The sequence below is a fragment of the Streptomyces sp. B8-7 genome (assembly GCF_058833805.1).
This window is the reverse complement of the sequence record NZ_JBYRRL010000004.1, coordinates 115,344-171,354: the sequence shown is the minus strand read 5'-3', so window position 1 is coordinate 171,354 and position 56,011 is coordinate 115,344. Positions and strand designations below refer to the sequence as shown.

Here is a 56,011-nt window from a genome sequence, read left to right as displayed (position 1 = left end):
GGAATAGTCGACGAACTGCGGGGCGGTATTTGTGCCCAAAGGGTGAGGCGCCGTTTGCCGCGGGCTCTCCTCCGCGTGGGCTGCGGCATCCCGGAGGCTGAATAGCCATTCGAATTCGGTGACCCATCGGGTTTGCACGGGGCCGGTCTCGAAGAAGATCTTCAACGCCTCGCGGATCTTCCCGTGTCGCCGAGTGCGTCTGCCAGCCCACTCGTCACGTAGGGACTGGGGTACGGCCGTGGATCCGTAGAGGGCATCGAGGGCGTGGGCTGAAGCCGCTACCGCGACCAATGATGCGTCGAATTCCTGACGCATCCAGTGAGACACCTCCGCGGTGCCGCTCGCCCGAAGCGCCGCATCACGGGCACGACGCGCCGTACGTGCCTGATCAAGAGCGACGCTTGCCCAGATCAGCCAAAGATGGGTCACCGTCTGGATGGAAGCCGACTCAGCCATTGCCGACGCCTCCGCCACCCCGGCATGCGCCTGTACGTCTTCGCCCTTGGGCGAGGGCTTCTGGACTTCTGTGTCCTCGTGCTCATCTCCACCTGAACCACGTCGAATCACGAAACAACCATAGTGGGTGGTTACGGTGGATTCGCGGAACTCCGGTCAGAGTCAAAGTCGCTGATCCTCATCAGCCCTGGGCGCGGAGCAGTCCTGACCTGCTGGCTGTGCCTCGGGTCTTGCGGCACCACATGCATCGAGGGGCTGCCCTGGTTGGGGCAGCCCCTCAGTGTTGGATGCGCGTTGTGGTGTCAGACGCCGGCAAGATGGTTGGCGAGGTGCAGCGCGTCGATGGCCACGGACAGCGCGGCGTGCAGGCTGATGGTCTCCAGCAGCGTGGGGTGGACGACCGGGGTCCAGTCTCCGTGGAGGTTCGGCCAGGTGGCGAGGGTGACGTCCGCCGAGGCCAGGCCAAGGTGGGCGGTGACGTTCATCCCGCCTGAAGGGGCGGATTCCCAGAGCAGCAGAACGGAGCCCGGACGAAGGGGAGCTCGGTCTTGTGCGGACACCCAGGTCGTGGGAACCGGCTCGGTGGCGCAGCGGGGCACGGAGCGGACGAGGGCACCACGTACGCCTCGAGGCATCGGGCGTTGGGCGACATCGCCAAGGGACAAGGGCGGGCGCAGAGGCTCCTTCGCGCCCGCCGCGAACTGCGAGCGTGACCGGCGGTTCACACGTCGGCCCAGTCGAGCTGAGTGCGGACCTCAGGTGGCAGCACGCCCTCCTGGCCGTTCTCGGCAAGGTAGACAGCGCCGTCCGGGCCGCTGATCTCGATGACGCGACCGATACGGTGGGCCTGGGGCCAGTCCGGGTTGACAGCGAGGTACGCGGGGAGATCCGGGTCGACTGCCTGGAGCTGGTGGATCAGTTGGCGAACGGTGATCTCGCGAGGCAAGAGAGACTCCTTGGTTGGTGAAGCGGGGCGGTCGGCGTAGGTCAGACGCAGGCGCAGCAGCGGCTGGGGAAGGCGATGAGTGCCGCGAGGAATCCGGCCACGGCCTGGGCCGGGACACTCGACCCGAAAGTCTGGCTCCATGCCACCCGGCCGTCGGCTCCTTTGACCTGGATGTGCCACAACTCCCCGCGCGTGGCCTCCTCGGTCTCGGGAAGGAACCCGACGTACACACGCTGGTCGGGGCTGGAGCAGTGGACGTTGGCGGAGAGGTCGGGGATGACGTCCCACCCCTGGCCTTTGAGGAGGTCGATGACTGGGCCCGCACAGTGACAGTCGAGCAGCCACTCGCGGTCGCCGAGTGCCGGGTGACGAGGTGCGGCGGGGACATGGGACGGGGCGATGACAGAAAGCGTCACGATTAACAAACCCTTCGTTGACCTGCGGTTTTTCGAAGCGGTCGTACGTTGACATGCTCCAGGAGCAGGTCTCCAGTCCTTCCCGGGGATGGGAGTCTGCCGTGGGCGAACTGGCTGCGGCGGCGCCCGCAGGTGATCACTCGGGGGAATGGATCGGTCGCCCCGGGAGCTGTTTCCGGGGCGACCGATGGAAGGCGGGCAGAGCGGCGTGCTGAATCAGGAGATGGGTACGTACGACGAGACCGTGGATGACGCGGTAGCGGCGTCCGTGGGTCGATCCCGCATGGCGGACGGCAGACGGATCAATCTGACCGTCGAGGCGCTGGCGGAGGCGGTCGGCGCTGGCGGGGGCGAACTCACCTGGAGCGTCGCAGGGCCGGCGTGAGCTAACGGCGGCTCGTGGAACTGCCGGGCTGGTGGTGCAGGGAGCTGCTGCCCGGCCGGTGTCCGGCACCCGTAGGGACGCCCGCGACCGCTGCGGTTGAGCGGTCGCGAGCGACCTCCACTCGCGTCGTGGCCGACGGTGCCAGTGAGCGTGAGAGGCCGTCGGCGCGGGCTGGCGTTCACGAGCGCGCCGCCGCGGCCCGCCGTTGGTGGGCGGGCCGGGCCGGCGGGACGGCACTGAGGCTGCCCGGGGTTGCGGATGCCGCCGGTGTGCGGCGGACGAGGTGACCTCCGTGTGAGCGGGCGCGCGCGGCTGTGGCACGCCTGACGTCCAGCGGAGTTGGAACCGGGGGAGGCACGGGGCGTGTCCGGGCGGTGCTGCGGTTGCGCTGCGGGATTTCGACCTCGTAGCGAAGCACAGGGCTGAGGTCGGCCAGGCGGGCGGTGGTCGCCGCGATCAGATCGACGGGGACGGCAGAGGTGAACGTGGCATACCAGCGTGAGCTGTACCCGTCCTGGCCGCCCCAGAGCAGCCAGCGGTCCTGGTCGCCACGGAGTTCGGCGTGTCGATCCAGGATCCCGCCCCTGTAGGTGAGGCCGGCGAGTCCGTCGGGCGCGGTGAAGAGGGTGGTGAGCCGCCAGCTCCCCCGTTTCCAGCCAGCACCTTCCAGGGGCCGAAAGCCTTCCTCCGCCGGGCGACGAGGGCCGGTCCAGACGGTGTCCGGATCCTCGGCGTAGCTGGTGGCGATGGCGGAGGTGAAGGCGGTCACCAACTCCGTCGGCGTGTTGGAGTCGAAGGTGGCCAGCCAGTCGGGCGGCCCGAACGGGTCGTGGTGGGCTGCGACCTTCCACAAGGTGTTGTCCGGGCCCTCGGGCAGGAAACCGAGCCGGACATGCTGATCGGGGGAGGAGACGTAGACGTTCGCCAGCTCGTCGCTCTGCAGCGTGAAGCCGTGGTCGAGGAGTGGTTGCATCGCCGGGTCGCCGATGGTGGTGGAGCCGGCGAGGTACAGCGGGGCCACGTAGACGTCGCCATCGAGCGTGCGTGCGGGCATGCGGGAATCTCCGGGTATGGGCTGCGGCCGTCAGCGCTGACGGCGGGAACGACCGTGGGTGGCGAGTGGTGCCGACGGGATTGCGGCCTCCGCCTCGGGGGCGGGCGCATGGGCGGCGTACGGCCGGCGGGCCAGGGCCGCCTGGGCCCGAGGGCGAGCTGTCGGCTTGGCGAGGCGTACGTGCACCAGGTCGCGGTGGCGCTCGGGTACCTCGTCGGCGAAACGCGGCACGGCGTTGGGGCTGGTGAGAGCTGCGGCGGCAGCGGTACGCAGGTGCTGTGGGGTGCTGCCACTGAAGAAGGCCCGCCAACTCGGCGCGTGGACGGGGTCGATGCCGCCGGACAGGCGCCACATGGACTTCTCCGGCGTTAGCAGCTCGGTGTGCTCGTCGAGCCATCCGCTGCGCGTGCGCAGGGCCGTGCGGTTGTCCGGCGAGACGATCCAGTACGGCCGACTTCCGTGCACTGGCTCCCAGTCGCTGCGAAGCAGTACGTCCTCGGGGCCGAGGCCGGTGTGGTGCCTGCCGCCGCCGAGGTAGTCCCGGAAGTGGTTGGGCAGGCCGTCGACGAGCGTTTCGGTGAAGGCAGCGACGATCTCCTGGGGCGTGCTGCGGTCGAAGGTGGTGATCCAGTCCGGAACGCCGAGTGGGTCCTCGGCGTAGGTGATCGTCCAGCCGCCGTATTGGCTCTCGACGGGGTTGGCGATACGGACTCGCTGGCACGGGCTGGCGTAGTACGCGTCCGTGCCGAAGGCGACGGCCTTCGTCCACCCGGCGGCGTTGTCGAGGATGCTGAAGACGGCCTCCCTCGTTCCGGGGCCCGCGAGGTGGACTGGCGCGACGAGAACCTCGGTATTCGGGGCGAGATCGCCGAGGTCGAGTGGTGGCATGGGGAAGTGCCTCCGGGCTGTGTCGGATGAGGAGCTGGGCGTCATGGCCGGCGGCGCGCTCGCGGCGGAGCGGTGGGGGCGGCGGGGGTCGGCGAACCGGCGTGTTCCGGAGCTGCGCTCCCGCGCGGGGACCGGGACCGTGCCGCCTGGGCACGGCGGCCGTGAAGCGGCGCTGTCCCGGCGGATGCCTCGCGTTCGCGGTCCAGTCGGTGAGCCGCAGTGCGGTACGCGGCCTGGTCCTGGCGCTCCCCGACGGCCAGGAGGTAGATCTCCCGGCGGTGCTGCGAGGACGCCGGCGCGTCGCGGTACCGGATGACCATGCGCCAGCGGGTCTCCGGATCGACGTAGATCTTGTGGCAGCCCGCGAGCTCGCGGGTCAGCGCCGCACCACGTTCGTTCCCGTGGACCAGGTGCTGCAGCTCCAGCAGGGCCAGGTCGCGGATTCGATCCGGGACCGAGCGCAGGTCGGCCAGGGCCTCGGGGTGGGCCGCGAAGGCGTACCGCGCCCGGCTCACCGCGCACCCCGGCCGGAGCGCGGTACGGAAAGAAACGCCGGTCGTGGAGCCGTGACAGGCGCCGGGGGGACCGCGAGGCCGTCGGTTCCGGCGAGCAGCGAGCGAGTGCGGGCGGCCAGGGCCCTGTGGACGCTCTCCAGGGCCGGGGCCGGGCCCATCGGGAGGGGAGCGTCGCGGTCCATGGCCCAGGCGTCCGCTGCCTCGACGCTGGTGAAGGCCCCTTCGCGCACCGTGTAGGAGCGGAAGTCCTTGGCCGTCTCCTCGAGGAAGAGGCGGTAGGGGGCGTGCGCGGAGGCCGGGTGGCTGTCGTGGACGAGAGTGCGCACCTCGCTGCCGAAGTCGAAGGAGCCCGGGTTGTCGGTGTGGTGGTCGATCACCTCGTACCGGCCGCCGGGGTTGCTCCGGAGTAGGTCCTCCAGCCGCGAGGTGAGCGCGTCTGCCGGGCGTGGCCCATGGTTGCTGGTCGGCACGGCGGCCTCCGGCGGACAGCCCCGGCGGGTGAGCCAGTTCTGCGCGAGCGGCACGACGGGAACACGCTCGTAGTCGAAGGCGAACGTTCGCTGCTCGACGTCACGGGTGAGGTGGAGCGCGACGTACTCCGCCGTGCCGGGCGCGTCCCAGATGGCCGCCCGGTCGTAGAACAGCAGGTAGCTGTCATGTCCGTCGGCGCTGTGGTGCTCGGCGAGGGGGACGAACATGTCGTCCGAGAGCGTGACCGAGGAGAAGTCCTCCTCGATTCGCTCGGTGGCTGCTTCGAAGCCGTCGATCCGGTAGTCCGGCGCCTGGGTTTCGTATGTGTCGGTCACGTCAGGCTCCCGCAGGCTCGGGCGAGGCCAGGAGCCGGTGGTTGGGGCGGGTCGGGCTGGTGGTGCACGCGCCGAACGGGCCGTCGGGCGTGCGGAGTTGGAGCAGAGTCGGGTCGAGGTGGTCGCGGTGCCACGTCGAGGGGCCGGTGAGGCCGGCCTCGACGTCGGTGAGCTGCTGCCAGGCGAGCCACAGGGCGTGCAGCCGGGCGACGGCCTCGGGATGCTCCTGCCACTGCTGGCACCACGGGCGGCCGGTGGTGATCTCCCGCCCATAGACCGGCAGGAGCAGGTCGTGCACCCAGCTCGTCAGCGCCGCGAGCTCCTCGACGTACGCCTTGCCATCGAGCGCCAGGATGAAGATGGACGCCGGGCCCTCCTGCGAGCTGCCCGGCTCGGCCGCCGCCGACGCGGCGACCGAGCCCTCTCCGCCACCGTGCTCGGCTCCGCCGCCCTCGTCGTCCGAAGGCGGGACGTCGTCGGTGAGCCGTGCGAGCGTCTCGCCCTGTTTACGGCTCTCCGCGACCAGCCTGGCGACCGTGGAGACCAGGTCGTCCAGGTCGTGGTCCGGCACGCGTATCGGCGCGCTCTCCTGAGCGGGTTCAGCCATCGCTACCCCTCCGCAAGATCGGGTGGTTGGGGTGGCGAGGATCCGGAGAAATCCGGGTTTGGCCCGGCCGGAAATCCGGTGTAGAAGCCGCCCTTCACCGGGAGCCGTGACGGCCACAGAGCGGGACCGGCGGAGCGAGGATCTCCAGCGCGCGAGATGCCTGTTGCGGCACGACTCCGTTGCCCAGAGCGGCCAGTTGGGCGGGGCGTCCCAGTCCCGGAGTGGCCGTCACCCAGCCTGGTTCAAGCCCTTGCATCCACTCCACGAACGGCGGGCTGAGGCGCCCCGCCTCGTCGGTGGGCCGGGGTGCCGGGCGCGTTGCCAACTCCCATCGGGCGATGGCGGCGGCGTATGGTCCCCACGTTCCCTGTCCGTCGACGGGTGAGGGGCGAACAAGGGAAGCACCACTGCCGAGAGCGGGGGCCGGAAGCCCGCGCCCGGTCGGCGTCCGGGAGTGCCGGTGTCGCTCGCCCGTGGGGTCGGCAGCAATCGGGCCGCCGCCGAGGGCAGCGTCAGGTCCCCGTTCCCGTGACGCTGGTTGGGTGACCCCTTGGTGCCGTCCGACGCCTTCGGCGTCGGCAACAACCACTCCACCTCGTCCGCCAGATTCGGACCGTGCCCGCCCTGTTTCCTCTTTGTCGGGTGCTGACTGCCGCCGTTCGTCGCCAGGTTGCTCGTCGGCGTCTTCAACAGATGCGGTCCGCCGGGCGGGCCAGGCGACGAGGAAGATCCGCTCGCGACGGTGCGGAGCTCCGACATCAGAGGCGCGAAGCACGCACCAGCGCGCATCGAACCCGAGGTCGGCCAAGGAGCCGAGTACGGCACCGAGTGCGCGCACAGCAGGCTGGCCTGCGGTGTCTCCCAGACACCACGGGCAGGGTTCCACGTCGCCAGGGGAACCGGCGGGGGAGGTGAGGAGTCCTCGGACATTCTCGATGACCACCAGGCACGGGTTGAGGGCTTCGATGGCACGGACGATGTGCAACCACAGGCCGGACCGGGTGCCATCAGCCAGTCCGGCGCGACGGCCGGCGACCGAGACGTCTTTGACAGGGGAACCCGGCCGTCAGGACGCACACCTCCGGGACTTCGGCCCAGTTCACGGCCGTGATGTCGCCGAGGTTCGGCACGGTCGGCCAGTGCCGGGACAGGATCCGGGCCGGGCCCGGATCGACCTCGGCGTGCCAGGCGACCGTGCCGCCGAGGACGGCCTGCACGCCGAGATCCAGGCCGCCGTACCCGGAGCACAGGCTCCCGATCGACGGCTGGTGCGGCGCCACCGGAAAGTCAGCGCACACGGCGGGACACCGGCATGTAGGCGAGACGGATCGGCTCGGTCGCGGGCAGCTTGGCCGGTAGGCGGTAGATCGAGTGCGCTGGGCGTGCTGAGCGGCTCAGCGCGGCGAGGATACGAGGCGGCGTGCCATCGATCCGGTCGGCAGCGTGCCGCAGAGTGACGAAGGCTTCTTGCAGCGAGTCCACGGTGAGGTCCAGCCGGTCCTGCGCGACGTTGAAAGCGGCCCGGCGGGCGTCATGAAGGTCCGCCGTCGCTGGGGCCTCCGCGTACCTGCGTAGGAATCCGAGCTGCTCGAAGGCTTCGGTGTAGTTGGTCACGGCCCGTCCCGCCGGGGCGGACGCGCTGGTGTACGCGGCGATGACCGGGCCGAAGTCGAGTCCCGGGTCGTTGTCGCTGGCGCGGAAGAGGACCTCGTCGGACAGCTCCTTCACCAGCCCCGTCAGCGCGGCGAGGTGGTGGGACGCGGTGACGAGGTCAGGCAGGGAGCTCGTTGTGTACGACCCGACAATCTCGTGGCGGGCCTCCTCGAACTCTCGTGCCACTGCGTACAGTTCGTCCTTCTCCAGGCCGGCGCGGCCGGTGTGGTCGGTCATGACGGACTCCGAAGGTTGTGGCGGGAGGGAAGCGCGGCGCAGGAGGCCGCGACCGGCGCCGCGGGGGCCGCCGCATCCGCGAGGCGGCTGCGAGCACGGGCGGCGTCGATACGGGCGGCAGGAGGCGGCGCACCGGGACGGCTTGCCGGCCGCCGCTGCTCGGGTTCGGCTTCGCGCGCGAGGCGCAGTCGGCGGCGCACGTCGTCCAGCGGGCCGAGCGCGTGCAGGGCGTAGCCGATGAGCTGCCCGGGCGCGAGCGCGTCGCGGTTGGCCAGGGCGCCGATCTGCCGGGCCGCGAGGGCGGCCGTGCGGACGAGGGAGGCGTGGACGACCTGCTCGCCGAAGTGCTCGGCGGACCCACCCACGAGCGGATCGCAGATCCGCATCACACGCTCGGTGTCGAGCGTCCCGTCTGCGAGGGTGCCGCGACGCTGGGTCTCCCACAGCACGGTCAGCTGGTCGATGGGTTCGCCGCGATGGTGCAGGGACCCCAGCGCGCGGTAGAGCTGCTGATGGCCCGGGTCGGCGAAGTCGCCGGGGCGGAGCCACCGCACCAGGCCGAGCAGCTGCTCGGGGCGGGCGGCGAGGCAGCCGAGGAGGAACGCCTCGTCGGCGAGGACCTGCTCGCCCACCGGCTGCGGGCGCTCGGCCTGGGGTGCGTACGGGGCGGGCGGCTGCACGGGACGTGCCTCGGTGCCCCAGCCGTGCGCCAGGTCGGCGAGTACGTCGGTCAGGACCTGGGCATGGTGCAGCGTCTCCTCCACCGTGCCGCCCCGGCCGTCGGCGAGCGCGGCCTGGTGGAGGCGGGCGGCGTGCTGGGCCACGCTGCGATGGATGGCCCCCTCCAGGACCATCCGCCCGTACACCGGGGCGTGGTCCGGGCGCGGGCACGTCGACGCGAGGGAGTGCAGATACGAGGCGGTGAGCCCGCGGGTCCGCGTGCTCGCCTCCCGCAGCGTGTCGGTCACCCAGGCCAGCGGGACGGGGAAGCCGGCCGTTGTGGCTGCTGCCGGGTGACCGTCGGCCTTGAGCTGGAGCATCGCGGCGTAGATCGCCGTGTGCACGGGACGGGAGAAGTGTTCCGGGCGCAGCCAGGGCGAGAGCCTGTCGAGTTGGCAGGGCTCCAGGAAGATCGCGCCCAGCACGGCCTGCTCGGCGTGGACGAGCGGAGTCACGATCGCGCCTTCCGCGCAGGCTTGCCCTGGGCGCGGATCTCAGCGACCGCGTGGTCGGCCGCCGCCAGATCGGCGGCGAAGCGGTCCAGTTCACCCGTGAAGGCGGGGTCCGAGGCGAGCAGGGAGCCGGACGGAGACACGAGCCACCAGTCGGCCCCGCGCCGTACGACGGGTGTGCCGGCGAGGCGCTCGGACCGGCGGATCGAAGCCCAGGACGGGGCGGGGTGGGACATGGGAGTACCTCAAGGAGATGGGGGCGAAGGCCCAGGGACGCGACGGTTGGGGGCGTGCACCGTTGCGTCTCGCCAGCCGGGCACCTGGCAGCACCGCGGTCATGCGGCCGGACCGAAGTCGTCTCGGCGCAGGCTCTTGGCCAGCGCGCGCTCGGTGATCGCCGCGGTCGCCGTGGCGGACGCGGCGCCGAGCCGGTCGGCGTCCGGCTCCTGGTACCAGGGCTTGAGGTAGAGGAGCGCGGGGCGGATGCCGGTGGCCAGCAGCAGCGCGGAACCCTTGCGCAGGGCGCGGATCGCGTCCGCCGGCAGCACGCGCTCCTGACGCATGGAGACCGAGGTGGACTTGCCCGACTCGCTGGTGGACACCGAGACCGTACGGACGTCGTGGTCGCCCACCAGGCGGCTGAGCTTGTCCGCGAAGTCGGCGTCGTCGATGCCCGAGCCGACGAGCTTGATCGTCGCGGCGGACCACAGGGCGTCCATCCCGGCCTCGCCCCAGACCCGGACGCCCTGGCGGTAGGACTGCAGGATCGTGATCGGGATGACACCCCGGGAGCCGAGGTGCGAGTACAGGTCCGGCAAGTCGGCGATCTTGCACACGTTGGCGGCCTCGTCGAGGATCGCGAGCAGCGGGGCGTCGAGCCGCCCGCCGTCGCGCTCGGCCTGGATGACGGCCGCGCGCATCACCGCGTCGGCAGCGGCGGCGATGATCGCCGAGGCGGAGCCGCCGCCGTCCTTCGACAGCAGGAACAGGGTGTCCTTGCTGGTGGCGAACGCCTCCGGCTTGAACTCGCGGATCTTGCCGAGGCCGCTGGGCGGCGTGACCCAGGCGGCGATGGCCGGGTCGAGCAGGCAGCTCGCGTACTGCCGCGCGGTTTCGAAGATGCCGTCGCGCGTCTCGACGGCGCCGGCCACGGTGCCCTGGAGCTGGGCGGCGACCGCGTCGAGTCCGGCGTCCTGGAGCAGGTCGATGGGCGAGCGGTCGGCCGGTGAGGCGAGCCAGGCCAGGACGTCGGTGATCGGCCGCCGGTCGCGGGCGGCGGCGAGGAACAGCGCGGTGAGCGTGTTCGCGGCGGCGGTGGACCAGAAGTCGCCCGCGTTCGATTCGTCCACGGAGGCGGTCACGAAGTGGCCGGCCAGACGGCGGGCTCCGGCGAGATCGCGGGCGTCGGCGAGGATGTCCCACCACATCGTCTGTGGCGCGTGGGCGATCTGCTGCGGATCGAGCGTCCATACCGTGCCGACTTCGGCGCGGGCCGCGAGCGTGGCGGTGTAGGCGTCGCGGGCCGCCTTGTTGGAGGTCAGCAGCACCGGTCCGGGCGCGCGCAGGATTGCCGGGATCGCCAGGCCGGAGGTCTTTCCGGACCGGGGTGCCATGATCGCCAGGATCACGTCCTCCCACGAGGAGCGGACCTCGCGCGCGCCGGGCGTGAGCGTGCCGAGCAGGACGCCGCGGTCGTCGGGGTCGACGTCCTTGGGCTTGGTGCCCTTGAGGCTTGGACGGAGGTCGATCGCCTTGGCCGCGATCTTCTTGGGCATCAGGTCGGCCAGGTCACGCTGGTCGGCCAGCCCCTTGGGGTTGCGGCGCAACCGCAGCCACACCTTCGCGCCGAGCAGCGCGGCGGCCAGGAGGACGAGTGCGGGCAGGACGTAGCAGGCGCCGACGAGGACCGGCTGTGGAAGGTGCGGCCAGACCTCGTGGGGGTGGAGCAGCGCGTCGGTGGGTTCGTACGGAGCCCAGGGGCCGGAGCTGGTGAGGGTGTTGGCGCTGTTGCCGAACAACCAGGCCAGCGTCCCGGCCCCCGTGCCGAGGCCGGCGACGGACAGCATCAGGTACAGCAGGAAGTCGGTGCCGGTGGTGGTCGAGGGTGTGCTGGTGCGTGCAGGAGACAAAGCGCGGTCCCGTTACGTGGTGCGAGAGGGGCGATGGGCTGGGGTCGGCGGGTTCTTCTGGTGATCACGAGGGGCTCCTAACGGCTGCGGTGGGCGGAGGTGGAGGAAGCCGCGGGCGGCGCGGCCGGGGCCGTGGTGTCCGGGCGCGCCGGTGCCGCGCCCGGGCCGACGGTCGGAGAGGACGACGTGGCCGCCCCACTGATCCGCTGCCGCCGGATCTCGTCCCGTACGGCGGTGACGGCTTCCACGGAGACCAGGTCCTCCGCGACGTTCGCGTCGAAGCCCCGGGCACGCAGGAGGCACGCGGCACGCGTGGCGCGCCGCGCTTGTTCCTCCTCGGACAGTCCCTCGGGGAGCTGGTGCCAGACGTAGTGCGGCGGGACGGTCTTCTTCACGAAGCCGCACGCGACAAGCACCTCGTGGGCGCGCGGGTCGCCGCAGTCGGCGATCACCTCGTTGCTGAACGGCTTGCGGTAAATCTCGACGTCGGTTCCGTACTCTTCGTGCAGGAAGGACACGCAACGGCCTTTCTGATGAGGCGGATTGGTCAGCGCGTTCGGTTCGGCCTGGACGCGGGCGGTGGAGCGGCAGCGGACGCCTCGGGCGTGATGGCGGACGTTCCCGCGCGCTGGGTGGCCGGGGCGGTCGCGTAGTAGTTGGCGACTCGCGCCTGCCAGCTCGGCTTCGCCGGCCGATTGAGTGCCCGCAGTTGGTCGGCGGCGTCGTGCAGGTCTTCGCCGAGGTCGGTGAGCGTCGCTGCGGCTTCAGCGAAGTCGTAGGACAGATCCCAACCGGCGTCGGTCTCGGATGCCTTGGCCTGTTCGGCGGCGGCTTCGAAGAACTCGCTGAGGCGGACGAGCACACCATCGTGGGGGTCCAGGACGTGCTCGGTGAGGTCGGCCGCAGTCTCGTACGTCTCCGCGCCGTTGAGTTCGTCGGTCAGCCGCAGGACCTGGTGGCCGTGGACGTGTTTGCCCTGGGGGTCGGAGGGCGTGGTGAGGGGGCCCACGTGCAGATCGGGACCGAGGTCGACGCGGTAGCCGACGGCGGTGAGCATGCGGGCCGCGTGGCTAGCCATCTGGTTCTCGCGGGCTTCGCCCATGTCCCAGGGCAGGCGATACCAGAAGGACCGGGGCGTCGTCTCGATGACGAAGCCCGCGCGCTTGAGGAGTGTGGTGGCGAGTTCGTCTCCGCCTTCGGCGGTGACATTGCCGGTCGGATGGCGTGTGATGACGACGTCGGGCGGGGTGGGCATCGCAGGGGGTCCGTTCAGAAGTGGGGGTTCTCGGTCGGCCGGTCGCTCGCGGAGGCGGCGTCCAGCAGCTCGGGCAGGTCCGCGGGGTCGGCATCGCGCTGATCGAGCCACCAGCCGGCGCGGGTCAGCGGCCGTACGGCGTTCTCGATGGCCTCCCACTCCGCTTCGCTCGTGGTTCCCTCGACGACGAGCGCGGTGTACGCGGAGGAGACGAGCTGGTGGCGACAGCGGGTGGCCCAGGCGACCGCGCGGTCGGTGCCGTCCAGCGGGGGCATGCGGTACTGCTCGGACCACGCCTCGGCCTCGGCCTGCTCGGTCACCCTCTGCTTCGCGAGCCACTCGGCCGTGGCCTCGGTGTCCTCCCGGCGGAAGGCTCGCCAGCAGTCGGCGCAGTCCCGGCCGGCGAGCCAGCGGGCGTATCCGGCACGGCGGTCGGCCGGACGGTCGGAGAGATCGGCCTCGGCGGTGTGACCGCAGGCGTGGTCGATGGTCCAGAACTTCTTCACGGCCATGAGCCGGACTCCTTGAACGTCGGAAAGGGCGGATCAGCGCGTACGAATCGGGGCGGTCGGCGTGGCCTGGAGGCGCGGCACCGGCTCGTTCTGCGGCTTCGGGGCGTTGGCCGGGCGGTTGGGGGACGACGCCATGGCGGCGCGCGCTCGCGCGGTGTGCGTCACCCGGAGCCACTCCTGCCGCTCGGGCAGCGGCACCTCGGCCAGGGGCGGGGCGTTCTCGGGGGTCACGTCGGGCATGACGGCCAGTTCGAGCTGGGCGCCGACGAGTTGGTCGCCGAGGAAGGCGACGTGATGGGCGATGTTGCGCAGATGAAGGCCCAGCTCGTGACCGTTCGGAGTGTCGAGCCGCTCACACCAGGCGGCGGCCGTGTCGATGAACTCCTCCAGGTCGAGCACGACGCCGTGGTGTTCGTCGAGGATCTCGCCTAGGACCTCGGAGACGTCCGCCGCGCGACGCAGCTCGTGCAGTTCGCCGGTCAGCGCAGTCAGGGACTGGCCGGGCCGTGTCGCCCGCGCCGGGACACCATCCGGAGTCGGGACCGGCGGCGGGATCATGATCCTTGGATCGGCTGCGACGGACAGACCGGCGTCCTGGAATTCGCGGGTCGCCCTGGCCACGGTCCGTACCGCCGTGTTGTGGGGAGTGTTGTCCGCCAGCAGGTAGACCTCGAGGTACTCGCTGTAGCGGAAGTGGTGCTTGCGCAGGACCTCGTCGAGGAACGGTCGGGCGTCCGCGACGGCGGCGGCCACCCCGTAGTCGGGGTGCATTCCGAACGCGACGTCCGGTTCGAGTTGCAGAGTCATCGCGCGGGCTCCTTGCTGGGTGCGGTCTAGCGGGTGCGGACCGGCTGCGGGGTGGAGGTGGCAGGGCGGTACTCGACGGCGACGCCGGGCTGCCGCGCCGGCATCGCGGTCGCGCGGGCCGGAGAGATGGCGGTGGCGGCCTCGGACCTGCGCCGCTGGGCCGAGGCCGCCACCGTTGAGGCGGAAGGTTTCTCCAGCCGCTCCAGGAGGCCCTGGCCCGTGCCGATCCGGGTATGGGGCTGGAGGTCGTACGCGACATCGGCTTTGACGCTGTACTGCGCGGCCCGCAGGGACTGGACCGCCTGCGCCCCGCGCCGTACTGGGTCACGCTGCGGATCGGTCAGCCCGTACAGCGTGCTGCCGGGCAGCCGCTCGAAGCCGACGAGCCGCAGGATGTGCTCGGCGACGTGGTTGTCGTGCGACGTCGCCGCCACGACGCCGTACTGGTCGTGATGGCCGACGGTGATGTGCGGACGTGTTTCCGCCACGAAGATGCACCTCGCAGAGGTCGGGGCCGTGCGGAGGACGAGGATGCGGCCGAAGGCGGATTTGGTGTGGCCTTGGATTCGCGCTAGTCAGCGTGAGCGCGGCGGCCTGCTGGAGTTGAAGAAGCGGGGAGCCGACGGACCGGCGTTCTTCTCGATCGCCGCGGTGATCTGGCGAGCGGCCTGTGGTGACCAGGAGAGGGCAGCCTCGGCGCGTGTCGACCGGACCGGCTGCGCACGGAGCGGTCGGGTCAGTGGCGCGGGCGGCGCCTTGTCGGCGCGCGCGATGTCGATGAGGACGCCGGCGTTGTCCATCCAGGTCAGGGAGTAGTGCCAGCCCTCGGCGTTGCGCATGGCCACGGCGTCCGCGAACACCGCCTTCGAGCGAGGATGGTCGGGCAGGAGCGCCTCGGCGACCACCTGGAACTCGGCCTGCACCCGGGCGCCGCCGTCCAGTGCCTCGCGCAAGGCACGGAGCCGGTACGCCCAGCGCCCGGCCGTACGCTCCGCGGGATCAAGGAGAGGAAGCTTTTCCTCGGCGTGCGCGACCAGGGTGGGACCGTGCTCGAGGAAGGGAGCGAACTGCGCCCACATTTCCGCGTCCCGTACCTGTTGGCGCAGGCCGTACCGCTCGTCGAGCGGCCAGTGATCGGCATCGACCAGGCTGTCCGAGACCGCGTCCCATTCGGCCAGAACGCGCTGGCCGGCAGCCACCGACTTGGCGACTTGGCTGAGCCGGGTCTCGCGGACGGCCTCCTGGTACCGAGGCAGCAGGCGGGTTGTCACTCGGAAGGCCGCTCGCACCGGGTCGGTGCTCACGACGATGCCGTTAGGTGTCCTCGTGGTGGTCTCGAACCCGCTGCCTCGTGGCTCGAACGCGGCGACCAGGAACTCGTGCTTGCGCAGGGGGCGGTCGGTGACCAGGAGCTCGATGCCAGAGTCACTGGTGAGTACGGCGCTTCGATGTGTGGTGAATTCGGAGAGGGCCCAGCTGACGTGGCCGTAATCCCATACCCGTTCGCTGAGCGGGAGCTGGCCTTCCTCTGCAACGTGTTCGTGGACGGCGGAAGTCCAGGAGCCGGGGAGTCGGCCCGACAGTTCCTCGGCGAACTCCGCGAGATCGGCCCGCGAGTCCGGCCGGCGCGGTGACGGCGTCGGAGGGTGCGCGGGCTCTGAACCACGGGGCGGCGCCGGGTTGGTGGGCATGGGGCCGTCGAGCGAGGCGTCGTCGATGGCGACGTAGTGGCTGGCCACAGCGCTGTAGAGCTGCTGAAGTGTCGCCCGGACCTCGTCCGGACGGCTGTCGCCGAGGACATAGGCGAAGTCGGGATGCCCGGTGGAGAAGCCGGCATCGAGCAACAGCCGGTGCGCGGAGCCGAAGTCGTCGTGGACGGTGGAGGCGGTGAGGCCGAGCTGGGGGTGCTTGCCCAGCGTGATCCATGCCAGCTCAGCCATGGCGGGTCTCGCTCTCGTCGTGCGCGTCGGGGCGCCGGTCGGTCCCTCGCTGTGTCGCGTCCACGGGATCGCACGGGCTGGGGGTTACGGAGGCATGGCCGTGTGCGGTGTGGGCGCGAGCGGCGTCGGCGTAGAGCTGGACGAGGCGGCGCAGGCCGCGACGGATGGTGCGCTTCAGGTGCATGGCGGGGCGGCTTTCTGTGCGGAGGGCGTGATGTGACGACGGGCGAGGGGGAGCCGGGGCGGCGCGTGCTGGCTCCCCGGGGCGTGAGCGGGAGCGGACGGCTCAGGTATGCATCCGGGCGTCCGTGTCGAACAGCTCGCGCTCGTGCGGGTGGAGCAGATGTTGAGTGATGAACGACCGGCCTGCGACCTTCCACAGGCCGCGTCCCTTGGTGAGGGCGGAGACGGCCTGGGTCTCGACGCCGGTGAGGCCCAGCAGGGCGGCGGCGGAGCCGAGTTGGTCGGCTTCCTGGCGGTAGATGATGCGGGTGGAGCAGTCGGTGAGCAGGCCCTCGGCGAGGGCGCGGCCCCGGGAGCCGGCGTCGCCCGCGGTGAGCAGGTCGCTGAGGCGGTGGATGACCATCATGTTGGCGATGCCGAGCCCTCGGCTGAGCTTCCACTGGCTCTGCATCCGTTCCAGCAGGGCGACGTGCCGCATCACGCGCCATGCCTCGTCGTAGATCACCCAGCGCCGTCCGCCGGTCGGGTCGGAGAGGGCGGACTCCATCCACGCGGAGGCGCAGGTCATCGCCAGGACGAGTGCTGTGTCGTCGCCGGCGCCGCCGAGCCGGGACAGGTCGATGGAGAGCATCGGCGCTCCGGGGTCGAAGGCCACGGTGCTCGGCGCGTCGAACATGCCGGCCAGGTCGCCATGGACGAGGCGCCGCAGTGCGTGGGCCAGGTCCTCGGCCGCCCGTCCGAGGCGTCCGGACAGGTCACCAAGTGCGGCGTCGAGCCGCTCGGGCGCGCCGAGCACGTACGCGACGTCGCCGAGCAGCGGGGTGGTGCCGACGGCCCCGGCGTGGGCGACTGCCTGGTCGAGTGCCACGTCGAGGGCGGTGTGCTCCATCGGGTGCAGGTCACGCCGCAGAACGGTCTTCGCGAGCGAGCCGAGGAGCAGCAGGCGCCGCTTGCGGACCTCGCCGGCCCAGTCCTCCTCGCTGACGCCGTACGGCCTGGCGGGGGCGTCCAGCGGATTCAGCCGGCCGGGAAGACCGGGGCCGAGGGCGATGGTCTGCCCGCCCAGCGCCTGGGCGACCACGGTCCATTCGCCCTTGGGGTCGCACGGCACGTAGATGCGGTAGCCGAAGGCGACGGCGCGCACGGCGAGGGACTTGGCCAGGGCGGACTTGCCCATCCCGATGATCCCGGCGAGCAGGATGTTCGGGTTCGTGAAGCCGTCGAGCCGCCCGTACAGCGCGAACGGGTCGTAGGTGAAGGCGGCCTCCGCGTGCACGTCGCGGCCCACATAGATGCCCTGGGCGCCCAGACCGCCCTCGGCGAGGAAGGGGTAGGCGCCGGACGCGGTGGCGGTGGTCATCCGGTGGGCGGGGAGCTTGAGCCGGCCGCCGCGGGCGGAGGCGGGACCCGGTCGGCCGGCGGCCGGGTAGGTGGCGCGCAGCTCGGGATCGATGCCGGTCGCGGTGCGGCGGGCTTCAGGCCGGGCGGCGTGGCGGGCCTTGTCGCGGGCGGCAGCGAACTGGTCGCGAGCGGCGCGGGCCGTGCGACGGTCGGTCTGGCGGGGGACGAACAGCGGACTGGCGCTGGCGCGGGTGGTTCGGGTGGGCATGGCGGTGGTGCTCCGGTGGTCAGTGGCGGATCAGGCCGGTGAACGGGTCGCGCAGGTCGGCCGGGGTGTGGTCACGGCGGACGCGGGCGGCGGTGGCCAGGTGGCGCTGGCACATGGTGAGGTCGGGTGCGCCCTCGGGAAGGCGGGCCCGGCACGCCTCCCGCGTGGGGAGGCGGCCGGTGACTCGCTGCGGGGCCGCGTGATAGGCGGCGTGGAGGTGCTCGGCTGCCTGCCACAGCCGGACACGGGAGGCCCTCAGGTGATCGCCCTCGACGCCGGCCACCGGGGCGGTCCGCGCGGTGTGCGCATCCAGCAGCCCGTACAGGGCGACCAGGTGGGCGTGCAGGGAGTCCAGTTCGGTGCGGCTGGCGGCGACCGGGGCGACGGGCATGTTGATGGCCCGGTGGAAGTCGAGCGCGGCGGTGGCGAACGGGACAAAGTCCGAAGCCAGTTCGGGCAGGGGCTCGGTCGGCATGGGGTGCCCTTCGGTAGAGCGCGGTCGGTGGTGCTGGGCCGCGCTACGGGCGAGCGAGCGGCAGAGCGGCGTTGGTGAAGGCTTCGGCCTGCTGCCAGGTCAGCAGGCGCAGGTCGATGAGGGCGGCGACGGCCGCGGTCTCGACGGCGGCGCAGGCGGCGTTGAGCTCCTCGCGGGTGTCCGCGCTCACGGTGAGCAGGCCGGTGAGGGCGACGTCGGCGTGTCCGGCGATGAGCTGGCGCTCGCGCTGCTTGATGTCGGCGTACTCGACCGAGTCCTCCTCGGAGTCGACCTGGCCCTTGCGGGCCCGCTCGGCGGCGTCCGCGATCACGGTGGCCTTCTTGCGCTGTACGTCCTTCAGGGCGGCGTCCAGCCCCTTGGGCTCGTAGGTCAGCGAGAGGGTGCGGCGCACGCCGGTGGTGAACAGGAGCTGGTGGAGGAAGCCGGGGCTGGTCTCGATGCGCGGCCAGTTCTCGATCCAGAACGTGGCGTGGTGGGCCGAGTCGGTCTGGATACGGTCGGCCTTCTCGACCAGGACGACCGGTCCGGCGGCAGCGGGGTGGGCCTGCGGACGGCCCGAGTCGGACCACCGGTCGAGGCCAGCCGACGCCTTGGGGTCGTACGCGGTACGGATCACGGCGGCGATCTCGCGCGCGGGCAGCCAGCCATTCGGTGTGAGCCCGGAGGTACGGGCGGACTGGTCGAAGGAGGAGGCGAGCTGGGCCAGTACGGCGAAGGCTCCGGTGAGTCCGCCGCCGGCCTGGTTGATCAGGCGGCGGGCGGCCTTGAGGTCGAGGGCGAGGGCGACGTACGCCTCGTGCGGGGCGGCGGCGGGGCCTGCGGCGGCCAGCAGGTCGCCGTAGATCGGACCGGCGAGCGGGGTCTGGGCGTTGCCGTGCTCCTGCCAGTAGCGGTTGAGCGCGTCGCCGGAGTCGGGGACCGTGCGCTCCAGCACCTGGACGCGGGCGATGTGCCCGCTGCGCGAGAGCGCGGCCAGCGTGCGGCCCCAGCCGGAGACGTTGCCCGCCTGCGCGGCCGGGTCGAGCAGGGCGAAGGCGCGGGAGGAGACCTTCACCACGGCCGTGAGGGTGCCGTGGTGCGGATCGTGCACCGCGCCGAGGCAGCCGTCCGATGAGGACACCACCCGCAGGGACGCGGCCGTGCCGGGCAGGTGGAGCAGACCCTCTCGCCGTGGCCGGGTGGACGGCCGGGCGAGCCAGACCAGCTGCCCCCGGAAGCGGCGCAGCGCGTATCGGATCGCGATCGGCGCCCAGTCGGCGAGCGCCCGTCCGCGGTGGCGGATGAAGACCGCCGCGAGGACGACGGCCCACAGCGGTACGAGCTTGAGCGCCCCGGTCACACCGGAGGTGAGCAGCACCCCGAGCAGGAGCAGACCGCAGACCGCGACGACGATCAGCTGAGGGGCCGACAGGCCGAGCAGCACGCCCCGCCGCGAGCGGTGAGGGAACTTGACGGTGTCCGGACCGTCGGGGTGAGAAGCGTCAGAGAGCATGGCGAAGCCGTCCTTGGAACATGAGGAGAAGGAAGAAGAGGAAGACGGGGTGGGCCGGGCGGGCCTCGGCCCACCCCGTCAGCTCCGGGCTACGAGCCCGAGCGGTCCGCTGGCCCGGGATAGATCCACCGCTGCGGGGTGACGCCACCCTGCGGAGGAGGACCGCTGCGCCGCGGTGCCGGCGGGTCCAGGTGCGTGACCTGCGGCGCAAAGACCGAGGCGCCCTGTGGCGTAGGTCCGGAGACCGCTGGCGCCGAGTCGGCTGCCGGGCTCTCACCGGGGCGCTGGATGAGCGGGACTCCGCGGTCGCCGTCCGTGGGAGGACGGCGGATCAGCGCCCGGCCCTTGTCGCCGGTCGCACTCGGATCCTCACCGAAGCGGAAGTGGGTCTGCTTCGGCTCGGTGTCACCGCCGGATCCGCCGGTCGGGTCGATCCCGGAGGCGACGCCACCGGAGCCCTGGCCTGGCACCTTCGCCGGCCCCTGCGGAGCACGCATCCCCGTGCCGGCCTGCACAGCGAGCTGCCCCGCGGTCTTCGCCGCACCCGCGGCGACCGCCATACCCGCGACACCGGTGCGGTGCAGATCGTCGTGGCCGCCGCCATCGGCCGCCCAGTGCACGAACTTGTACGTGGCGTAGGGGCAGAGCAGCACCAGGACCATCACGACGATGCCCGCGATCGCGTCCGACAGGGCGCTCAGCCCGTCGCTCGCGTCGGTCTTGCCCATGGCGGAGACACCCAGCAGGAACACGATCGTCATCAGGAGCTTGGAGACGATCAGGGTGCTGGTCGCCTCGATCCAGCCGCGCCGCCAGCGCCGCGCGACCTCCCAGCCGCCGCCGGCCCCGGCGAACACGGCCAGGGTGACCAGGACCAGGATGCCGACCTTGCGGGCGACCATCACCGCCCAGTAGAGGAAGGCGCCCACCGCGCAGCCGAGTGCGACGATGGCGGGGACGCCCCAGCCCAGGCTGTACATCGCCCCCAACTCGTTGACCTTGATGATGCGGCGTACCGCGTCGTCCACGGAGCTGTTGGCGGCCTTGAACAGGCCGGCGCTGAGCGCGTCGACCACAGTGATCGCGACGGTGGTGCAGGCGATCGCGGCGAACGCGAACAGGACGCCGGCCACTGTTCCGTACACCGCCTGAGCGAGGGCACGTTCGTCCCGGCGCCAGGCGGCGCGGGTGAGCTGGAGGCAGAACGTGCCGACGGTGAGGATGAGGCCGATGGGCAGGATCAGCTCGTAGTTGCTCCTGAACCACTCGGCGTTGAGATCGATGGCGGTGGTCTTGTCGACGGCCTTCGAGGCCAGGTCAGCTGCGGCCTGGGCCATCTCGCCCATCGACTTGGCGATCCAGGCACCGATGCCGTCCGTGACGGCTTCGCCGGTCGCGCCGACGACACCGCCTACGGTGTCGCAGACCGTACTCATCAGAGGAAGGTCGCAAGCCCCCATGAGGGCACCTCCTTACACAGGTTGAGGGCGATCACGGCGCGACGTTCGGCAGGACGCCGACGAGGGCGCAGTCGCGGTCCGGTCGGCACTGGACGGCGAGGGTCGTCGAGCGGGACTCGGCTCCGGCACCGGAGCCCTTCCAGGCGATGGACTGCTTGCCGGTGACCGTGACGGCGTAGACGTACGCCTCGGTGATCGCGCCGGGGTCCTGGGCCAGGGCGGTCTTGAATGCCTGCGGGAAGTGGCCCTCGCCGACCGTGGCACCGGCGTGCTGCCCGTTGTCGTGCATCCGCGACCACAACACCGGGCTGGGCACCTGGTCCGAGACCGACTTCCAGTCCGCGTACTTCTTCTCGCTGGTCATCCACTGCTTGAGACCGGTCAGGTGCTCGGCCTGCGAGAACGACCGGGTGTCGTACGTCCACAGGACCTTGGTGGCGGCCTTGGCGAACTCGATCGGATCCGTCGTCCTGGGCGGCGCGGCCACCGCCACCCCGGCGTGCGTGGTGGCGGCAGGGGAGGGCGACGTCGAAGAGGACGCCGGCGCGGGAGTGGCCTTCGGCGCGGCCGGGCTCTCCGCACGGGTGACGTACGCGACCAGACCGGCGACGGCCAGCAGGACAGCGAGGACGATGCCGCCGATCGAGGCGCGGCGCAGAACCGAGGACGGGGCTCCGTGCCTCCGCCCCCTGGCGGAAGAGAAACGATTCTTCGGCATCAGTGAACCTGCGTCCCCATCGCCGAGAAGAATGCGACGACGCCGTTGGCCGCGCCGAGCAGGAGGGCGCAGCCGGCGGCGACGACCGTGCCCTTCTTGCCGTTGGCCTCGGCCTGGTGGCCTCCGCTGTGGTGGCCCCAGGCCCAGACGATGGCGGAGATGGCGAGGGCGCCAACCGTGGCGATTATGCCGAAGAGGTTGATGCTGCCCATGACCTTCTTGAGGACGTCGAGGCCGGGTAGGCCGCCCTCGCTCGGTGTGACGCCAGGGTTGTACGCCAGCATCTGGGCGTGCTGAATGAGCTTCATTGGAACTCCAGTACGAATATGGGCGCGCGAAGGCCCGGAAGGGGGGAGTGAGAGGGGGAAAGGGGGCCGGTCAGACGATCCGGCGGGCGGCGAGCACGTCCGGCCGCCAGTCGGCGAGGGTCGAGATCTTGACCACGTCACCGGTACGCGGAGCATGCAGAATCAGGCCGTCACCGATGAACATCCCTACGTGTTCCGGGACTTGGGCCGTGCCGCGAGTGAAGAGGAGATCGCCCGGCTTGAGGGCATCGACGCTGACCGCCTTGCCCTCCTTGACCTGCGTGTACGTGGTCCGGGAGATCGAGACGCCCCCGGCCTTGTACGACATCTGCATCAGGGACGAGCAGTCGCAGCGGCCCATCGGGTCCTGGCCGCGCGGATCGGTACACGCGCCACCCCACTGATACGGAGTGCCGAGCTGACCGAGACCCCAGCGGATGGCGGTGTGGACCGACTTGGGCGCATCAGCCGGGATCTTGTAGTCCTTGGGGACGGACCCGGCGGGGATCGGACCGAACTTGGCCCCGTCCTCGCCGGAGCCGCATCCGGCCGGCTTCGAATCCGACTGCCCGCCCTCGTCGCCCCCGCCGGAACTCGACTCCGCCGACAGCGACGTGGCGATGGCCTTCTGCAGAGCCGTGGCCAGCGGCTCCCACTTGGCGTACGCGTCGGGGAAGCCGCTCTTCTGGACCGCCTGCGCCGCCTGCGTGACGGTCATGGACTGCCAGCCCGGGACCTTCAGCAGCGCCTCGTAGAACCTCGTCGCGGCGTGCACCGGATCGCGGACCTGCTGGGCCGTCCCCCAGCCCTGACTGGGACGCTGCTGGAAGAGACCGAGTGAATCCCGGTCGCCGTAGTCCAGATTCCGCAGCCCCGACTCCTGCAGGGCCGTGGCCAGGGCCACGATCTGTCCTCGGGCCGGCACCTTCATGGCGACGCCGGTGGCCTGGATCGTCTTGGCGTTCGGGATCTGCTCCGCGGGATCGTCCAGCCCCGGGACCGACACTTTGGCCTTCCCGCCGCCCTTGAGGATCGACTCCACCTGCTTGGCGACCGCCGCGGTATCCACAGCCTGTGCATCGCCGCTCGCACAGGCGGCCTGGGCACTGCTCGCGCCGGCCAGAGCCATCGCGAGCGGGGCGATCAGCAGCAGTGGGCCAAGAGCCACGGACCCGACTATTGCCGCGCCCGCCTTCACGGCCGCAGGCCGTCCGCCGAGCAGAGGTCGCAGGAGTCGGACGTCGGGGAAGGGCGTGCCTGGGGATGCTGCATCAGCAGCTCCTTACTCTTAGGCAGCGCGGCACCAGCGTTCTCGTCGAAAGGTCACCGGCACCGCACCGGTCGGAAATTCACAGAACCTGAGATCAGGGAATAGAGATTCCAAGAGTCGGGAGCGGCTAACTCCCGACTCCTGGGAGCCCCGTTACTGGAGAGCGGCAGCCAGCCGCGCTCTTAATCTCACACGCCACACAGAATCCCCCTCGCCGAAATCTCAGGCCGCTTCGTGAGTGCTGCCGTGCTGCCACCTGGACGAGGTAACACCCATCAGCACAGCTCAACAGGGCGGGCGCTGAGCCCCATCCGTCGAACACGGCGAGACTGTAGAGACGAATTCCGGCCGCACCAAACGACGCCTCGTCTGGCAGTCGAGGCCCGTGATGTGGCAGCAGAGCGCCATTAGGTGCGGCCGTGAATGGTGGTTACTCTCCAGCCCATCGCTCTCCGCAGCGGCTGCTTCTGTGGCTTCCGGGAGCGAATCAAGCCGACGTGCACGGTATTCCGGAAACGCGGAATCCCGCACGACCGTCCCCGCGGAAAGAGAGAACCGCACCATGCCGTACACCCTGCATCGAGGCGACGCGCTGACCGCCCTCGCCGGCATCCCCGACAACAGCGTCGATGCCGTGATCACGGACCCGCCCTACAACAGCGGTGGCCGAACCAGCGGCGAACGAACCAGCCGCAGTGCCCGCGCGAAGTACACCTCGGGCGACGCCGAGCACGACCTCGCCAACTTCCCCGGGGAGAACCGCGACCAGCGCTCGTACGACTTCTGGCTCACCCTCCTGCTCACCGAGTCCTACCGGGCCACCGTCGAGTCGGGCGCCGCGCTCGTCTTCACCGACTGGAGGCAACTGCCCACCACCACCGACGCGCTCCAGGCCGCCGGCTGGACCTGGCGCGGCATCGCCTCGTGGCACAAGCCGGTCTCCCGCCCGCAGAAGGGCCGGCTCAAGCAGTCCTGCGAATACATCGTCTGGGGCACCAAGGGCCCGGTCGACCCCGACCGGAACCCCGTCTACCTGCCAGGCCTCTACACCGCGAGCCAGCCTCGGAAGGGCCGCGTGCACATCACGCAGAAGCCCGTGGAGGTCATGCAGGAGCTGGTGCAGATCTGCCCGCCGGGCGGAACCGTCCTTGACCCCTTCACCGGCTCCGGCACGACCGGCGTCGCGGCTCTGCGCGAGGGCCGCAAGTTCGTTGGCGTCGAACTCTCGGAGCACTACGCCGACATCGCCGAAGCTCGGCTTTTGGAAACGATGCAACAGACCGCACGGCGGGAAGACTTCATTCTCGCTGGCCCTGAGGACTAGTACTACAGCCTCAGATCATGTGACTGGTGATCGGTGCTGATCGTTGTCCGGTCATGCTGATGGATGTGAGTACGGAACACGTCGGGAACTGGGCCGAGGGACTGGCTGTCCTGACTGGCGGGTTGGGGCATCTGTTCGCCCGGCCGGAGCCGCGGGAGGTGTTCGCCGATCTCGTCGAGGGGCTGTTGTCGGACCTGGGCCGAAAGAACGGCTGGACGATGGCGGGGAGGGCCGGGCATGCCACCCCGCACCGGATTCAGAAGTTCCTTGGTGAGGCGTCCTGGAGCGCGGACGCGCTGCTGAGCGAGGTGCAGGCGTATGTGGCGCGGGAGTTGGGGGATCCGGACGCGACGCTGGTCCTGGACGACACCCAGGTGATCAAGAAGGGGGACAAGTCTGTCGGGGTCGCCCACCAGCACTGCGGGACGACCGGTGACGTCCGCAACTGCCAGGTCATGGTGATGCTCACCTACGCCGCCGCGAGCGGCCACACCTTCTGCGACCGGCGCCTGTACCTGCCGCAGTCCTGGACGAAGGACCGTGAGCGGTGCCGGGCGGCCGGGGTGCCCGACGAGGTCGTCTTCACCACCAAGCCGCACCTGGGCATCGCCATGCTCCAGGGCGCGGCGGCCGGCGGCCTGCCGTTCTCCTGGGTGGCCGCAGACGCGGACTACGGCAAGGACCCCGCCCTCAGGTCCTGGCTGCACGAGCAGAAGATCCGCTACGTGCTCGCAGTGCCGGTCTCCCTGCCGGTTCAGGGCCCGCCGGGCAAGCTGCGCCTGCCGAAGGTCGCGGCGGCCGGTGATCTGCTGCACTACGCCACGGTGCGTGAGCAGTGGGAGCGCCGCAGCCAGGGCGAGGGCTCCAAGGGCCGGCGCGCCTACGACTGGGCCTGGTTCGAGGTCACTCTGCCCGGACAGATGCCGGCCGACGGCTTCGCCCACCAGCTGCTGATCCGCCGCAGTACCGAGAAGAAGCAACTGGCCGGCGGCTTCGTGGACTTCGAGTACGCGTACTTCCTCGTTCATGCCCCCGCCGGCGACCCGGTCACCGAGGCGATCGTGAGGGCCGGGGTCCGCTGGAAGATCGAGGAGAACAACGAGCTTGCCAAACAGATCACCGGCCTCGGCCAGTACCAGGTCCGCCGCTGGACCTCCTGGCACCGGCACGTGACCTGCGCGATGCTCGCCCTGGCCTTCCTGACCGTCCAGCGCGCCCGCCACCCCGACCCGGAACCAGAGCCTGCGGCTGGGCCCACTGGTCCAGACCCGGCAGTCGGGGGAAAAGCGCAGGCAACAGCGGGAAGGAACACCTTCCCCTGATCCGGCTGACCGTCCCGGCCCTCGCCTGTCTCCTCGCCGCCACCGCCCTGACCGCCCACCACAGCGACGCCTACCACCTCCAGCAGCATCACTGGCGAGCCCTGCACCAGACCCGGGCCACCGTCAGCCACTACAAACGGCGCGGCGACCCCCTGCCCGCCCGCCTCCGTCCCTGGCGACAACCCGAACAGAATCGATCACAAACTCAAGATCTGAGGCTGTAGTACTAGGGACGTCGTGAGGGAGGCCGAACGTGCTGCTGATAGAGGTCTCCGGACATGAACGAATCCGAGTTTCAGCGATGACTTCGACCAGAGTGTTGCGATCAACTTCGCTGGTGACCGCACCCCAACTTGACCTGGCCGCAGGCAGAATGGGGCCATGGACGCTGGACTCACCGCGCTGCTTGGCGCTGCCGTAGGCTCACTTGCCACCCTCGGCTCCGCGATGGTCACCGGGCGCACGGCAGCGCGCTCGCAGTTCGGCCAGTGGCGCCGGCAACATCGCCGGGACGCGTACGCGAACTACCTGGGCGCGGTATACGACCGCGATGTCGCCCTGGACGCAGTGCGCGACGCACTGCGGGCTGACCGGCCGGACCTGCGGGACGTCGACGAGAGGATGGAGCGCTTCGCCGCCCAGGTTCGCGGCGTCCATCGGGCCGCCGAGTTCGTCATCCTCGAGGGTCCGCCTTCCGTGGTGGAGGCGCTCTATGGTGTGGTCCACGCGGCCGACGACCTCGCCGAGGTCATGCGACGGATGGTGCGTGATGCCCACGCGGAAGACACCTCCCGCAAGTCCGCGGACACCGCGCTCGCCGCTGAGCGGGAGCACCTGCTGTACCAGGCCGTGAAGGGCTTCCGAGCGGCGGCTTCCGACGTCCTCGGCAATAGCCGGATACGCGACCGCTGATGATGAATATCTACACTCCACCGATCGAGCAGCGACTGCGAAGCGCTGACCCAGGACGACTTCGAACTCGCCGGGCCGAGGAGTGAGAGTGAGAAGCCGAGACAGCGGGCGCAGAACGCACAGAAGGGCGGTTGTTCCACCACTCAGGTGGAACAACCGCCCCTTCCCATGTGCCGGAGGTGTCACCCAGCGTCGATGCTCCGCTGGATGAGATCGGTGGCTCGCGCGAGGTCCGCGCGCGAGCCGATCCGGACTTCGACGCCGCCGCGGATTCCAAGGACTCCTACGCCGCGCATGTCCCGGGAGAATCCGTCGTACAGCTCCACCGTGTCCGGGTCGAGCTTCAGGTTGACGACGAGCAGCCGGTTGCGCGGCTGCAGGCGCACCGTGGCGATGTTGTTGATCCTGCGGTAGGCGATGTAGTGGAGCTGGGGCTCCTTGAGTACGTCCCGGTGTGCCAGCAGCAGCTCGTCGAGGTCCGCGTACAGCTCCTGCAGCTCCTCGGGCGCCTCGTCCAGGTACTGCTGGACCGACTTCGGCGCCGCCGGCGCGGCGCGGACCGATCCCGACGTTCCAGTCCGAGGAGAGGTGCGCGTTCCGCCGGCCGACGCGATGAGCTGCAGCGTGAGCACGTCCTCGAAGACCCGGTACGTCACCAGGTCGATCCGGTGGCCGATCATCTCCACCGCCACCGAGTCATGGCGCGTGAACGCCCCGGCGATGCAGACGATCCGAGGCGCGCTCCAGTCGATCTCGCCAGCCTGGTCTCCGAGTTTCTCTCGGACCAGGCTCTCGAACTCGTGATGGTGGTCGTGGAGCCACCACAGGTACGAGAGCCCCTGGTTGATGACGTTCTGGTCCCGGTTGCGCTTGTACTCGACGACGACCGGCGTGCCGTTCTCATCCAGTCCGAGGGAGTCGATCCGGCCTCCGTGACGGCCGGTGCGGTACTCGGTAGCCAGGAACCGAATGCCGAGCATCGCCTCCATGTTGGCCTCGATCAGCCGCTGCAGCTCAACCTCCACACCCACGGCCGCCCCCGGCACTTCAGTGGCCTGCCCGCCTCTCACCCTGAAGACCTTCAGGTTGCCCACATGCCCCCCACGTCTCAGATTTCTGAACGTGCAATCGAGTTCAGGAGGCGTTTATTCCGGGTAGCGACTGACGCCAACGTGTTCGTATGGCCCCGCGTGAGCGGAACTCGCGTCGCAGAGGCGTGAGTACCTACGGCCGAGGATCTGCCCCTATGAGGGAGGCATAGGCGAGCGACTCATTGCGCTCGCCTGTCCTCCTCCCGGCTCGGCTACTCCGCCTCCGCCACGACATCATCCAGGTCGAGCTCACCTTGCTTGCTGCGGCGGACTGGCGTGCTCAACCAGGCGTCGAAGTCGTCGTCGGACACAGCGAACCATTCCTTGAGGGCCTTCCTGAGTGCCGTGTTCGCTTGCGTTTCGGCGGTGGGTCGGAGATCGCTCTCCTGAGCAGTCGGCTGGCTCGTCTTGAGTGCCTTTAGCTGCTGCTTGATGCACAGGTCCAAGTACATGCGTCGGGCTTCGCCGAGCTTGATGTCGAACTCTTCGCGGTCCGGCAACCATTCGGTCACGTGATCCCACGCGGCGGGGACCGCGAGCGCCTGCAACCAGAAGTAGCGGAAGTAGACGGCTTGGGCCGACTCCATGTTCCCGATCTGGTTGATCGGGTTTGAGATGCCGGCCTTGTTGAACGCGACCTTCCGGTCACGGGCGCGGCTGTGCTCGATCTGAAAGAAGGCATTCCAGGCTTCGACGAGGGCCTCCGCGAAGGCCGGGAGGTCCTTGAGCTCGACACCGCCAGGCTGAGTCTTCCGAACTTCCCACAGTGAGCCCATCGTCATGACGAGTCCGAGCTGACAGGCGTGGGTGTTGAGCACGGTGTAGGCGTCCTTGCAACGCTTCACGCGCTCGGGACGAGTCGACCCAAGATACTCCTGCGCTCGGTACTGGTCGAAATCCTCTTCCTTACCCTTGAGCGCCTCCCAAGCCCGGATGACATCCGACTTGGGCAGTCGGCGGTCCGCGCTGTCCCTGTGCTCCGTGTAGTGGTCGTAGCTGTCACGCAGGGTCCAGAAGACGCCCACGCCACCGAAGAGGGCGTCGTGAGCCAGAGCGGCGAAGGTATCCGCTACGTGCCAGTCGTCCCTGAGCTTCGTAAGCGCTCTGGCGTGTGCTGCGTACGGCGCGGTCCTCGATAGCAACGTAAGGATGGCCCTGCCCCACGTCTCCTTGAACCTGGCGCTGATTGCCTCCATCTGGCCGAGGGGAAACTGCTTGTCACCGAGTGAGTCCCGGTCGAAGGTGATGCCCCCGTCCTCGAAGTACTTCTCCAGGAGACTGGATACATCGAGCTGACTGCGCATGAACTCGTCGCGCTGTGGCTCACTCTCCTTGCCGGAGATTCCCTGTGCGACGTTGGTGAGGTATTTCGACGGTCCGAAGATGCAGCGGTTCACGGCCATCTTGAGGAGGTTGATGTTCGTGAGTACCGACCACCGCGCCGGCCGGTGGCTGTTCACCTCAGGGTTGTCGTACTCCACGGCGTAGAGGGGCAGGTAGGAGTCGTCGTTGCGGCTCCGCAGCTCACTGAGCATGCTTCGCGTGAGCACATTGGAGAGTTCGGCATCCGAGAGCAGGATGATGCGGGACTCGCTCGGGGGGCGTGCCTCCTTGTTGACGTCGACGAATAGCTTCCGCGCCGCCTCGTGGGGGCGGGAGCCATCTCCGGTCTGCTCCGGGAACCAGCACACCGTGACGGGCACCTCCACCTTCGACAGGTCGGGTTCGCCGGCACCATGCTGTTCGAGCACACGTCGCACCTGGTGCTCATAGAAGGAGCGGTACTTGACCGCAGAGGTATCACCCCATGAGTTAGTAAGGGTGCGTTCAATCGCAAGGAGGGCCATGGCTCGGTGCTGGCCGTCGAGAACCACCAGGCTGGACTCGCTGCGATTCCACCAGAACTTGCCCACATTTGCCCCGTGTGGCTGCCCATCAGCGCCGAGGAGACGGTGGACCTGGAACGCATTACCAGCACGCTGCTCCTGCCAATGTGCTTCGTCGGCGCTGATCGATGTCACGTCCCCCAACACCGGAAAGGACGTCGGACGCTTGTTCTGGAAGGGCAGCAGGACAGCGACGATCGGCGGGAAGAAGGCGGGCCCCGTGGTCTGGGGTTTGAGCAGGTAGGGGATCAGGTTGACAGCTACTCGGTGATCGTCGAGGTCGCGTTGCAGAAGCTGGTTGAAGTCGAGGTCGCCGGCAGCCATGACCTCTCGAACCGGGGCGAGGTTCTTGGTGAGCTGCCGTTCGGGCGTGTTGGCGTCACCACCGAGTCGAGCCTTTGTCATGATGTAGTCGACCCTCCCCGCCGGAGTGTCGAAGCTGCCCCACGTTCCCTGCACGTAGTCGCGGAACGTGAGCCCACTGCCCGAGCCGAACATCCTTCACTGCCTTCCCACGCCGGCGGCCGTTGCGCCGGTTTCGATGTGTTGCCTGTTGAGTCTTCTCACGACATCCTGCTGGTCACGCCGTGAATGCGTAGCCTGATTGCAGGAAATGAAGCGCGCCTTCACACCCACAGAGCGCGCGCTAGGGCGGACGTTTCGCTGAAGCGTGCCGGACGGCGTGACGCCGTCCGGCACGTCAGAGTCACTGGTCCTTGAGCTCTTCCTTCAGCATCGCCTCGGTGAACATGCCCCAGTGAGTCCGCAGTTGGCTGTAGTCCTCTTCAGGGTTTGGGGACATGGATTCCGCACGTGCGTAGCCCATGAAGAGGAGGTCGATGGCGGCCTCGGCTCGGCGGGCGAGGTCGAGCATCTCCTCGGGGGTCATCCCATCCGTACCCTGATCAGCGAGCTTCTTGAGGGGGATGTAGACCTCCCTGAAGAAGGTGTGCCGAAGGTTGAACTTCACCAGGGCCTTGCCGTTGAGGTGCTGGACCACGATGAACTCTTTACCAGGCCAGCTGGCATCGAAGAGGGTGATGGGCTTGGTCCGGATCTGTTCGCGCAGTGCCTCGATCTTCGCTGTGTCCACCTCGAGATCGAGGCCCATGTCCTCGGCCGCGTCCAGGACGATCTGCTCCTCCTGCTCTGCAGTGACTGTCCGCCCAGCAAGCCCATGAGGAAGGCTCGGGTTGGCCCGCGCTGCGGTCGCCATGCTTGCGTCATGCGGACCGCTCTCGAGACGCTTGCGTGTGTCGACCTCGATCCAGTGCTCGTGGACCTGCTTGCGGGCTTGGCGTACCGGCCGCCTCAGCCAGTCTCGCAGCTGGTTCCGGAGCTTCGTCACCGGCTCGGCGCCGCGCTTGACGTTGCGAACCTGGAAGTACTCGTCCAGGTCGGCAGGGAACGTCACCTCGATCGCGACATACCGGATGGCCTTGTCGTTCCGCGTCGCTGCGAGGAACCGGGGGATGCTGTCGTAGAAGATCTCGCGGCCGTTGCGCACGATGCTGATCTTGCCCGCATTCTCGGCATTGATCTGGAACTCCCCGATGTCATCGCCCCGGTGGTCTACCTGACCGCCGGCCCCTGCCCAGGGCCGGAATTCAACGGGGACCAAGGCGACCGTCACGTGGACCTTGTGGCCGTCGATCTCGATGTCGTCTTCCTCGACGATGGTGCCGCGGGGGTCGAGCTTCTGCGACTTGTACCTGCTGATGATGCGGGGATTGTCGCGCAGGAACAGGGGGTCGTGGAGTGTGACCTGCTTGCCTTCGAGCTCGATGGTGCGCCCCGTGTCGATGTAGGTTCGGTACGCACGTGCAATGAACTTTCGAAGGTCAGCGACCTTCTCCTCCAGGGACGTACCGTACGTGCCGCCGGTGGAGAGTCGGTCGATCTTGCTGAAGATCACAACCGTTCCGGAGGCGAGCGGGCGGCCGTCCCTGCCCACCATCTGCTTGGCAGCCTCTTCGGGCCAGTCCGTGACCTCGTTGGTGGTGATGTACTGCTGCTTGCCGTCTCGGACCTCTTCAAGGTCCACGTAGCTGTGGTGGATCTGGGGGCTGTTGGCGCGCTTGCTGTAGATGTCGATACGCTCGCCGAGGCTCAGCCCGGCAAGCTTCAGGCCCATCCCGAAACGGCCGAGACCATCGCGTTCGTTGTAGCGGGCGCTGTAGCCGATGGACAGCACGTTGTGCATGATCGCCGGATCGATGCCAACACCGTTGTCGGAGATGATGAACTTCTCGATGGTCTTCTTGCGGGTGCCGTAGACAGGCAGGACACGCATCAGAGTGGCTTCCGCCTGGATGGAGTTGTCCAGGGGCTCACCGATCGCGGCCGTGAGGTCGAAGCCGGCATCCCGCATGGATTCCAGGGCACGGTCGACCTGGATGATGGTGCCGCGCTGACCATCTGGGGCCAGGAACAGGGGGGTCGTCATCGTGAGTCCTCACTTGAGCTGATAGAGGGATGAGTCTCGGAGACCTCGGCTGCGAAGCGGTGCTTCCGAACCGCGCGCTGTGTGGGTCGGCAGTACACGCATCCGGCCTTCTGGTGGGCGGGATGGTCTGGGTGTATCCGGTTGGTAATGTCAGGCGCGAGTGTGTGGAACAGGGCACACTCGACCTCGAAGGCGTTCAAAGGGCTGTTGTGGACGTCGTACGTGAAGTACGCGCCGCGCCGATTCGTGCAATGCCGGAGGAGCCGTCGCCGGAGGTCAGTATCACTGCGACCGATGTACCTCGGGACGCCAGTCGCTGTGTAGAGCACGTACGTTCCGATGTGCTGCGGGGGGATGAGCGCTCGTACGAGCCACGGGCGAAGACGGAGCAGTCTGGGGTTCATGCAGCCAGCACCGACGCCTTCCAGAGCTGGCGGGCCGCTTTCCGGGCGCGGCTGATGCGTTCTCGTACCCGGGCCACGGGCAGGCCCTGACGATGGGCGAGGCTAACGGCATCGTCACCGTGGGCGAGGGCCAGGAGCAAGACGCGCTGCTCCTGCGAGATTCCGGTCTCGACGCGCAGCCACTCGAAGATCTCAACCAACGGGTAGTCCCGGTCACTCACGCCCTGGTCGTTGTGCTCAGCGGCGAGAGGGACGAGGGGCGTGATGGTCTTGCGGCGCTCGAGAACTTCGTAGGCGTGTCCCATGGCTGAGCGGACACGGTACTCCGCCGGCGTCGACTCGTCGGAGGGGTTGCGGAGAAGCTCGTCGAGGGCTCGATCGATCCTGTCGAGCTGGTAGGCGTCGAAGGTGGCGAGCGCACTCCGTTGCAGCGCGACAATTGCCCCCTCGACAGGGTGGCTGATCATGATCGCTCCATGGGTTTGGTGGCGAACCCCATACGGTGGCTCGCGTCCTTGTGGTGAAGCGGTGCTCATTTAGTTGTCCTGCGAGGGTACTAGACGCCGCCGACCGGCCGAGGTGAATTCCCCCAACCTGTAGGCCGCCTGACTGCTCCTCACTTAGATAGGTCGGGTCGCGGCGTCTGTTGTTGCAGGGGTTGCTGAGGAAGTTCCTGCAGAACCTTCGCGAGGCAGTACGCCGAGGTCAAGATGCAGAAGCCCGCCCCACCGACACAGGTGGGGCGGGCTTCTGCATCCGTCCGGAGCTATCCCGTGGCGGTGGAGACAAGCTGCTCGACGGATCGAAGGTCACTTCGACCGTGCAGGTAGCCGATGCCGCGGTGAAGATGGATCGTCAGAGTCCGGGCGACAGCCTCGTCCGAGAGCTCCTCGCCGTCCGCGAGACACCGCTGCTTCAGCAGAGCAAGATAGATGTCTCCGTACGGACTGGTGAAGGTCTTCCAGGACATCTCGACGTTGGAGTCCGTCACGACCTCCTTCACCAGCGGTGTGGACGAGTCCCTGAGCGACAGAGCAAGAGCCCACCTGCACAGCTCATTCCACTGGGTCAGCCCAGTGTTGCGCTTCAACCAGATGAGTTGATCCTTCGCCGTCTGCGAGAGGCGGACTGTCTCAAGCGACATGCGATGCTCCTGCTGTCCACCAGTACCCAGCCTCGACACTGGTGGTGAACGTTGTGTCGTCGTGAACAAGCGTGTAAGTGTGCGCCAGGGAGGGCTTCAACCGGCTGAGGAGGTTCTCGTTGATCTCCTCGTCGGTGGACAGGAGAAGCACCTGCCGGCCCGCGTTCGGGAAGTAGCGATCGACGAGGTGCTGGCGGTGTCGGCTGTCGAGCCGCCCGAGAGGTGTGTCGATCACGCTGGGCAGCCGGTTACCGGCGACCTTGGCCAGACCCCAGAGCAGCGAGATCGCAAGTAGCTGCCGCTCGCCGGCGCTGAGCCGCCCGGGATCGATGGGTTCCCCATCGGAGTCCGAGAGCGTGAGACTGGGCTTGGCTGTATCGATCCTCAGGTCGTGGATGAGACCGCTCTTGCGCATCAGGGCCTTGAAGCTCTGGAGGACAGCGACCTCCAGACGGCTGATGTGTCGCCGCTGAAGTGCGTCGCCGAACTTCTCCAGCGTGTTCCGTGCTTTCTCGGCGTACTGGACGACGCGGTCGAGCTCTTCAACCTCGATCAGCGTTTTGACCCGCCTCTGCTGTGCTCGATCAAGGTCGGCGCCGATGCGATCGCGGCGACTCTTGGTCTCCTCCAACTGAGCTGTACCCCGCCTGAGTTCGTCCTTGGCGACGGCGAGTGCATCCATGGCCTCGTTACGCTTCTCAACGAGGTCCTTGATGAGCTTCTCGTCCGGGACACCAGCAAGGAGGCGGTCGGCGTCGTCGAGACGGTCAGCCGTTTCTGCTGATTCTTTGAGCAGTTCACGAGCGCGGGATGCGTCACGAGACAGAGCTTCCTCAAGAGCGGAAAGTTGCTCGAGTGCGTCAAGCGGAAGGCTCAGGCTCTGCTTGAGCTCTCCCGCAGCCTCGCGCTTCAGGCGGTCTGTCGCCAGCTTCTTCTTCAAAGCTGTGCGCGCGGCGGCCGTCACCGATGCCGGCAACTGCTCGAGAAGCCACGCGTCGCGCTCGTCCAGGACGCCTACCACCCGCGATGCATTGTCAGCATCCTTCTCCCGTACCGCCTGTTCACGAAGCGTGGCCAGCTGCTGCGGGAGCATGAGTAGGGGGAGGGGGCCGGCTGCCAGAGAACGCAAGGCACTACGCTGCGCCGCCAGACGGTCAGCGATGCCCTTCTGATTGCTCTCGAGTTCCTTCTGACGCTCGAAGAGATTTCCGCCGGCCTGCTCGAACTCCTTCTCGACTCTGTCCAGCTGCAACTGCAGCCGGTCGCACCTTGACTGCACGCTGCCCAACGTCAGTTTGCGGTCCGCGTACTCCTGCCGTGCCGCCTCGTGTTCGGCTTCCTGGGCACGGATCTGATCCATGACAGCCTGGTCTTCGTTGGACAGCCGTTGGCGCCGCTGCAGTGCAGCTAGGTCCGTGCGAAGTTGTTCCACGGTGCTCAGGCCCAGCAGCGATTGGATGGCAGACTCGATGACCGCAGCCGCCCGCTCAGGATCCGCCAGTGACTCAATCTTTTCGCCGTCGAAGAAGAAGAGCGAGGCTACTTCCAGTGGAAGGATGTCCTCGACGTGGTCAGGCCAGCCGTCGCTGAGGATCCGGTCAAACTGGCCGTCCACCTGGACTTCCAGGAATTCCTTAAGCTGCTTGCCGCTGATGTGCCAGGTCCGGACCACTCTGTAGTGCCGCTCCTGGCCATCCACGACAATGGAGAACTCCAGCGCGATCTTCGCGCCATCGGCTTGATTAGCCTTGCGGTTGATGCTTTCGCGTAGGTAGGAGTCGTATGAACGGGTTCCACGACCGCTGCATCGTGCCCGAGGGCCATAGAGAACCAGCTGGATGGCGTCGAGCAGAGTTGTCTTTCCGCATCCATTGAGACCGCCGATCAGGATGATCGGTCGTCCGGGCTTAACGCTCAGGTCGAGGGACTGCTTGCCGCGGTAGGCGCCAAAGTCGTGGAGTTCAATATTACGAAGGTGCATCGGTGGTCTTCTCTTCGTCCAACGTCACGTAGGTCGGGGCGGCGTCGCGGATCTCCTGCTTACGCTTCGCGAACTGAAGTGCGTCGTCTTCGTTCTCGTAGAACCCCTTCTTGATCGTCTTCTCCAGCTCCTTGAAGAGGCCGGAGCGCCGCGTCATAGTCCTGTGCTGTCGCTCGACCGCGAGGAGCTCACGCGTCATCGTGAAATGGATTTCGTCGCCGTCACAAACTTCCTTGAGCAGATCCATCTCCTCTGCCCCGAGGACGAGCTGCTCATCAAGAGGCCGGCCGGGGAACTTCTCGTTCGTGGCCGTTTCGTAGATCCCCGGCAGAGTGTCCTCAACTTCGTGTTTGTCGAAGACCCAGATGCGCCGGATCTCATGGAGTTCCGCCTCCGAGATCAGCTCGATGCCTCGCACACTCTCCGGTGAGGTCTGCCGCACGAGGGTCTGAGCCTCAAGGAGCTTCGTCAGCCACTTCTGGCGCGCTTCCTGCGTGTACGGCCCCTGGATGACACCGTCGTGGAACAGCTGGACGGCGCCGTTCATCCGCCTGAAGTCCCGGGTCTCCTTCTCCTTCGACACGTCATCGAGTTCATTCCGGAGCTCCAGGAGCGGCCGCATCCACTCCTTCTCCTCGTCGTTGCGGATCATCGCCGTCATGGACTTGTCCTTGTCCACAAGAGTGCAAGTCCAGCAACCGAAGCGACTGTCGCCACAGGAAGGCGTGGTGTCGTCCACAACCAAGGGGCACTCGGAGTCCTCAGAAGCCCCCTGGTACATCGTCAGGAGATCCTTGTTCCGATGCCCCCAAGCGTTGGAGTACTGCATCAGGAACATCCAGACCTCGTCGGTGCCCCACGCTTCAATAGGGCTGTAGACGAGGGAGTTCGGCAGATTGCCGTTCGGGGAGAGTCGATCGCGCACACGACGCTTCTCGTGCCGGGCCATAGCGCGGGCACGCGCCTGGCTCTCGGCCTTGCGAATACCGAGAACGAGGATCGCCTCACCATGCCGGCGTACCACGCGTCGAATGAAGGCGTTCGACGGCTTGATCTTCAAACGTTCGGTGCACCAACGAAACTTGGGGCGAGGGGCCGGGTACCCGCGACCGATGAGGTTGACCCAGAAGGTGTCTTTCACCTCGGGAATGAGTCGGTGCGGCTCGATGGGCAGTCCCTGCTCCTTCGCCGCCTTTCCCATCGTGTCAAGTGACTGGGTGACCCAAGCGGCGACTACCGGGTTTTCAACCAGCGTATCGGTGCTGATGACGTGCACGGGCTTTGTGCGCTGCTCATCCGGAAGCCCCTGGAGAGCAAGCCAGACAAGTTGAAGCACGGCGGTGGAGTCTTTGCCGCCGCTGTAGCCGATGACCCACGGCACCTCGTCAGCTGTATAGAGCTCGCGGATCTCTTCCGTGAGCTCACTGACTACTTCGGCGAGGGCCCTCCCCTGGAAGGGGGCCGTCGACTTCGGGGTGCTCATGCGTCTCCTCGCAGGTATGCGTCTTCTACACGCTGCTCTTCTGGACTGAGTTCGAGCCTCATGTGATGGCGCAGGTAGTTCACAGTCAACGCTAGGTTTTGGTGGCTCTTCGAAACGCGGCCACCGATCAGCGCGCGCCCTTCCCAATCCGGGTTGGTGCGGGACCAGTCAACCGACGTTAGGAGCTTGAGCTTCGAATGCCACACCTGGGGCGACTCGGTCTGTCGCAAGAGCGAGTTTCCGATTCGTCCGAGAGCGTGCAGGGCGATGCCATGGCTGTGGATGTAGTCCTTGCGTACCTCGGGGGCCGCGAGCTCACGCTTCCGTACCAAGCCCCACTCGGGCACCACGCGGTCGACGGCCTCCCAGTACGTCTCTGCAAGCTCCTGGGCCCTGTCCTTCTTGATCTCCAAGCCTTGCAGGAGGGACTGGGTGGCGTAGTAGACGGCACTGAGGGTGAAGAGTTTGCGTGAGCGCTGAGCAAGGGTGCTGTTCTCCATCTCGACGTGTCCCTTGAAGACGGGGGACTTCATCGCCAGGAGGCGAGCCATGATCGCCAGGTCATCTCGGTGGTCGTAGAGCACACCGATGGAGCGTGGGGGCCGCACTGCGTGGCGGTTGAGGTCGGCGAACATCTGCTGACAGCGGGCGAGGCCGGCGTCGTGGAAGAAGACGACGGCGATCGTCTCCTCGCCGAGGTCGGGGTTCTCCTTAAGGGCCTGCTCGATGGCAGCGCGTCGATGCTGCCCGTCGTTGATCAAGAAGCGGGCGGCCATGGGGATGCGGATCTGGCCCGCACGCATGCCCATGCCGGAGTCGGCGATGCTCTCGAAGTACATGTCGCCGTCGACGGATGCGGTGAGCGCGCTGAAGACGTAGTCGTCCGGGTTGTCGACGATGTACCGAGTGAGGGCTGGAAGGCGCCCCTTGTTCAGGACGCGCTGGGCGCGAACTTCCGGGGCCAGTTCGTCCTCGTCGAAGAGGAAGATCTTCGGGATGAGGCGGAGGGGGCACATGGATACGTAGAACTCGCGCCCCGCCTGGACGCCCCGGATGGCCGGAAAGATGTAGTCGAAGCCAGCGGACGTAGCGGTGTCGGCAACCTGCGAAGATGACTGTGATCCCACTCGCGTAACGCTATCGTACGTCAGAGATAAGACGTACATGATGCGCTGGATTAACGCACAAGGGTGTGGTGGGGCGAGTGGTGACGTATCTCGATGCTGCGGCTACGACGCGTGTAGACCCGCGCGTGGCCGAAGTTGTCCTGCACTGGATGACCGAGGACTTCGGAAACGCTGGCTCCCGGACGCACGACTACGGGACCCGTGCGAAGCGTGCGGTGCAGCAGGCGCGCGACTACCTTGCCGGCACTTTCGGCGCCGAACCAGATGAGTTGATCTTCACCAGTGGGGCAACCGAGAGCAACAACATCGCACTGCTCGGCCTCGCTCCCTACGGTGAGCAGTGTGGTCGGCGTCACATCATCACCTCGGCCATCGAGCACAAAGCGGTGATCGAACCCCTGGAGCACCTGCAGTCCCGTGGCTTCGAAGTCGACTTCATCAAGCCCGGCTCGTCAGGCAGGGTCTCCGTTGAGGAGGTGATGGAGCGGCTGCGTCCGGACACGCTCCTCGTCTCGTTGATGCACGTGAACAACGAAACGGGCGTCGTCCAGCCCGTCGCCGAACTCGCCGGCCACCTCCGCGAAACCCCAACGTACCTGCATGTGGATGCTGCACAGGGGTACGGGAAGCTGCCCGAGGATCTGACCGCTCCGATCGACATGATCAGCGTAAGCGGCCACAAGATCGGCGCTCCGAAGGGCGTCGGCATGCTGGTTACACGTCGGCGACGCTGGGACCGGCTGCCCCTGCAGCCGATCATGTTCGGTGGCGGGCAAGAGCGAAAGTTGCGACCCGGGACGCTGCCCGTGCCATTGATCATGGGAATGGCCGAGGCGGCAAAGATCTTCCAAGCGGAACACAAGGAATGGAGCGCGAGGGCGGTGGAGCTCCGCACGCGACTCTTGGGCGCGCTCGAGAAGACCCGGTTTCAGATCAACGGCGACCAGGATCACTCAGTCCCGCACATCCTCAACCTGTCCTTCGACGGTGTGGATGCCGAAGCTCTCATCGTCCGGCTGAAGCAGCATGTGGCCGTTGCTACGGGTTCCGCATGCACGAGTGCCTCGTACACCCCCAGCCATGTGCTCACGGCCATGGGACTCCCTGCGGAGGCGGCAGAGAACGGGCTCCGTTTGTCCTGGTTCCCGAGCCAAGCTGCTGACCTCGACGTTGAGGAGCTGGCAGACATGATCGCGCAGATGCAGCCAGACGCGGCTTGAGAGCTCAGCCTTCGGCGCGGCGCACCGAGCAGCTCAAGGCTTCTGGCGGAGCGGCGGAGCGTCCGACCTACCCGAGCGGGGTGTTGGCGCCGGTGAGGTCTTCGATCACGCCGGGGTCGAGCTCCGCGGCACGATGCAGCAGGCGCATTCGCTGCGCGGGGGTCAGGCCCAGCGCGTCGTCGAAGGCGAGGCGTTCGAGTGCGGCGGCGACGTAGCCGGGCGCGGCTGCGGCCAGGGCCTGGCGCATGGCCTCGTCGGAGACGTCTGCCGCGGGCAGGCTGGCGACGTAGTGCGCGGCGATGCAGTACGTCTCGACCGCCCGCGTGTTGATCCGCTCCAGAGCTGCCTGCGCGTTGGCTTCACCCTGGTCGGCGCGCAGGACGAGGTCCACCTGGTCGCGGCCGTCGGCGGCCGCAATAACCGGTCGGAGACCAGATGCAGTGGGCCGCTCGGGGGCGGCCTCCTGTACCACCTCGGCGGCCGGGGTGTCCTTGGGCGTGCGGCGCAGCTTCTCCTTGAACCGGCGCGCCCCGTCCTTGACGTACGGGGTGGCAACCTCCAAGGCAGTGGCCGTCACGGCGCGCGCGACGTCCACCGCGATGCTGGCGGCGCAGTTGACGAGGAGGTTCCTTAGGCCGTCCCTGTAGCCGTCGTCGTACCGGTCGTCGGCGTCGAAGAGTTCGGCCTGGGTGACGAGCGAGTTGTCTCGGTCATTGCGGGCGGTAGCGCGCATCCCGCCGGAGGAGACGCGGGAACGGTCGAGGTGGGTGCCGGCGGGGTACTCGGCCCACACCAGCTTGCGATTCGGCTGCGGCCGTTGGTAGTTCGACATGACGGAACTGTAGGGGGTCGCACCGGCAGCGCGGCGGTGAAGGCAGCAGCCGACGCCCGCACCGCCCGCCTTGCCGGACACATCCGGCGTCTCGAAGCCCGGCTCAGCGAGGTCCTGGGCGAGCAGGTCTGGCGCGAGTCCGGCATCGGCGGCCCCAACGACACCGAACAGCTTCAGGCCCGGATCACCACCCTCGAACAGCAGGTCATCGACCCGGAATTGAAGCCAGGACCAAGGCGACGACCTCGCCGCAGCCCGTGCCGCCAACCGCGAGCTCATGGCGCAGCTCAACCGCGGCCGCGACACGCCGCCACATCCCGGCTGAAACCCCAAGTCACCGGCCTCTACGTCAGACCCTTGGAAGTCCTTGCTTCACGATGTAGGCGGGCATATCATCGGAAATCGCATGTCACCGCCCCAAATCGGGGGGCGGGGCACCAAGTCCGACGGAAGGACAGCGAGACAATGCCTCTTTCCCGCATTGCCCGAGACTTCGCTGCGGAGATCCGCAACCACGACTGGTCCGATGCCCCATGGCGGCTCGACCGCGCGGGTCACAACCGGGCCGCCGACACCAAGAGCAGCGAGGGTGACCGCGTTCTGGATGCGGCCGAGACCCTGAAGTTGAAGACCAACGTCATGTGGGTTACCGCGCAAGTGCTCGGCTACATGGACTCCAACTTCGACGTCTACGAGTTCGCCGAGGCGTGTGGGATCAACACCTTGACGCGTACGGGGCGCAAGGACGGCACCTATGGCGCCGGCCTTCGTACGGACCCGTACGGTCGGCTGATGAGGCCCGGCGCGTGGACTGCGGACGAGAACGAGGTCATCACCACGGTGACCAGCGACTTCTTCCACTTGCCCGCCTGCGAGATGTTCCGGCGCGGGTGGCAGGGGGCACCGGTCCAATCCTATCCGGCCGACGCTGTACCGCCGCGGTGGAAGCCGTGCAGCCACTGCCTCCCCGAAGCGCAGGGCTGAGTCCGCACCAATCCGAGGGGAGCCGACGTCCGCTGCGGATGTCGGCTCCCCTCGTGGCTTCTACTGCTCCGGATCGACAGTGGGGCGGTAGATGGCTCGATCGGCGTCGACGCGGTCGATGACTCCGTCGGCGGCGAGGTCGCGGAGGATTTGGCGGGCGCGCTTCTCGTCGATTGTGTGGCCGATCTCGTGGAGTGCGGCGACGGAGCGCTGGGCGTCCCACTCGCCGCCTTCGGCGGTGATCGCCTCGGCGAGGCAGTCCTTCTGGCTGGCGAGTTCGCCCTGCTGGTGGGAGGTGACGGCGGCCTGGAAGGCGGGGAGGGCGTCGTGGCGGATGCGGTAGCCGGCGACCTTGCCGAAGCCCGGGCCCTCGGCAAGGACGGGCGATACCTGGTCGGCGATCCACCAGTTGCGGCGGACGCCGCGTTTCAGTGCGGCCTTGAACGCGCCGCTGCTGCCTGTGAGTTTGCCGTCGCCGTTGGGGCCGCGCAGGACATCGGCCGGAACATAGCCGTCCTCGCGTGCCGCGGCCTCGCGCAGGATGCGCTGCGCGGTGGTCGGCAGGGAGAGGTAGTAGCGGGATGCTGTCTCCGGGTCAGCCCAGTCGGTGGCTGGCCCGGCGGTCTTCAGGCTGCTGGCATGACCGGCGAGCAGGGCCAGGAGGGCCTTCTGGAAGGCGGGATCGGGGTCCTCAACGATCAGGTGGAGCTTCACGTCATTCCTTTGCTGGAAGAGGCGAATAAGGGCGCACCTTGCGAGAGGAACCGTAGCTGGGTAGAGGCTTGGCAAGCAAGCCTCTACCCACGTTATTCGCGCTAGACAAGATGAGATGGGAGGAGTCGCGCGCGGATTACTCACGCGGCCGGGCGAATCGTGTGGCGACACCGTGCACCACAGGTGTTGCAGCGGCTATCGTCGTCCCGACCGCTTCTGAGCTGCGTGAACTCAAGCCGCGCGCTCGCGGCGCCTCGGAGAATCGCCGGCGACCAGGATCACTCAGTCCCGCACATCCTCAACCTGTCCTTCGACGGTGTGGATGCCGAAGCTCTCATTGTCCGGCTGAAGCAGCATGTGGCCGTTGCTACGGGTTCCGCATGCACGAGTGCCTCGTACATCCCCATCCATGTGCTCACCATGGGACTTCCTGCGGAGGCGGCAGAGAACGGGCTCCGTTTGTCCTGGTTCCCGAGCCAAGCTGCTGACCTCGACGTTGAGGAGCTGGCAGTCATGATCGCGCAGATGCAGCCAGACGGGGCCTGAGAGCTCAGCCTTCGGCGCGGCGCACCAGTCGATGCCCGCGAAGGGACCGGCCGCAGCGGACGAGCTCCGACTCCCAGCCGTTCTCTGTGCCGATGAGGTGGGGGCGTTCGTACAGCCCCGCTTTCACCTCTGCCATTGTCAGCCGCTCGTACCGCTCGACATCAGGATCGTCGGGGGCGAGAAACTCGTGCTTGCGGTGAAGCAACGGTCGATTCTCCGAGTTTGCGTACGACGTGTGGGAGGTCTCAAGGGTCCTGAGGTCTACCTGGTAGGAGGACCGGCACCGCGGGTGCGGGTCAATGTCAAAGTCCGGGTAGTCGAGCCAACTCACCGCCCGGCCCTGATGGCGTAGCTTGGCCAGCGTCCACGATTGCGGCCGGCCGGCAGCGATCGAGGCGCAGTGCTCGTAGAGGCGTAGAACTGTGGGCAAGCGGTCGACGGCACGCTGGTGTACGTACATCGCAGTCGGGGTGAGCTTCCCGACGGCGGAGGCGTGCATGGCTCCACGGATGTATGTGTCGTCACGCAGCTTGAGCAGCAGCCTGTCGGATCGCTGACATGCCTCCTTGTATGAGGTGAAGAAGGCGCGGACGTCGAGTTGGACGCTGAGCGGGAGGCTGCTGAAGGGGCCCCGACCGTTGAACAGCTCCACCGCCAAGAAGAGCAAGGTGTTGAGAGTGGTTTGCCTCCCGCCTTGCTCTACCTTGCTGACGTCGGCTGAGTCCCGCACGAGTCGACGAACCTCGTTGGCTCGCAAGTGGCCGAGTAGCTCGGCCATCGACTGAGGTACTTCTTCCATCCGAGGCAGCCGCCCCCGCCGTTCCACGTAATCGACGACTGCTGCGATCGCTGAGGTCGTGTCCTCGGACGTGAGCCACTCTGCGTCAGGAACGATCCGTCTGGCGAGGTAGCTGAGACGGGCTCTCTCGTCCTTGAAGGCGTAGACAATTCCTGGTGCGGCAGAGACTGTACGTACCCCCGTCACTTCCTCGACGTAGGTCCGCAGCTCGCTCGCGCCGAAGAGATGTTGGAACGTCTGCCGGCTGGTGAGCAGCCCGTCGCCGAATGCCTCGCCCCTGACCTTCGACTTCTCCCATGTCAGCCGCGCGGATGTGACGAGGACCGTGTCGGCAAGCTCCCACGCTTCCTTCAGAGTCTTGCGGCGCTCGTGTGGGTCTTCGATGACGTTGAGGACGTAGGTGAGGAGCACGACATCGGCCGGCTCCAGCTTCGTGTCGGCTTGATAGAACGGATCCCATCCAATCGCTCTGCAGTCAAGCTGTCGAAGCGCGCGTACATCGCCACCACGCCCGCAGCCGTAGTCCAGAACCGTGCAGCCCTGGACTACCTGCTTGTCGATCAATGCTTGTCTGGCCGGCACGGAGAGGCTCGCTCGACTGATCGCAGTCAACCTTCGGTCGCTACTCCAAGCCCGCCGCGTCATGCTCGCCCCTCCTGTGGCTGGGTAGGAGTGAGAGTAGCGGCGGACAGCCCTCAGGCTGGGCGAGAGTTGCAAGTCGCAGCAGCTGAGGTTCAGTGCGGGTTGGCCTACTCCTGCGCCGCCTCCGGACTCTCGCGCCGCTTCTTCCTGATCCAGTCGTGCATGGCCTCGATCAGCGCGTCGGATGGGCTGCGCCCTTCGCTCTTTGCGAGAGCCTCAAAGTCCTCGCGGAGCTGTCTCGGCGGGCGAAAGCCCATCACCCTCGTATGCCCTGTGCGCGGCCGACCGACCATGACGCCCCTTCGGTTTCTGTTTAACAGAATCTAGCAATCACCTGCGGATCTTGATGGACAGGTGGCGTGATGCAGGGCATGGTTGCTGACCAGGAAGGCAGCTCGACCTGGGAGTGATGCCTCCACGCGGAGTCCACCGGGCTTCCGATAGGTGCGCTCATGCGATGAGGCGTTCGACCTCGAACCCTCCAGCGCACCCGTTGGCAAGACGTGGTGGAGGAGGCGTCCATGAGTTACCGCCCAAGGTGCGAGGGGGGCGAGTCGGCTAGCTGCCGTGCCTGGCCGATCTGGAGGGTCCGATGGAAGGAGGACTCCCTTGATCGGAACTGGTTTCACGCGTGCGGGCGACACCTCAACCAGGTCGCCCTGACGCAGGCGTCAGACGTAGGCGTGGAGCTCGATCTTGTCCGTATTCTCGCGATCTGAATGCCTGGTCCCACCGCCGCAGTGATGGTTGTCCACGGTGCACTCGGGACCGCCCGTGGTGGGCGATGGGGCGAGGATGCCTCTGGTGGGCGCGTGCGTCGGTGAAGGGACCGCGATGTCTGCTCTGATCTGAGAAGTGCGAACTGGCCCGGGGCGGGTGTCCGGGGCCAGTTCGGTCTTGGCTCGGAGGGGTGCTGAACGCCGTCAGAGGTCCCGATTCACCCGTCGCCGAGAGGCAGCGCCCTTGTCGACGGCAGCGGGGGACCCGTAGGTCCTGCGAGGTCGTTTCCCCTCGTCTGCTGATTGTGTCGGATGCCGACAAGAACCGCCCAGAGCCGGCCATCGGATTACTGTCCGGGCTTGTAGCCTCGCTGGAGGGCGATCAGGGGAGCGCAAGGGGAGCGCGGACGCCTTTGGACGGTGCAGCATGGGACGCGAGCAGCGGGACCGCCACAGGTGCTCTGATCTGGGAAAACGGGATCTGACACGATCGCGCAGCACAGCCCGGCATGATCCCTAGCGGGCTCGTAATGCGTAGGTCTCGGGTTCGAATCCCGAAGGCGGCTCCATGGTGAACCCCAGGTTGGGTCTATGACCTGGGGTTTCTTGTTTTCGTTGACCTTGAAACTCGGGCACATCGGGCACTTGTCGTCTGCGCATCGCAATGTGTTGGTCATGGGTTCACTCTCGGTTGCTAGTTCGTCGCGAACAGGCTCTGACGCGTAAATAGGTGGAGGTCAGGGTGGCGTGAGGCAGATCTGAGTGCCCGGTGGCCGTGGTGGTCGCCGGGTGTCCGGGCCCTGGGCGTCAGGCTGCGTCCTCGATCGGGTTGAGGGTGACGGTGTAGCCGAGCTGGTTGAGCGCGGTGATCGCGCGGCGGGTGGCGCGTTCGGGGTCACGTTGGGCGAAGTAGGTGCCGCCGAGCTCGCGGTAGGGGACGTTGTCGGTGAGCATGTGCCAGATCGCGGTAATGATCGAGTGCTCGACGGCGACCAGGGCCTTCATCGGGCCGCGGCGGGCGGTCAGCCGCTTGTAGCGGGCCTGGAGGTAGGTGTCCTTGGTCCTCACCGCGCCGAAGGCGGCCAGGCCGAGGGCTCCTTTGAGGTACGGGTTGCCGGGGCGGACCTTGGTGTTCTTGGTGCGGCCGGCGGACTCGTGGTGGCCGGGGCAGACCCCGGCCCAGGACGCGAGGTGCCTGGCGGAGGTGAACCGGGCCATGTCGCCGCCGGTCTCCGCGATGATCACTTCGGCGACGGCCTGGTTGATGCCGGGGATGGTGTCGAGCAGGTCGAGGGCGGGACGAAAGGGGGCCATCGCCTCCTCGATCCGCTCATCGAGCTGTCCGATGGCGTCGGTGAGCTGGTCGTAGTGGTCCAGGTGCAGCCGGGTGAGGAAGGCGTGGTGGTCGCGGAAGCGGCCGGTCAGGGCCTCGGTGAGTTCGGGGATCTTGTTGCGGAGCTTGCGTTTGGCCAGGTCTGCCAGCGTCTGCGGGTCGCGTTCCCCGCCGATGAGGGCCTCCAGCATGGCCCGGCCGGAGACGCCCATGATGTCGGAGGCGACCGCGGCGAGTTTGATGCCGGTGTCCTCCAGCAGCTTCTCCAGCCGCTGGACGATCTGCCCGCGTTCGCGGGTCATCTGGGTGCGGGCCCGGGTCAGGTCCCGCAGTTCGCGCACCGGTGCGGGTGGCACGAACGAGGGGCGGACCAGGCCGTGTGCGCCGAGCTGAGCCAGCCAGGCGGCGTCGGAAACGTCCGTCTTGCGGCCGGGCAGGTTCTTGACCTGCCGGGCGTTGACCAGGATCACGTTCAGGTCCTCGGCCAGCAGGTAGTAGAACGGCTTCCAGTAGTCCGAGGTCGCTTCGATCACGACGAGGGTGACCTCGGCAGCGACCAGATGATCCCGCAGGGCGAGCACGGCGTTCGTGGTCGAGCCCCAGGTCGTGGTCTCGTTGGTGAAAGAGCCTCGCCGTTTCGTACTCGGGCTGCGGACACACGCCTTGGCGTCCTTCTTGCTGATGTCCACACCGGCGCAGCGTTCGTGCAGCACGTCCACGGCCCCGCTCCCTCCCTCACCGAACGGCCAAGCGGTACGCCGTTCCGGGAGGGCCAGGGTGGAACAGGAATTCTGACGCCCGTGCTTCGCAGCAACACTCCACGGTTCCCGTGGACGGCCCTCAGCGCCACGCTGACCTGCGAGCTCACCGGCATCACAGAGCAATCGGCTTCGGCCGGAACGAACCCCACCAGCGTCCCGGACCGGCATCAACCCCCGTCAGGGCAGACAGGAAGCACCTCGGCGCACGCCACGACATCTACCACGCCCCCGGCGCGCACCGAAGGTGCGCTGGATCGCTGACCAGCGATTTTGATGTACTGAGCGCTTCGGGTCCCCACGCGGGCGAATGTGTCGGTGGACGCCCGGTGGACAAGCCGGCGTGACTGCCGGCCAGGACCGCCTCGCCGACCCTGGGGTAGCCGAAGGTTTCGGGTGCCTTGGGAATGGTGGTCGCCGGCGTACGGCTTGTGCTTTTCCGACGGGCGGAGGGAAATCATGGCTGCCGAGGTGCGATGTTCATCGGTGAGGTTTCGCCGTCGCGATGCCCGCGGACGGGATTCCCGGCCGTGGGAGGATCGGCAGGTAGCCCGAAGTGCGGTGGAGGTGACAACGTTGGTGGCGGACGGGGCGATGGCGCAGCGCCTGCTGGATTGGCTGGTGCCCGACGGTGACCCGCTCGTCGCGCTCTCGGCGGCCGAGGTCGAACGGTTCTGTTGGTACGAGCTGCCTCGCAAGTGGCACGCGGACACCTCTGAGCAGCGGCGGGCTGTCGCTGTCCTGGCCGATCTACTGACCGGAGTCGGCCGTGTTCGGGCCGCCGCGGTGTGTGCGAGCGCGACCACCGTTCAGGTGCTGGCGGCTTGGCAGCGCTCCGAGGAGGCGGGTTTCGCGGCCTACCGCAAGGCCGCGGCCGCCTCGCCCACGACTCCGCCGGACGTGCCCGAGCTGAGCTGGGGGCAGGTCATGGGTATCCGGGAAGCGCTGGCCCGTGCCAACCTCGAACGTCGACTGGAGCAGGCTCTGGACGAGGGAAAGCTCGACCCGGAGGTGCGTACGTTCCCGGCCGCGCGCCGACGGCTTGTCCAGCACTGGCTCACCACCGCGCAGCCTGGGTTCGAGGGCCGCCCCCCGCTGGAGGCCGTGCGGCGTGAACGGCGCGAGTTGTGGGCCGCGGCTCCCCCGGCCGAGCGTCGCGCTCTGCTCGCCGCTGTCCTGCCTGCCCTGGAGGAGCAGGTCGCGGCATCCGTGGACACGGCGGAGCCGCTGCGGTGGCTGCTGGAGCAGATCGGCAACGGTGTCACCCTGACACAGGCCGGCTACCTGCCACGGGAGGTGGTGGCTGCGGCGTTCGCCCGCTACCCGCACTGGTACCCGATCGGCAAGGGGCCGCGCTCCGAGGCGGACCTGTTCCAGCTGGCCGACCTGCATGAACTCGCTCGCACCCACCGGCTGGTGACCAAGCGCCACCGTACTCTCAAGCTCTCGGCGGCCGGGCGCGCCCAGCTGGCGGACCACCAGCTGCGCCAGCACACGGCCGCGCTGGCCTGGCTCGGCACCACCGCGGCTGAGCGGCAGGTGGCCGAGTGCGCCTTGGGCGTGCTGTGGGCGGAGCCCCGGCTCCGCGAGGACCTGCGCGATGCCGTCCATCCGGTGCTTGCCGCGGGTTTCACCCACGGCGACGGCACCGCGATGGAGGTGAAGGACACCGAGAGGCTGCTGTGGAGGTTCTGGCACACCGGCCGCGAACTCGGCTATCTCGAAAAGCGAGACCGGTCCGTCGACGCCCCGATCTCCCTGTCCGCCACCGGCCGCTCGGCTGCCCTCGCGGCGCTCCGCGTCCTGGCCGAGGGGCCCCGCGACCTCATGTGAGCGCGGCTCAGCGGGCTGTCAGGCCGGCATCGGTGAGGCGCCGCATCAGCGAGGGCTTGCCGCGATGCTGTTCGCGCAGGTCGTCAAAGCGCCGGGCGAACTCCTCGGGGGTGCCCGCCCGGTCGTGGACCTCTCGGAGATCCTTCAGGAGCGTGACGGCGGTGTCGTAGGGGCCGGGCTGCTTCTGCCCGATCAGGTGGGCGATGTCCTGCCAGGCTTGCTGGGTGTTCTCGGCCAGGCGGTCCAAGTGGCTCTCGCGAGCCTGCTGTTCGCCTCGGCGGGCCTGGGCGCGGGCCTGTTCCTGTTGCCGTGTGTGCTCGCTGCGCACCTCGTAGGCGGCGTCCAGGAGTTTCGCGGCTGAGCGGCGCCGGGTGGTGGACGGTTCGGCTGTGCCGCGGGACGTGGCGCGGTGGCGGGCCAGCAGCGCGGCGCCCGGTTGCGGGGCAATGCCCAGGGCGGCGTCCAGCAGCAGGGTGTCCTTCTCGTGTGGTGGCAGGGCGCGGATCCAGGCAGTGAGCGCGTCCTTGTCGACTACCTGGGAAGGGGCGGCACCGCTGGCGCGGGCAGCCGCGGTGAGCAGATGCGGGTCGACGTGCAGGAAGTCGGCCAAGGCGCGTTGCGGGCCGGTGAGGTGGGCAAGGCCGGCGGGTACGGGCGGCTCGAGGGTGGAGGTGTACTCGTCCTCGTCGACATCCTCCTCCAGCTCCCAGCGGGTGAGCGCGGAAAGCCAGGCCAGATAGAGGGGGCGCAGGTCGCCCGCGGCGAGTTCGGCGCGCAGGGTGGTGAATGAGGCGAGGGTGAAGGAGGTCTCGAAGTCCCACTCGCCGCCGTCCTCGGCCTCGTAGGAGAAGTCGAGCAGCAGGTGCCCTTTCCTGGTCCAGCAGGTCAAGGCGTCGTCCGCACAGTACGGTGCGGCGCTGCGGGCGGGCAACTGTGCGGTGGGCAGGCGCAGCATCAGACGCCGCGAGCCCCAGTTGGCGAGGTACAGGTGGGCGTCGTACAGCTGCTCCATCAGTTCGCGCTCATCGCCGCGGAAGTTGCCGTAGTGGTACTCGTTGACGAAGTGCGTCGCGCTGATCCTGGCCCGGCTCGACAACGCCCGCACCTGTTCGAGTTCGTCCTTGTTCAACGGTCGGTCGATGGCCTGGAACTCGTAGTACTGGTACTCGCTCACGTCTGTGCAGACTACCGACAGGCGCTGCGGCTCAGCTCACGGGACCTGGATGTGATCCCTCGTTCGGGGCCCATCCACGGTTACGGTCCTGGCGGTGCGGTCGGTAGGCTGGTCCACGCGGGTGACGGAGCGTGCCCGTTCCCATCCGTTCCGCTGCTCCCCGAGCGAGGCCGCTTGAGTACCGTCACCGTTCGCCCTCCCGCAGATGACGGCTCGGCTCCGCGGCCCGAAGGGCTGCCTGACGCGTTCGCGGTGCTGTTGGCCCAGCTGGGCGCGGCTCCGGTGGATCCGGCCACCTCGGTGCTGGTGGATGCGGCGGTGGAGGTGTGGCGCAGGCCCGGTTTCGACTCCTTCCTGTCGCTGCCGCAGCTGTCCTTCGTGCCGTTCGGGTACCAGATGCAGACCGCTCAGACGGTGCTGCGGCGGATGCGCGGCCGGGCGATCCTCGCGGACGAGGTGGGGCTGGGCAAGACCATCGAAGCGGGTCTGGTGCTGTCCGAACTGCGGATGCGGGGGTTGGCGGATCGGACGCTGGTGCTCACCCCGGCCGGGTTGGTGGAGCAGTGGCGCGAGGAGTTGGAGCGCAAGTTCGGCCTGCCGACGGTGATCGCCAGGGGCCGCGGCTGGGAGGAGGCGGACGCGGAGCGGCCGGTGGTGCTCGCCTCGATCGCCGCCGCGCGCCGGGAGCCGCTGAAGTCCCGGTTGACCGAGGGGCAGTGGGATGTGGTGGTGGCGGACGAGGCGCACCGGTTGCGTAGTCCGCGCAGCGCCTCGGGGAAGCTCGCCCGCGCCTTGCGTGCCCGCTATCTGCTGCTGCTCACCGCGACTCCGGTGGAGAACCGGTTGCAGGACCTGTACGAGCTGGTGAGCCTGGTCGCGCCCGGGTTGCTGGGTACTCCTGCGCAGTTCCGCCAGCGGCATGCCGGAGCCGGGACGGATACGTCGACGCCGCGCAACCTGGCGGAGTTGCGGGCCCGTACCCGTGAGGTGATGGTTCGTCACCGGCGCAGTGAGGTCGAGGTGCTGCTGCCGCAGCGGCTGGCCGAGACGGTGCTGGTGGCGCCCTCGCCGGAGGAGGCGAAGCTGTACGCGGGGATCGCGGCCAGGATCAGGGCGGAGGCCAAAGGCGCGTCCTCGGCGCGGCTGCTGACCCTGCGCGGACTGACCCGGCTGGCCGGGTCGAGCCCGCAGGCCGCCGCGCCGACCCTGGCCAAGGCGGGCTGGACGGACCTGGCGGCACTGGCCCGGGAAATCGAGGGGTCCACCAAGGCCGATCTCCTGCTGGAGCGGTTGCGCCGGCACAACGGGCAGGGGGAGAAGGTGCTGGTGTTCACCGCCTTCCGGCAGACCCTGGACGCGCTCGCCGCGCGGCTGGAACGCGAGGGCGTCCAGGCGGCGGTCTACCACGGCAGCCTCTCGCGCCGGGACAAGGAAGCGGCGGTGGCGGCCTTCCGCGATTCCGCGCCGGTACTGCTGTCCACCGAGTCCGCCGGGGAAGGCCGCAATCTGCAGTTCTGCCATGTGATGGCCAACGTGGACCTGCCGTGGAACCCCATGCAGATCGAGCAGCGCCTGGGCCGGCTGCACCGGGTGGGGCAGGAACACGACGTGGTGCTGACCAATCTGGTCGCCCGGGGCACCATCGAACAACGGATCCTGCACGTCCTCGAATCCAAGATCAACCTGTTCGAGCTGGTCGTCGGCGAACTCGACATGATCCTGGGCCGGGTGGACGAGGACTTCGACTTCGAGGCCTCCGTCTTCGACGCCTTCGCCACCGCACAGGACGACGCGGAGTTCGAGCAACGCCTGGAACGCCTGGGCGAGCGACTGGTCAGTGCCCGTACGGACTACCTGGACAGCCGCGGCGCGGTCGACGCACTGGTCGGCGGGGACGACGGGCGAGAGGCGGGCAGGTGATCCGGAAAGAGGCCGGGCTGGCCTTCTGGCTGGACTGGGTCGAGCACCGCGGCGGGCTGTGGGAGGAGGCCGGGGACACCGCCCTGGCACTCCTGCCCGCTGCCCTGGCGGGCGAGCTGGAGCTGCCCGAGGAGACCGCGGTCACCGCCGACCCCGACGTCGCCCGCGAGGACGGCGCCCTGCTGCTGGTGACCGGGCACCCGGTGGTCGCCAAGGCCGCGGAGAGCGTGTTGGCCGCGGGTGACACCGGCACCCTCACCCTGGCCGCGCCGCGCTCCGTGCCGCCCGATGCGGCCACGTTGCTGTCCAAGGCCCGAGAACACCTGCCGGTCGACCACGGTCGCCTGGATCCGCGCGCCGAGGCGACGCCCGAGCGGGCCCTGCGGCCGGTGCTGCGCGTGGGCGCCCTAGTGGGCTACGAGCTCTCCGCGGAGGACCACTTCCAGGAGCAGACCGAGGTGTTCGTCGACGTACCCAGCCGCCTGCGGATTCCGGCGGGGGTGAGCGGGCGCCTCGCCCGCACCGGCCATGACCCCCGTGCGGGGACCGCACTGCCGACGGGGCTCGCCGCATCCGTGGACTACGCCTCCACGAGTCGGCCGGACCTGGCGGGGGCCCTCGCCGAGGCCCACCGGATGCTGGAGGCCGCCGCCGTGCTGCGCCGTGATGGGCTGGCCGGGCAGATCGGCGACGCGTACGCCAAGGAGCGCGCCCGCGCCGAGGAGTACTACGCAGCCGCCGTGGACTCCTTGGAGCGCCGTGCCGCCACCGCGCCCGAGGACCGCGCGGCGTTGCTGCGCGCCCGTATCGAGAGCACGCGCGAGGAGCGCGCCCGCCGTCTGGCCGAGATCGCCGAAAAGTTCCGTGCCCGCCACACGCTCACCCCCTACCGGCTGCACCTGCTGAGGGTGCCGGTGCTACGCCTCGCGCTGGACGTCCGCAGGGGCGAGCGGCGCTACCCGCTGGACCTGGACTGGCTGCTGCCCGCCGGGGAGTTCGCCCCACTGCGCTGCCCGGCCTGCGCCCGAAGCGGTGCGCAGCTGGTCGCGGCCAAGACCCACCTGGGCTGCGACCGATGCCTGGCCCCCAAGCGCCCCACCCCGCGGCCAGCCCCGGAATCAGTACCCCCGCCCCGCGACGGCGCCGCCGCGCACGCTGCCGCATCTGCGAAAGGCGTGGTTGCGTCGGAGCGTGCGGGCGCCACCCCTGCTGTGAGGCCGCGGGCCGCACGAAACGCCGAGACCGCGGGCGGCGCCGGGCCGCGGAGCGGAGGTGAGGCGAAGGCAGGGCGAATCGCCGAGGCGTCCGCAGCGCGCGCCGCCTCTGCCCGGCCTGCCGCACCCGGCCGTGCCCAGTCCTCGCCGCAGCGCCGATCTGTCGATCCCCAGACCCTGCAGAAGCGGGCCTTCGCCTTCTGGGAGCATGCCGCGAGGGGAGACCGCCGCAAGCTGGAGCGGCTGTGCGCCCCGGACTCGCCCGCCGCCGCCCTGCTCCGGCTGTACGGCGCGGCCGGGCCGCTGTACGGGATCGGTGTCGGCTCCCGGGAGCGGGTGGAGTCCTGCAGCGCCGCGGTCTTCCCCGCCGAGGGACGACGCGGCTGGGACAGTGCCGGAGGCGAGGTCCACACCGACCGGGGACGCCATGACTACCTGCTGCGCTGGTCCCTCGGGCCCGACCGGCTGATCGTCGAGGTCCTGCCCCACCGGACTCCCTTCGCGATGAATGCCGGCACCATGATGGCGCGCTACCGCTCGGGTGGTGCCGAGCCGGCCCCCCGCCTCCCGCGCACCAGTGCCGAGCTGGACCCGGTCGCCCACCTGCTGTGGCAGCGCACCCCTGCCCGGTACGGGGCGCACCTGGCCGCACGGGCCCTGGCTTCCTGGTGGCGGCTTGCCGCCCCGCAGGCGTTGCGGGAACGTTACCCGGCTGCGGTCCTCGCTGCCGCCGCCGAACGGTCCGTCTGCTACTGGAGCGGCGTCGGCGCAGGCGGCTACGGCGACGCGGCACTGCTGTGGCAGGTCCCCGAGGCCGACCTGCGCAAGGCGGGCACGCACCTGCAGCGCCTGCTGAAACTGACCCAGGACCAGCCCTGGTAGTCGCGCACCGCGCCCGGAACGCACTGGCGAAAGCCGGAGTGGATGAGAGGCTCCGTCTCAAGGGCCTGAAGGTCTTCGAGGAGACGCGCTTGCCGACAGCCTCGACCGCGGCTGCCCGGCGGACGCGCTCGGGGGCTGTGGGCGTGCCATCGAGCCCCGCAGTCCAGGGCGGTCACGGTGATCGGGACGACGAACTGCTGGGCGAGGACGTCCCCTTCCGGAAGGCCTTCCCGTATATGCGGAAGGCGACCTGGGAACGCACCGTCCTGATGCTGAAGAACTACGAGGTCAGCGTCCCCGGGGTGACCGATCGATAGCATCGCTTCCGACCGGCAGGGCCTGCTGGGCGCGAAGCTGCGTGGCAGGTCGTCGTTCGATGAGGGACACCAGACAACTCATCGGAGGTGAGGAGGGCCGGCTTTCTCATCGGTCGGCGCTGCCGGGCGAGACGACCCATTCGGTGGGTTGGCGAGTGAGGGAGGCGATCATGTCGAAGTCGCCGTCATAGTGGAGGACCGTCCGCCGGTGAAGTTCTGCCGTGGCGGCGATCAGTAGGTCGGGGAGGGACAGGGCGCGGTGGAAGCCCGCGTTGAGAGCGTGGCGCTGGACTTCCAGGGCGCGGGCGAAGGCGCGGTCGTCGGCGTGGAGGTAGTCGAAGGCGTGGAGCCAGGTGCTGATCCGTGTCGCCTCCGAACTGTCCCGTGCGGAGTGGGTCATCTCGAACTCGGTGGGCTGGCACACGGCGAGGAGGTAGCGCTCGTGCAGCGGCCTGAGTACCTCCTTGACGCTCGGCTTCGTCCAGCGGGCGAGGGCGGACTTGTCGATCAGATAGCGGTCCTGCATCAGGCGGCCCGGCCTCCGTCCCGGTCGCCGTCGCGCTTGAGGGAGCCGTCCGCGTTGCGGGGCCCGGTGTTCTCGACGATCTCGCTGAAGTCGAGCTCGCCGGCCTCCATGGCGTCGAAGCCCTCTTGACGAAGGTGCCTCTTGACGGCGTCTTCCATGGCGAGGCGGACGGCTTTGGCCTTGGTCTTGGTGCCGAAGATGCGCATGGCCTCGGCGACCATGTCTTCGTCGAGGTCGATGACGGTTCTGGCCATGTGGAGATCCTCTCGGAGATGCTTCCGCCAGTGAAACGATACCGTTTATCGACTGCGGTAGATATCGTTTCGATCGGGGGTCTCCCTCATGGATGGAGGCTGTGGCGTTCATGGCGACATGCCGCGCGGTCACTCCTTGTGGAAGATCGGACGGTCGTCCTGATGTCAGGCTCCGCCCTTCTTGCGGGATGCATCAGAAGCGACGGGATGGTGAGAGGCGACTGGCCGAGCAGCCCCGTCGGTGGACAGCCGGTGGACAGACGCCTTTGGACGGTGCGGCACACGTCACCGGCACCCAGCAGGGTGCCTGTGGTCTGATCAAGCCGGCGGGTGGACCGGGCCGGCGCCCGTGTCCGGCAGACATCTCGGGGGAACGGCAGTCCCTGACGGAACGCCAGTGATGTTCCGAGTCATGCCGGATCACGAGCGCCGAGCCTGACAGCAACCCCATCCCGGGCCGCAGAAGAACTCTCACAGTTGTGCTTGCGGGCATGCGGCAGCCTCAGGGGCCCGCCTGTGCTGCGTGCGGCGGCGGTGTGGGTGTCCTCGTGCACCCGGAGGCAGGTTTCACACGCTCCCGAGGTAGGCCTCGACCACGCGCTCGTCCTCGGACAGCTCGGCGGCCGGGGCGTCCAGCACGCACCGGCCGTTCTCGACCACGTAGCCGCGGTGCGCGATCTTCAGCGCGGCCTTGGCGTTCTGCTCGACCAGCAGTACCGAGGTGCCGGAGGCGTTGATCTCGGCGATCACCTTCATCACCGCGGCCACCACGAGCGGGGCGAGCCCCATCGACGGCTCGTCCAGCATCAGCAGCCGTGGACCGGCGACGATCGCACGGCCGACCGCGAGCATCTGCTGCTCCCCGCCGGACAGCGTGCCGCCCTCCTGGTCGCGGCGCTCGGCGAGCCGG

General features: G+C 68.5%; 56 protein-coding genes (2 of these 56 only partly in view). 11 read left to right on the top strand and 45 right to left on the bottom strand.

Features of this window, described 5'->3' with window-relative positions; translation table 11 throughout:
- The 4 genes from AC5K6T_RS20640 to AC5K6T_RS20625 all read right to left on the bottom strand — a co-directional run.
- Window positions 1–567, bottom strand: the 5' portion of a protein-coding gene (locus AC5K6T_RS20640; protein ID WP_493211118.1) for a hypothetical protein. Its footprint begins 153 nt before the window's first position; 567 of the gene's 720 nt are visible here — the first part of the coding sequence; the start codon lies at window positions 565–567; its stop codon lies off the left edge, out of view.
- A 191-nt stretch (window positions 568–758) separates the two neighbouring features.
- The gene (locus tag AC5K6T_RS20635; protein ID WP_493211116.1) at window positions 759–941 is read right to left on the bottom strand and encodes a hypothetical protein; all 183 of its coding nucleotides are present in this window, start codon (window positions 939–941) and stop codon (window positions 759–761) included.
- A gap of 236 nt (window positions 942–1,177) precedes the next feature.
- Window positions 1,178–1,402 (bottom strand): hypothetical protein, encoded by a 225-nt coding sequence (locus AC5K6T_RS20630; RefSeq protein WP_493211114.1) that lies wholly within the window; start codon window positions 1,400–1,402, stop codon window positions 1,178–1,180.
- Between the two features lie 41 nt (window positions 1,403–1,443).
- On the bottom strand, window positions 1,444–1,818 hold the full coding sequence (locus tag AC5K6T_RS20625; protein WP_493211112.1) for an SPDY domain-containing protein: 375 nt from the start codon (window positions 1,816–1,818) through the stop codon (window positions 1,444–1,446).
- A gap of 208 nt (window positions 1,819–2,026) precedes the next feature.
- Here AC5K6T_RS20625 and AC5K6T_RS20620 point away from each other — a divergent pair, with 208 nt between their 5' ends.
- Window positions 2,027–2,203, top strand: coding sequence for a hypothetical protein (locus AC5K6T_RS20620; protein WP_493211110.1), 177 nt, complete (start codon window positions 2,027–2,029; stop codon window positions 2,201–2,203).
- Between the two features lie 178 nt (window positions 2,204–2,381).
- Here the strand turns inward: AC5K6T_RS20620 and AC5K6T_RS20615 are convergent, their stop codons facing one another.
- The 25 genes from AC5K6T_RS20615 to AC5K6T_RS20495 all read right to left on the bottom strand — a co-directional run bounded on the left by AC5K6T_RS20615 (window position 2,382) and on the right by AC5K6T_RS20495 (window position 23,242).
- Complete coding sequence (locus AC5K6T_RS20615) at window positions 2,382–3,257, bottom strand: SPDY domain-containing protein (RefSeq protein WP_493211108.1); 876 nt, start codon at window positions 3,255–3,257, stop codon at window positions 2,382–2,384.
- Window positions 3,258–3,287: 30 nt separating this feature from the next.
- A complete protein-coding gene (locus AC5K6T_RS20610; RefSeq protein ID WP_493211106.1) occupies window positions 3,288–4,145 on the bottom strand; it encodes an SPDY domain-containing protein in 858 nt (285 codons plus the stop codon).
- Window positions 4,146–4,186: 41 nt separating this feature from the next.
- Complete coding sequence (locus AC5K6T_RS20605) at window positions 4,187–4,660, bottom strand: hypothetical protein (protein ID WP_493211104.1); 474 nt, start codon at window positions 4,658–4,660, stop codon at window positions 4,187–4,189.
- Window positions 4,657–5,466 (bottom strand): hypothetical protein, encoded by an 810-nt coding sequence (locus tag AC5K6T_RS20600; RefSeq protein ID WP_493211102.1) that lies wholly within the window; start codon window positions 5,464–5,466, stop codon window positions 4,657–4,659. Before AC5K6T_RS20600 ends, AC5K6T_RS20605 begins: the two co-directional genes overlap by 4 nt.
- Before the next feature lies 1 nt (window position 5,467).
- Window positions 5,468–6,073 carry a DUF4913 domain-containing protein gene (locus AC5K6T_RS20595; RefSeq protein WP_493211100.1) on the bottom strand — a complete coding sequence of 202 codons (606 nt, stop codon included), beginning with the start codon at window positions 6,071–6,073 and terminating at the stop codon, window positions 5,468–5,470.
- A gap of 94 nt (window positions 6,074–6,167) precedes the next feature.
- Entirely contained in the window at window positions 6,168–7,088 is a 921-nt protein-coding gene (locus AC5K6T_RS20590; protein ID WP_493212148.1) for a DNA cytosine methyltransferase, read from the bottom strand.
- The gene (locus AC5K6T_RS20585; protein WP_493211098.1) at window positions 7,081–7,371 is read right to left on the bottom strand and encodes a DNA cytosine methyltransferase; all 291 of its coding nucleotides are present in this window, start codon (window positions 7,369–7,371) and stop codon (window positions 7,081–7,083) included. The genes AC5K6T_RS20590 and AC5K6T_RS20585 overlap by 8 nt, the downstream gene beginning before the upstream one ends.
- Entirely contained in the window at window positions 7,361–7,963 is a 603-nt protein-coding gene (locus tag AC5K6T_RS20580; RefSeq protein WP_493211096.1) for a hypothetical protein, read from the bottom strand. Before AC5K6T_RS20580 ends, AC5K6T_RS20585 begins: the two co-directional genes overlap by 11 nt.
- Entirely contained in the window at window positions 7,960–9,138 is a 1,179-nt protein-coding gene (locus AC5K6T_RS20575) for a DnaB-like helicase N-terminal domain-containing protein (protein WP_493211094.1), read from the bottom strand. The genes AC5K6T_RS20580 and AC5K6T_RS20575 overlap by 4 nt, the downstream gene beginning before the upstream one ends.
- Window positions 9,135–9,371, bottom strand: coding sequence for a hypothetical protein (locus AC5K6T_RS20570; RefSeq protein ID WP_493211092.1), 237 nt, complete (start codon window positions 9,369–9,371; stop codon window positions 9,135–9,137). Before AC5K6T_RS20570 ends, AC5K6T_RS20575 begins: the two co-directional genes overlap by 4 nt.
- A 99-nt stretch (window positions 9,372–9,470) precedes the next feature.
- Complete coding sequence (locus tag AC5K6T_RS20565) at window positions 9,471–11,264, bottom strand: type IV secretory system conjugative DNA transfer family protein (RefSeq protein ID WP_493211090.1); 1,794 nt, start codon at window positions 11,262–11,264, stop codon at window positions 9,471–9,473.
- A 77-nt stretch (window positions 11,265–11,341) separates the two neighbouring features.
- Window positions 11,342–11,782: a hypothetical protein gene (locus AC5K6T_RS20560; protein WP_493211088.1), complete on the bottom strand. Its 441-nt coding sequence runs from the start codon at window positions 11,780–11,782 to the stop codon at window positions 11,342–11,344.
- 29 nt (window positions 11,783–11,811) lie between these two features.
- A complete protein-coding gene (locus tag AC5K6T_RS20555; RefSeq protein WP_493211086.1) occupies window positions 11,812–12,519 on the bottom strand; it encodes a hypothetical protein in 708 nt (235 codons plus the stop codon).
- A 14-nt stretch (window positions 12,520–12,533) separates the two neighbouring features.
- A complete protein-coding gene (locus tag AC5K6T_RS20550; protein WP_493211084.1) occupies window positions 12,534–13,031 on the bottom strand; it encodes a hypothetical protein in 498 nt (165 codons plus the stop codon).
- A gap of 33 nt (window positions 13,032–13,064) precedes the next feature.
- Window positions 13,065–13,838 carry a hypothetical protein gene (locus AC5K6T_RS20545; protein ID WP_493211082.1) on the bottom strand — a complete coding sequence of 258 codons (774 nt, stop codon included), beginning with the start codon at window positions 13,836–13,838 and terminating at the stop codon, window positions 13,065–13,067.
- A 26-nt stretch (window positions 13,839–13,864) separates the two neighbouring features.
- Window positions 13,865–14,326: a hypothetical protein gene (locus AC5K6T_RS20540; protein WP_493211080.1), complete on the bottom strand. Its 462-nt coding sequence runs from the start codon at window positions 14,324–14,326 to the stop codon at window positions 13,865–13,867.
- An 87-nt stretch (window positions 14,327–14,413) separates the two neighbouring features.
- On the bottom strand, window positions 14,414–15,778 hold the full coding sequence (locus AC5K6T_RS20535; RefSeq protein WP_493211078.1) for a hypothetical protein: 1,365 nt from the start codon (window positions 15,776–15,778) through the stop codon (window positions 14,414–14,416).
- Entirely contained in the window at window positions 15,771–15,962 is a 192-nt protein-coding gene (locus AC5K6T_RS20530) for a hypothetical protein (protein ID WP_493211076.1), read from the bottom strand. The genes AC5K6T_RS20535 and AC5K6T_RS20530 overlap by 8 nt, the downstream gene beginning before the upstream one ends.
- Before the next feature lie 102 nt (window positions 15,963–16,064).
- Complete coding sequence (locus AC5K6T_RS20525; protein ID WP_493211074.1) at window positions 16,065–17,570, bottom strand: putative type IV secretion/conjugal transfer ATPase; 1,506 nt, start codon at window positions 17,568–17,570, stop codon at window positions 16,065–16,067.
- Between the two features lie 19 nt (window positions 17,571–17,589).
- A complete protein-coding gene (locus tag AC5K6T_RS20520) occupies window positions 17,590–18,045 on the bottom strand; it encodes a DUF6238 family protein (protein ID WP_493211072.1) in 456 nt (151 codons plus the stop codon).
- A 43-nt stretch (window positions 18,046–18,088) separates the two neighbouring features.
- Entirely contained in the window at window positions 18,089–19,558 is a 1,470-nt protein-coding gene (locus tag AC5K6T_RS20515; RefSeq protein WP_493211070.1) for an SCO6880 family protein, read from the bottom strand.
- 89 nt (window positions 19,559–19,647) lie between these two features.
- Complete coding sequence (locus AC5K6T_RS20510) at window positions 19,648–21,018, bottom strand: SCO6881 family protein (protein WP_493211068.1); 1,371 nt, start codon at window positions 21,016–21,018, stop codon at window positions 19,648–19,650.
- 31 nt (window positions 21,019–21,049) lie between these two features.
- On the bottom strand, window positions 21,050–21,736 hold the full coding sequence (locus tag AC5K6T_RS20505; protein ID WP_493211066.1) for a hypothetical protein: 687 nt from the start codon (window positions 21,734–21,736) through the stop codon (window positions 21,050–21,052).
- The gene (locus tag AC5K6T_RS20500) at window positions 21,736–22,044 is read right to left on the bottom strand and encodes a DUF6112 family protein (RefSeq protein ID WP_039649441.1); all 309 of its coding nucleotides are present in this window, start codon (window positions 22,042–22,044) and stop codon (window positions 21,736–21,738) included. Before AC5K6T_RS20500 ends, AC5K6T_RS20505 begins: the two co-directional genes overlap by 1 nt.
- Window positions 22,045–22,114: 70 nt before the next feature.
- On the bottom strand, window positions 22,115–23,242 hold the full coding sequence (locus AC5K6T_RS20495; protein WP_493211063.1) for a C40 family peptidase: 1,128 nt from the start codon (window positions 23,240–23,242) through the stop codon (window positions 22,115–22,117).
- Window positions 23,243–23,876: 634 nt separating this feature from the next.
- Between AC5K6T_RS20495 and AC5K6T_RS20490 the strand changes: the two genes are divergently transcribed.
- From AC5K6T_RS20490 to AC5K6T_RS20480, 3 genes are all read left to right on the top strand, one after another.
- Window positions 23,877–24,638 (top strand): DNA-methyltransferase, encoded by a 762-nt coding sequence (locus AC5K6T_RS20490; RefSeq protein WP_493211061.1) that lies wholly within the window; start codon window positions 23,877–23,879, stop codon window positions 24,636–24,638.
- 53 nt (window positions 24,639–24,691) lie between these two features.
- Complete coding sequence (locus tag AC5K6T_RS20485; RefSeq protein WP_493210994.1) at window positions 24,692–25,960, top strand: IS701 family transposase; 1,269 nt, start codon at window positions 24,692–24,694, stop codon at window positions 25,958–25,960.
- A 381-nt stretch (window positions 25,961–26,341) separates the two neighbouring features.
- The gene (locus AC5K6T_RS20480; protein WP_493211059.1) at window positions 26,342–26,872 is read left to right on the top strand and encodes a proline dehydrogenase; all 531 of its coding nucleotides are present in this window, start codon (window positions 26,342–26,344) and stop codon (window positions 26,870–26,872) included.
- 182 nt (window positions 26,873–27,054) lie between these two features.
- Here AC5K6T_RS20480 and AC5K6T_RS20475 read toward each other — a convergent pair whose 3' ends face one another.
- The 8 genes from AC5K6T_RS20475 to dndB all read right to left on the bottom strand — a co-directional run bounded on the left by AC5K6T_RS20475 (window position 27,055) and on the right by dndB (window position 38,434).
- A complete protein-coding gene (locus tag AC5K6T_RS20475; protein WP_493211057.1) occupies window positions 27,055–27,903 on the bottom strand; it encodes a DUF5655 domain-containing protein in 849 nt (282 codons plus the stop codon).
- A gap of 272 nt (window positions 27,904–28,175) precedes the next feature.
- Window positions 28,176–30,347 (bottom strand): ParB N-terminal domain-containing protein, encoded by a 2,172-nt coding sequence (locus AC5K6T_RS20470; protein WP_493211055.1) that lies wholly within the window; start codon window positions 30,345–30,347, stop codon window positions 28,176–28,178.
- A gap of 208 nt (window positions 30,348–30,555) precedes the next feature.
- The gene (locus AC5K6T_RS20465) at window positions 30,556–32,295 is read right to left on the bottom strand and encodes an ATP-binding protein (RefSeq protein ID WP_392582965.1); all 1,740 of its coding nucleotides are present in this window, start codon (window positions 32,293–32,295) and stop codon (window positions 30,556–30,558) included.
- Between the two features lie 400 nt (window positions 32,296–32,695).
- Complete coding sequence (locus tag AC5K6T_RS20460) at window positions 32,696–33,166, bottom strand: hypothetical protein (protein WP_493211053.1); 471 nt, start codon at window positions 33,164–33,166, stop codon at window positions 32,696–32,698.
- 299 nt (window positions 33,167–33,465) lie between these two features.
- Window positions 33,466–33,843, bottom strand: coding sequence for a DNA sulfur modification protein DndE (gene dndE, locus AC5K6T_RS20455; protein WP_392582967.1), 378 nt, complete (start codon window positions 33,841–33,843; stop codon window positions 33,466–33,468).
- Window positions 33,833–35,824, bottom strand: coding sequence for a DNA sulfur modification protein DndD (gene dndD / locus AC5K6T_RS20450; RefSeq protein WP_493211051.1), 1,992 nt, complete (start codon window positions 35,822–35,824; stop codon window positions 33,833–33,835). The genes dndE and dndD overlap by 11 nt, the downstream gene beginning before the upstream one ends.
- A complete protein-coding gene (dndC, locus tag AC5K6T_RS20445) occupies window positions 35,811–37,307 on the bottom strand; it encodes a DNA phosphorothioation system sulfurtransferase DndC (protein ID WP_392582969.1) in 1,497 nt (498 codons plus the stop codon). Before dndC ends, dndD begins: the two co-directional genes overlap by 14 nt.
- Window positions 37,304–38,434: a DNA sulfur modification protein DndB gene (gene dndB / locus AC5K6T_RS20440; protein WP_493211049.1), complete on the bottom strand. Its 1,131-nt coding sequence runs from the start codon at window positions 38,432–38,434 to the stop codon at window positions 37,304–37,306. Before dndB ends, dndC begins: the two co-directional genes overlap by 4 nt.
- A 77-nt stretch (window positions 38,435–38,511) precedes the next feature.
- Here dndB and dndA point away from each other — a divergent pair, with 77 nt between their 5' ends.
- Window positions 38,512–39,654 (top strand): cysteine desulfurase DndA, encoded by a 1,143-nt coding sequence (gene dndA, locus AC5K6T_RS20435; protein ID WP_493211047.1) that lies wholly within the window; start codon window positions 38,512–38,514, stop codon window positions 39,652–39,654.
- A 67-nt stretch (window positions 39,655–39,721) separates the two neighbouring features.
- Here the strand turns inward: dndA and AC5K6T_RS20430 are convergent, their stop codons facing one another.
- Complete coding sequence (locus AC5K6T_RS20430) at window positions 39,722–40,486, bottom strand: hypothetical protein (RefSeq protein ID WP_493211045.1); 765 nt, start codon at window positions 40,484–40,486, stop codon at window positions 39,722–39,724.
- Between the two features lie 465 nt (window positions 40,487–40,951).
- Between AC5K6T_RS20430 and AC5K6T_RS20425 the strand changes: the two genes are divergently transcribed.
- Complete coding sequence (locus AC5K6T_RS20425; protein ID WP_401612475.1) at window positions 40,952–41,470, top strand: hypothetical protein; 519 nt, start codon at window positions 40,952–40,954, stop codon at window positions 41,468–41,470.
- Between the two features lie 60 nt (window positions 41,471–41,530).
- Here AC5K6T_RS20425 and AC5K6T_RS20420 read toward each other — a convergent pair whose 3' ends face one another.
- The gene (locus AC5K6T_RS20420; protein WP_493211043.1) at window positions 41,531–42,184 is read right to left on the bottom strand and encodes a hypothetical protein; all 654 of its coding nucleotides are present in this window, start codon (window positions 42,182–42,184) and stop codon (window positions 41,531–41,533) included.
- A 225-nt stretch (window positions 42,185–42,409) separates the two neighbouring features.
- On the opposite strand from AC5K6T_RS20420, the gene AC5K6T_RS20415 reads away from it, so the two are divergent.
- Window positions 42,410–42,730 carry a hypothetical protein gene (locus AC5K6T_RS20415; RefSeq protein ID WP_493211041.1) on the top strand — a complete coding sequence of 107 codons (321 nt, stop codon included), beginning with the start codon at window positions 42,410–42,412 and terminating at the stop codon, window positions 42,728–42,730.
- A 4-nt stretch (window positions 42,731–42,734) separates the two neighbouring features.
- Here AC5K6T_RS20415 and AC5K6T_RS20410 read toward each other — a convergent pair whose 3' ends face one another.
- Complete coding sequence (locus AC5K6T_RS20410) at window positions 42,735–44,174, bottom strand: DNA phosphorothioation-associated putative methyltransferase (RefSeq protein ID WP_493211039.1); 1,440 nt, start codon at window positions 44,172–44,174, stop codon at window positions 42,735–42,737.
- 1,523 nt (window positions 44,175–45,697) lie between these two features.
- Window positions 45,698–46,942 (bottom strand): IS110 family RNA-guided transposase, encoded by a 1,245-nt coding sequence (locus AC5K6T_RS20405; RefSeq protein ID WP_493208129.1) that lies wholly within the window; start codon window positions 46,940–46,942, stop codon window positions 45,698–45,700.
- 606 nt (window positions 46,943–47,548) lie between these two features.
- On the opposite strand from AC5K6T_RS20405, the gene AC5K6T_RS20400 reads away from it, so the two are divergent.
- Window positions 47,549–48,814, top strand: a complete 1,266-nt coding sequence (locus AC5K6T_RS20400) for a hypothetical protein (protein ID WP_493211037.1) — start codon at window positions 47,549–47,551, stop codon at window positions 48,812–48,814.
- Between the two features lie 7 nt (window positions 48,815–48,821).
- Here the strand turns inward: AC5K6T_RS20400 and AC5K6T_RS20395 are convergent, their stop codons facing one another.
- Entirely contained in the window at window positions 48,822–49,988 is a 1,167-nt protein-coding gene (locus AC5K6T_RS20395; RefSeq protein WP_493211035.1) for a hypothetical protein, read from the bottom strand.
- A gap of 252 nt (window positions 49,989–50,240) precedes the next feature.
- On the opposite strand from AC5K6T_RS20395, the gene AC5K6T_RS20390 reads away from it, so the two are divergent.
- From AC5K6T_RS20390 to AC5K6T_RS20380, 3 genes are all read left to right on the top strand, one after another.
- Window positions 50,241–51,908: a DEAD/DEAH box helicase gene (locus AC5K6T_RS20390; protein ID WP_493211033.1), complete on the top strand. Its 1,668-nt coding sequence runs from the start codon at window positions 50,241–50,243 to the stop codon at window positions 51,906–51,908.
- A complete protein-coding gene (locus AC5K6T_RS20385; RefSeq protein WP_493211031.1) occupies window positions 51,905–54,004 on the top strand; it encodes a hypothetical protein in 2,100 nt (699 codons plus the stop codon). Before AC5K6T_RS20390 ends, AC5K6T_RS20385 begins: the two co-directional genes overlap by 4 nt.
- Before the next feature lie 143 nt (window positions 54,005–54,147).
- Window positions 54,148–54,321: a hypothetical protein gene (locus tag AC5K6T_RS20380; RefSeq protein ID WP_493211029.1), complete on the top strand. Its 174-nt coding sequence runs from the start codon at window positions 54,148–54,150 to the stop codon at window positions 54,319–54,321.
- A 106-nt stretch (window positions 54,322–54,427) separates the two neighbouring features.
- Here the strand turns inward: AC5K6T_RS20380 and AC5K6T_RS20375 are convergent, their stop codons facing one another.
- The 3 genes from AC5K6T_RS20375 to AC5K6T_RS20365 all read right to left on the bottom strand — a co-directional run.
- Window positions 54,428–54,847, bottom strand: coding sequence for a PIN domain nuclease (locus tag AC5K6T_RS20375; RefSeq protein ID WP_493211027.1), 420 nt, complete (start codon window positions 54,845–54,847; stop codon window positions 54,428–54,430).
- Window positions 54,847–55,101, bottom strand: coding sequence for a type II toxin-antitoxin system VapB family antitoxin (locus tag AC5K6T_RS20370; protein ID WP_450854511.1), 255 nt, complete (start codon window positions 55,099–55,101; stop codon window positions 54,847–54,849). The genes AC5K6T_RS20375 and AC5K6T_RS20370 overlap by 1 nt, the downstream gene beginning before the upstream one ends.
- A gap of 567 nt (window positions 55,102–55,668) precedes the next feature.
- Window positions 55,669–56,011, bottom strand: the 3' end of a protein-coding gene (locus tag AC5K6T_RS20365; RefSeq protein WP_493211025.1) for an ABC transporter ATP-binding protein. Its footprint extends 371 nt past the window's final position; only the last 343 of its 714 coding nucleotides appear in the window; its start codon lies beyond the right edge, outside the window — the gene reads right to left on this strand; the stop codon is at window positions 55,669–55,671.

Bases quoted from the DNA above. Each gene is read 5' to 3' on its own strand.
- AC5K6T_RS20635 (WP_493211116.1), bottom strand. From the start codon at position 941: ATGAACGTCACCGCCCACCTTGGCCTGGCCTCGGCGGACGTCACCCTC.
- AC5K6T_RS20615 (WP_493211108.1), bottom strand. From the start codon at position 3,257: ATGCCCGCACGCACGCTCGATGGCGACGTCTACGTGGCCCCGCTGTAC.
- AC5K6T_RS20610 (WP_493211106.1), bottom strand. From the start codon at position 4,145: ATGCCACCACTCGACCTCGGCGATCTCGCCCCGAATACCGAGGTTCTC.
- AC5K6T_RS20595 (WP_493211100.1), bottom strand. From the start codon at position 6,073: ATGGCTGAACCCGCTCAGGAGAGCGCGCCGATACGCGTGCCGGACCAC.
- AC5K6T_RS20580 (WP_493211096.1), bottom strand. From the start codon at position 7,963: ATGACCGACCACACCGGCCGCGCCGGCCTGGAGAAGGACGAACTGTAC.
- AC5K6T_RS20570 (WP_493211092.1), bottom strand. From the start codon at position 9,371: ATGTCCCACCCCGCCCCGTCCTGGGCTTCGATCCGCCGGTCCGAGCGC.
- AC5K6T_RS20555 (WP_493211086.1), bottom strand. From the start codon at position 12,519: ATGCCCACCCCGCCCGACGTCGTCATCACACGCCATCCGACCGGCAAT.
- AC5K6T_RS20550 (WP_493211084.1), bottom strand. From the start codon at position 13,031: ATGGCCGTGAAGAAGTTCTGGACCATCGACCACGCCTGCGGTCACACC.
- AC5K6T_RS20545 (WP_493211082.1), bottom strand. From the start codon at position 13,838: ATGACTCTGCAACTCGAACCGGACGTCGCGTTCGGAATGCACCCCGAC.
- AC5K6T_RS20535 (WP_493211078.1), bottom strand. From the start codon at position 15,778: ATGGCTGAGCTGGCATGGATCACGCTGGGCAAGCACCCCCAGCTCGGC.
- AC5K6T_RS20530 (WP_493211076.1), bottom strand. From the start codon at position 15,962: ATGCACCTGAAGCGCACCATCCGTCGCGGCCTGCGCCGCCTCGTCCAG.
- AC5K6T_RS20525 (WP_493211074.1), bottom strand. From the start codon at position 17,570: ATGCCCACCCGAACCACCCGCGCCAGCGCCAGTCCGCTGTTCGTCCCC.
- AC5K6T_RS20520 (WP_493211072.1), bottom strand. From the start codon at position 18,045: ATGCCGACCGAGCCCCTGCCCGAACTGGCTTCGGACTTTGTCCCGTTC.
- AC5K6T_RS20515 (WP_493211070.1), bottom strand. From the start codon at position 19,558: ATGCTCTCTGACGCTTCTCACCCCGACGGTCCGGACACCGTCAAGTTC.
- AC5K6T_RS20510 (WP_493211068.1), bottom strand. From the start codon at position 21,018: ATGGGGGCTTGCGACCTTCCTCTGATGAGTACGGTCTGCGACACCGTA.
- AC5K6T_RS20505 (WP_493211066.1), bottom strand. From the start codon at position 21,736: ATGCCGAAGAATCGTTTCTCTTCCGCCAGGGGGCGGAGGCACGGAGCC.
- AC5K6T_RS20500 (WP_039649441.1), bottom strand. From the start codon at position 22,044: ATGAAGCTCATTCAGCACGCCCAGATGCTGGCGTACAACCCTGGCGTC.
- AC5K6T_RS20490 (WP_493211061.1), top strand. From the start codon at position 23,877: ATGCCGTACACCCTGCATCGAGGCGACGCGCTGACCGCCCTCGCCGGC.
- AC5K6T_RS20485 (WP_493210994.1), top strand. From the start codon at position 24,692: ATGCTGATGGATGTGAGTACGGAACACGTCGGGAACTGGGCCGAGGGA.
- AC5K6T_RS20480 (WP_493211059.1), top strand. From the start codon at position 26,342: ATGGACGCTGGACTCACCGCGCTGCTTGGCGCTGCCGTAGGCTCACTT.
- AC5K6T_RS20470 (WP_493211055.1), bottom strand. From the start codon at position 30,347: ATGTTCGGCTCGGGCAGTGGGCTCACGTTCCGCGACTACGTGCAGGGA.
- AC5K6T_RS20465 (WP_392582965.1), bottom strand. From the start codon at position 32,295: ATGACGACCCCCCTGTTCCTGGCCCCAGATGGTCAGCGCGGCACCATC.
- AC5K6T_RS20460 (WP_493211053.1), bottom strand. From the start codon at position 33,166: ATGATCAGCCACCCTGTCGAGGGGGCAATTGTCGCGCTGCAACGGAGT.
- dndE (WP_392582967.1), bottom strand. From the start codon at position 33,843: ATGTCGCTTGAGACAGTCCGCCTCTCGCAGACGGCGAAGGATCAACTC.
- dndD (WP_493211051.1), bottom strand. From the start codon at position 35,824: ATGCACCTTCGTAATATTGAACTCCACGACTTTGGCGCCTACCGCGGC.
- dndC (WP_392582969.1), bottom strand. From the start codon at position 37,307: ATGAGCACCCCGAAGTCGACGGCCCCCTTCCAGGGGAGGGCCCTCGCC.
- AC5K6T_RS20430 (WP_493211045.1), bottom strand. From the start codon at position 40,486: ATGTCGAACTACCAACGGCCGCAGCCGAATCGCAAGCTGGTGTGGGCC.
- AC5K6T_RS20425 (WP_401612475.1), top strand. From the start codon at position 40,952: ATGCCTCTTTCCCGCATTGCCCGAGACTTCGCTGCGGAGATCCGCAAC.
- AC5K6T_RS20410 (WP_493211039.1), bottom strand. From the start codon at position 44,174: ATGACGCGGCGGGCTTGGAGTAGCGACCGAAGGTTGACTGCGATCAGT.
- AC5K6T_RS20375 (WP_493211027.1), bottom strand. From the start codon at position 54,847: ATGCAGGACCGCTATCTGATCGACAAGTCCGCCCTCGCCCGCTGGACG.
- AC5K6T_RS20370 (WP_450854511.1), bottom strand. From the start codon at position 55,101: ATGGCCAGAACCGTCATCGACCTCGACGAAGACATGGTCGCCGAGGCC.